This is a genomic window from Galbibacter mesophilus (genome assembly GCF_023721415.1).
In the GTDB taxonomy this organism is placed as follows: Bacteria; Bacteroidota; Bacteroidia; order Flavobacteriales; family Flavobacteriaceae; genus Galbibacter; species Galbibacter mesophilus.
This window is the reverse complement of record NZ_JAMQVC010000005.1, coordinates 1-57,671: the sequence shown is the minus strand read 5'-3', so window position 1 is coordinate 57,671 and position 57,671 is coordinate 1. Positions and strand designations below refer to the sequence as shown.

At 37.8% G+C, this 57,671-nt stretch carries 46 protein-coding genes and 1 tRNA gene (1 of these 47 running past the window's edge); 21 read left to right on the top strand and 26 right to left on the bottom strand.

Going from position 1 to position 57,671, the window contains the following annotated elements; all coding sequences use genetic code 11:
• The 9 genes from rsmA to NDQ75_RS14730 all read right to left on the bottom strand — a co-directional run.
• A protein-coding gene (rsmA, locus tag NDQ75_RS14770; protein ID WP_202029872.1) for a 16S rRNA (adenine(1518)-N(6)/adenine(1519)-N(6))-dimethyltransferase RsmA crosses the window boundary here: on the bottom strand, positions 1-101 show its 5' portion. It extends 763 nt beyond the left edge of the window; only the first 101 of its 864 coding nucleotides appear in the window; it begins with the start codon at positions 99-101; its stop codon lies off the left edge, out of view.
• Positions 102-125: 24 nt separating this feature from the next.
• On the bottom strand, positions 126-437 hold the full coding sequence (locus NDQ75_RS14765) for a DUF4286 family protein (RefSeq protein ID WP_202029873.1): 312 nt from the start codon (positions 435-437) through the stop codon (positions 126-128).
• 173 nt (positions 438-610) lie between these two features.
• Entirely contained in the window at positions 611-2,401 is a 1,791-nt protein-coding gene (locus tag NDQ75_RS14760) for a tetratricopeptide repeat protein (RefSeq protein ID WP_202029876.1), read from the bottom strand.
• A 910-nt stretch (positions 2,402-3,311) separates the two neighbouring features.
• Positions 3,312-3,388 (bottom strand) — tRNA-Thr (locus NDQ75_RS14755).
• A gap of 89 nt (positions 3,389-3,477) precedes the next feature.
• Positions 3,478-3,753 (bottom strand): hypothetical protein, encoded by a 276-nt coding sequence (locus NDQ75_RS14750; protein WP_202029877.1) that lies wholly within the window; start codon positions 3,751-3,753, stop codon positions 3,478-3,480.
• A 34-nt stretch (positions 3,754-3,787) separates the two neighbouring features.
• Entirely contained in the window at positions 3,788-4,756 is a 969-nt protein-coding gene (locus NDQ75_RS14745) for a type I phosphomannose isomerase catalytic subunit (RefSeq protein WP_202029878.1), read from the bottom strand.
• A 36-nt stretch (positions 4,757-4,792) separates the two neighbouring features.
• Positions 4,793-5,203, bottom strand: coding sequence for a 6-pyruvoyl trahydropterin synthase family protein (locus tag NDQ75_RS14740; RefSeq protein ID WP_202029879.1), 411 nt, complete (start codon positions 5,201-5,203; stop codon positions 4,793-4,795).
• Positions 5,200-5,736, bottom strand: coding sequence for an isopentenyl-diphosphate Delta-isomerase (gene idi / locus NDQ75_RS14735; RefSeq protein ID WP_202029880.1), 537 nt, complete (start codon positions 5,734-5,736; stop codon positions 5,200-5,202). The genes NDQ75_RS14740 and idi overlap by 4 nt, the downstream gene beginning before the upstream one ends.
• Before the next feature lie 164 nt (positions 5,737-5,900).
• Entirely contained in the window at positions 5,901-6,839 is a 939-nt protein-coding gene (locus NDQ75_RS14730; protein ID WP_202029881.1) for a mechanosensitive ion channel family protein, read from the bottom strand.
• Positions 6,840-7,025: 186 nt separating this feature from the next.
• Here NDQ75_RS14730 and NDQ75_RS14725 point away from each other — a divergent pair, with 186 nt between their 5' ends.
• Positions 7,026-8,762 (top strand): BCCT family transporter, encoded by a 1,737-nt coding sequence (locus NDQ75_RS14725; protein ID WP_202029882.1) that lies wholly within the window; start codon positions 7,026-7,028, stop codon positions 8,760-8,762.
• Positions 8,763-8,882: 120 nt separating this feature from the next.
• Here NDQ75_RS14725 and rho read toward each other — a convergent pair whose 3' ends face one another.
• Entirely contained in the window at positions 8,883-10,604 is a 1,722-nt protein-coding gene (gene rho / locus NDQ75_RS14720) for a transcription termination factor Rho (RefSeq protein WP_202029883.1), read from the bottom strand.
• A 194-nt stretch (positions 10,605-10,798) separates the two neighbouring features.
• On the opposite strand from rho, the gene NDQ75_RS14715 reads away from it, so the two are divergent.
• Positions 10,799-11,209: a DUF4293 domain-containing protein gene (locus NDQ75_RS14715; RefSeq protein ID WP_202029884.1), complete on the top strand. Its 411-nt coding sequence runs from the start codon at positions 10,799-10,801 to the stop codon at positions 11,207-11,209.
• Positions 11,210-11,474: 265 nt separating this feature from the next.
• On the opposite strand, the gene hemL is transcribed toward NDQ75_RS14715, so the two are convergent.
• The 4 genes from hemL to NDQ75_RS14695 all read right to left on the bottom strand — a co-directional run bounded on the left by hemL (position 11,475) and on the right by NDQ75_RS14695 (position 15,000).
• Entirely contained in the window at positions 11,475-12,758 is a 1,284-nt protein-coding gene (hemL, locus tag NDQ75_RS14710) for a glutamate-1-semialdehyde 2,1-aminomutase (RefSeq protein WP_202029885.1), read from the bottom strand.
• Positions 12,759-12,897: 139 nt separating this feature from the next.
• On the bottom strand, positions 12,898-13,716 hold the full coding sequence (locus NDQ75_RS14705; RefSeq protein WP_202029886.1) for a glucosaminidase domain-containing protein: 819 nt from the start codon (positions 13,714-13,716) through the stop codon (positions 12,898-12,900).
• On the bottom strand, positions 13,713-14,609 hold the full coding sequence (locus tag NDQ75_RS14700; protein WP_202029887.1) for a 1-aminocyclopropane-1-carboxylate deaminase/D-cysteine desulfhydrase: 897 nt from the start codon (positions 14,607-14,609) through the stop codon (positions 13,713-13,715). The genes NDQ75_RS14705 and NDQ75_RS14700 overlap by 4 nt, the downstream gene beginning before the upstream one ends.
• Positions 14,610-14,673: 64 nt before the next feature.
• Positions 14,674-15,000: a hypothetical protein gene (locus NDQ75_RS14695; RefSeq protein ID WP_202029888.1), complete on the bottom strand. Its 327-nt coding sequence runs from the start codon at positions 14,998-15,000 to the stop codon at positions 14,674-14,676.
• A 319-nt stretch (positions 15,001-15,319) separates the two neighbouring features.
• Between NDQ75_RS14695 and NDQ75_RS14690 the strand changes: the two genes are divergently transcribed.
• The 5 genes from NDQ75_RS14690 (at position 15,320) to NDQ75_RS14670 (ending at position 21,919) form a co-directional block, all read left to right on the top strand.
• Positions 15,320-15,472, top strand: coding sequence for a DUF5522 domain-containing protein (locus NDQ75_RS14690; protein ID WP_202029889.1), 153 nt, complete (start codon positions 15,320-15,322; stop codon positions 15,470-15,472).
• Positions 15,473-15,482: 10 nt separating this feature from the next.
• Complete coding sequence (locus tag NDQ75_RS14685) at positions 15,483-17,474, top strand: urocanate hydratase (protein WP_202029890.1); 1,992 nt, start codon at positions 15,483-15,485, stop codon at positions 17,472-17,474.
• Between the two features lie 36 nt (positions 17,475-17,510).
• Entirely contained in the window at positions 17,511-18,068 is a 558-nt protein-coding gene (locus NDQ75_RS14680; protein ID WP_202029891.1) for a DUF4136 domain-containing protein, read from the top strand.
• A 312-nt stretch (positions 18,069-18,380) separates the two neighbouring features.
• Positions 18,381-20,138 (top strand): aromatic amino acid hydroxylase, encoded by a 1,758-nt coding sequence (locus NDQ75_RS14675; protein WP_202029892.1) that lies wholly within the window; start codon positions 18,381-18,383, stop codon positions 20,136-20,138.
• 101 nt (positions 20,139-20,239) lie between these two features.
• Positions 20,240-21,919 carry an XAC2610-related protein gene (locus NDQ75_RS14670; RefSeq protein ID WP_207190480.1) on the top strand — a complete coding sequence of 560 codons (1,680 nt, stop codon included), beginning with the start codon at positions 20,240-20,242 and terminating at the stop codon, positions 21,917-21,919.
• 6 nt (positions 21,920-21,925) lie between these two features.
• Here NDQ75_RS14670 and NDQ75_RS14665 read toward each other — a convergent pair whose 3' ends face one another.
• The 6 genes from NDQ75_RS14665 to NDQ75_RS14640 form a co-directional block, all read right to left on the bottom strand.
• Positions 21,926-22,546, bottom strand: coding sequence for a DUF4230 domain-containing protein (locus NDQ75_RS14665; protein WP_202029893.1), 621 nt, complete (start codon positions 22,544-22,546; stop codon positions 21,926-21,928).
• A 1-nt stretch (position 22,547) separates the two neighbouring features.
• Positions 22,548-23,495 carry a GSCFA domain-containing protein gene (locus NDQ75_RS14660; protein WP_202029894.1) on the bottom strand — a complete coding sequence of 316 codons (948 nt, stop codon included), beginning with the start codon at positions 23,493-23,495 and terminating at the stop codon, positions 22,548-22,550.
• A gap of 12 nt (positions 23,496-23,507) precedes the next feature.
• Positions 23,508-25,547 (bottom strand): M3 family metallopeptidase, encoded by a 2,040-nt coding sequence (locus NDQ75_RS14655; RefSeq protein ID WP_202029895.1) that lies wholly within the window; start codon positions 25,545-25,547, stop codon positions 23,508-23,510.
• A 482-nt stretch (positions 25,548-26,029) separates the two neighbouring features.
• Positions 26,030-26,521 carry a 5-(carboxyamino)imidazole ribonucleotide mutase gene (purE, locus tag NDQ75_RS14650; RefSeq protein ID WP_202029896.1) on the bottom strand — a complete coding sequence of 164 codons (492 nt, stop codon included), beginning with the start codon at positions 26,519-26,521 and terminating at the stop codon, positions 26,030-26,032.
• Positions 26,522-26,732: 211 nt separating this feature from the next.
• The gene (rpsU, locus tag NDQ75_RS14645; RefSeq protein ID WP_202029897.1) at positions 26,733-26,927 is read right to left on the bottom strand and encodes a 30S ribosomal protein S21; all 195 of its coding nucleotides are present in this window, start codon (positions 26,925-26,927) and stop codon (positions 26,733-26,735) included.
• A 162-nt stretch (positions 26,928-27,089) separates the two neighbouring features.
• Entirely contained in the window at positions 27,090-27,284 is a 195-nt protein-coding gene (locus NDQ75_RS14640) for a cold-shock protein (protein ID WP_202029898.1), read from the bottom strand.
• Positions 27,285-27,681: 397 nt separating this feature from the next.
• On the opposite strand from NDQ75_RS14640, the gene NDQ75_RS14635 reads away from it, so the two are divergent.
• Both NDQ75_RS14635 and NDQ75_RS14630 read left to right on the top strand, forming a co-directional pair.
• Positions 27,682-29,166, top strand: coding sequence for a catalase (locus tag NDQ75_RS14635; RefSeq protein ID WP_202029899.1), 1,485 nt, complete (start codon positions 27,682-27,684; stop codon positions 29,164-29,166).
• Between the two features lie 230 nt (positions 29,167-29,396).
• Positions 29,397-29,864, top strand: coding sequence for an ankyrin repeat domain-containing protein (locus NDQ75_RS14630; RefSeq protein WP_202029917.1), 468 nt, complete (start codon positions 29,397-29,399; stop codon positions 29,862-29,864).
• A 4-nt stretch (positions 29,865-29,868) separates the two neighbouring features.
• Here the strand turns inward: NDQ75_RS14630 and NDQ75_RS14625 are convergent, their stop codons facing one another.
• On the bottom strand, positions 29,869-30,570 hold the full coding sequence (locus NDQ75_RS14625; RefSeq protein WP_207190481.1) for a Crp/Fnr family transcriptional regulator: 702 nt from the start codon (positions 30,568-30,570) through the stop codon (positions 29,869-29,871).
• Positions 30,571-30,656: 86 nt separating this feature from the next.
• Here NDQ75_RS14625 and NDQ75_RS14620 point away from each other — a divergent pair, with 86 nt between their 5' ends.
• The 8 genes from NDQ75_RS14620 to NDQ75_RS14585 all read left to right on the top strand — a co-directional run bounded on the left by NDQ75_RS14620 (position 30,657) and on the right by NDQ75_RS14585 (position 39,269).
• Entirely contained in the window at positions 30,657-33,029 is a 2,373-nt protein-coding gene (locus tag NDQ75_RS14620) for a heavy metal translocating P-type ATPase (protein WP_202029900.1), read from the top strand.
• A gap of 70 nt (positions 33,030-33,099) precedes the next feature.
• Complete coding sequence (gene ccoS / locus NDQ75_RS14615; RefSeq protein ID WP_202029901.1) at positions 33,100-33,279, top strand: cbb3-type cytochrome oxidase assembly protein CcoS; 180 nt, start codon at positions 33,100-33,102, stop codon at positions 33,277-33,279.
• A gap of 6 nt (positions 33,280-33,285) precedes the next feature.
• Entirely contained in the window at positions 33,286-35,490 is a 2,205-nt protein-coding gene (ccoN, locus tag NDQ75_RS14610) for a cytochrome-c oxidase, cbb3-type subunit I (RefSeq protein ID WP_202029902.1), read from the top strand.
• 2 nt (positions 35,491-35,492) lie between these two features.
• On the top strand, positions 35,493-35,684 hold the full coding sequence (locus NDQ75_RS14605; RefSeq protein ID WP_242513734.1) for a CcoQ/FixQ family Cbb3-type cytochrome c oxidase assembly chaperone: 192 nt from the start codon (positions 35,493-35,495) through the stop codon (positions 35,682-35,684).
• The gene (locus NDQ75_RS14600) at positions 35,681-36,541 is read left to right on the top strand and encodes a cbb3-type cytochrome c oxidase N-terminal domain-containing protein (protein WP_202029903.1); all 861 of its coding nucleotides are present in this window, start codon (positions 35,681-35,683) and stop codon (positions 36,539-36,541) included. Before NDQ75_RS14605 ends, NDQ75_RS14600 begins: the two co-directional genes overlap by 4 nt.
• A gap of 130 nt (positions 36,542-36,671) precedes the next feature.
• Positions 36,672-38,093 carry a cytochrome c oxidase accessory protein CcoG gene (gene ccoG / locus NDQ75_RS14595; RefSeq protein WP_202029904.1) on the top strand — a complete coding sequence of 474 codons (1,422 nt, stop codon included), beginning with the start codon at positions 36,672-36,674 and terminating at the stop codon, positions 38,091-38,093.
• A 6-nt stretch (positions 38,094-38,099) separates the two neighbouring features.
• Positions 38,100-38,549, top strand: a complete 450-nt coding sequence (locus NDQ75_RS14590; RefSeq protein WP_202029905.1) for a FixH family protein — start codon at positions 38,100-38,102, stop codon at positions 38,547-38,549.
• Positions 38,550-38,552: 3 nt separating this feature from the next.
• Positions 38,553-39,269 (top strand): sulfite exporter TauE/SafE family protein, encoded by a 717-nt coding sequence (locus NDQ75_RS14585; RefSeq protein ID WP_202029906.1) that lies wholly within the window; start codon positions 38,553-38,555, stop codon positions 39,267-39,269.
• 135 nt (positions 39,270-39,404) lie between these two features.
• Here the strand turns inward: NDQ75_RS14585 and hemN are convergent, their stop codons facing one another.
• The 4 genes from hemN to sppA form a co-directional block, all read right to left on the bottom strand.
• On the bottom strand, positions 39,405-40,763 hold the full coding sequence (hemN, locus tag NDQ75_RS14580; RefSeq protein ID WP_202029907.1) for an oxygen-independent coproporphyrinogen III oxidase: 1,359 nt from the start codon (positions 40,761-40,763) through the stop codon (positions 39,405-39,407).
• An 83-nt stretch (positions 40,764-40,846) separates the two neighbouring features.
• Positions 40,847-43,576 (bottom strand): AsmA-like C-terminal region-containing protein, encoded by a 2,730-nt coding sequence (locus NDQ75_RS14575; protein ID WP_202029908.1) that lies wholly within the window; start codon positions 43,574-43,576, stop codon positions 40,847-40,849.
• Positions 43,577-43,791: 215 nt separating this feature from the next.
• Positions 43,792-44,502: a queuosine precursor transporter gene (locus tag NDQ75_RS14570; RefSeq protein WP_202029909.1), complete on the bottom strand. Its 711-nt coding sequence runs from the start codon at positions 44,500-44,502 to the stop codon at positions 43,792-43,794.
• A 3-nt stretch (positions 44,503-44,505) separates the two neighbouring features.
• Positions 44,506-46,269: a signal peptide peptidase SppA gene (gene sppA / locus NDQ75_RS14565; RefSeq protein ID WP_202029910.1), complete on the bottom strand. Its 1,764-nt coding sequence runs from the start codon at positions 46,267-46,269 to the stop codon at positions 44,506-44,508.
• Between the two features lie 250 nt (positions 46,270-46,519).
• On the opposite strand from sppA, the gene NDQ75_RS14560 reads away from it, so the two are divergent.
• Complete coding sequence (locus NDQ75_RS14560; protein ID WP_202029911.1) at positions 46,520-48,394, top strand: hypothetical protein; 1,875 nt, start codon at positions 46,520-46,522, stop codon at positions 48,392-48,394.
• Positions 48,395-48,417: 23 nt separating this feature from the next.
• Here the strand turns inward: NDQ75_RS14560 and NDQ75_RS14555 are convergent, their stop codons facing one another.
• Positions 48,418-50,007 carry a peptide chain release factor 3 gene (locus NDQ75_RS14555; RefSeq protein WP_202029912.1) on the bottom strand — a complete coding sequence of 530 codons (1,590 nt, stop codon included), beginning with the start codon at positions 50,005-50,007 and terminating at the stop codon, positions 48,418-48,420.
• A 595-nt stretch (positions 50,008-50,602) separates the two neighbouring features.
• Between NDQ75_RS14555 and NDQ75_RS14550 the strand changes: the two genes are divergently transcribed.
• The 3 genes from NDQ75_RS14550 to NDQ75_RS14540 form a co-directional block, all read left to right on the top strand.
• Entirely contained in the window at positions 50,603-53,035 is a 2,433-nt protein-coding gene (locus NDQ75_RS14550; RefSeq protein ID WP_202029913.1) for a hypothetical protein, read from the top strand.
• A 186-nt stretch (positions 53,036-53,221) separates the two neighbouring features.
• Positions 53,222-56,080 (top strand): LamG-like jellyroll fold domain-containing protein, encoded by a 2,859-nt coding sequence (locus NDQ75_RS14545; RefSeq protein WP_202029914.1) that lies wholly within the window; start codon positions 53,222-53,224, stop codon positions 56,078-56,080.
• Positions 56,081-56,396: 316 nt separating this feature from the next.
• On the top strand, positions 56,397-57,671 hold a 1,275-nt coding region (locus NDQ75_RS14540), incomplete at its 3' end, for a hypothetical protein (protein ID WP_251762035.1).

Sequence of the window (57,671 nt, the reverse complement as noted above, 5' to 3'; positions counted from 1 at the left end):
AAAAAATGTTGACCCAAGTGCTTTTTGGCTTTCACTTGGGTGTTATCTTCAACCTTTTTTACAAAAGATTTTTTTTCAAACTTTTTGTTCTTCTTACTCATAAAATCAGGTATGGAAGGAAGCTTTTAATGCTCGCTTACAATTTGTAATTCGGTTCTAAAGGCAACAAATTTGTTCGGAAATCGCTGGGTAGCTTTATTGCGCAAACGCTCGGCATCTTCCGTATAATATTTTTGAAGGGTTGCTTTGTCTTCTGTAAAATATTGAACAGAATACGTAATCCCACCCATCTCTTCTTCAACCAGTACTTTTACTATTTTGGCATTACTAAATTTTCCCGTTGCCAACATTTCGGGAATATGCTCTTCCTGCATCCATAAAAGCCATTCTTGGTGTACTTGCTCTTCTACATTTATCGTTACGTTGTATATATACATGTGTTCAGTGTTCAGTGTTCAGTGTTCAGTGTTCAGTGTTCAGTGTTCAGTGTTCAGTGTTCAGTGTTCAGTGTTCAGTGTTCAGTGTTCAGTGTTCAGTGTTCAGTGTTCAGTGTTCAGTGTTCAAAATTACTTATCCTAACGTTAAAAGCAGGATGTAAAGGCACCTTTTTTTATTCAATGTTGTCTCCGCGCATTTCCCGATACGCTTTTCTAGCTTCCAAGAAATAAACACTGTCTTGATGCTCAAAAATAATACGCTCTAAAAGCTTTTTAGCTTCTTCTGGCTTAGAAAGTTCATCCCTATAGAGAAGTGCCAATTGGTACAAAGCATTGTCCATTAAAATATCGGTGGGGTAAAACTCAATTATTTTTTTGTAGTTGAAAGCCGCTTTTTCAAATTCCTTTTCTTGCTCGTAGAGAAATGCCTGCTTCAGCAATGCTTCATCCTCAATGGACTCCCCTTTATGATTCACCAGAATTTCCTCCAGTAAGGCAATCGCTTTTTTATTATTCTTTTGGTAAGCAAGTAAATCTGCTTTAGCGTAGAGCTTTAATGCCGTCTGCGTGGAATCTTCCAATTTATTATCAGAAATTAATAGCTTTAACTCCAACGCGTCATTGGCGATGAGTTGGGACGTAGAAGATTTTAAAACTTTTAATTGCGTTTCTGCCCATTCAAAATCTCCTTTGTAAAAACTGGTTTGCGCCACTTTAAAACGCGCTTGCTGACCCAAAACATCATTCTTTAAATCTTTTTGGACTTGGGAGTAATAAATTAAAGCTTGATTAAACTTTTCCCCATAAACCAACACATCTGCCTTTGTCATTTTTACTTGGGCTTCTGAAAATTTATCAATGGGAAGTTTAATCGCTGCGTCTAAAACACCCAATGCCTCTTCATCTTTATTCATGGTGAATGCCAAGAATTTTGCGTACTCAATTTGAACTTGTAAAGTTTGGGCTGTAGTACCGTATTCCGTTAAAATTCCATTGAACTGCTCGTCGATCTCATCGTAGTCTTTCGCATCGGCATTCATTAAAGCTATTTTGGTAAGCTGAAGTTTACTAAAAACAAGCAGTTGTAAATCGTTGGTTTCTGTAATGATAAATTCGTAAATACGCTGGGTCGTTTCGTAATCCTCGTTTTCCGAAGTTATTTGCGCTAAATCGATAATGGGATTCAAAGAAGTTTCGGGCGACCTTTTGTAAATAGCTTTTTCTTGGGCAAAGGCATTCTTGTAAGCTCCTTGCTGAATAAACAACCAGCTTAAAAGTTCGTTCCAGAGTAAATTGGGGTTGGTTTGCGACCTTTGCAAAAGAATTTTCTTGAACAGCTCATTGTTTTCATTAGATAGGTCGTTGGATATAAACCTGCTCAAATTCCGCTTGATGTTTCCTTTAAGGCTTTCCCGTTCCAACATAAGGTCTAGGTACATTTCGTACATATTTTCAATATCACCTTGCTCTCCGTAGATGTAAGCTAAATCGTAGCTGAAATTAAGCTTGGGATTAAGCTCCATTCCTTTTTTGTAGGTTTTTATGGCATAATCCAACAGCGATTTCCCCTTAAAAGCATTACCGACGGCAAAAGCGTAATTCGGATTTTCTTCCAGACTTTCTACCGCTTTATCATAAAACTGGCTTGCCTTTTGCGGCTGATCCATTAATTGGTAATTATACCCCGCTTCTACAAAAAGAATGGGATAGACATTGCCATCCTCCAGCTTTTCCAAAAGAATTTCTTCCGCACTTTCGGGCTTTCCGGCTTGCTGGTAGGAGGTTACTAAGGCGGTTAGATAGTTTCGGTTACGCGGGTTGCGTTTATAGAGTTTCTCATAATAAACAATGGCTTTTTCGTAATCCCCTTTATTAAAATATTGTTGCGCAATAGCCTCGTCCTGAGCATATAAGCCCGTAAACGATAGCGCAAACCATAAAACAATAAAGAAGTACTTTGCCATAGCGGAGTTCTTTAATAGGAAAATTACAGTTTTTTGGTAACAATTGGGCTTTCTAGGCTTACTTTTTTCGGTTATATCTACCGAAATCACCACGTCTCTTTCTTTCAACTGAAAACTGATGCTCCCATATAGAATACAACGAGAAGAATATACAGTGCAATGGTAATAATATAAAATACAATTGAAAAAATATAAACTGCAATAGCAAGAATATATAGTGCAATTGCTTAAATATAAAGTACAACGACAAGAATATAAAGTGTAATCGCTAGAATATAAAATACAACTGAAAAAATATCAACTACAATAGCAAGAATATATAGTGCAATCGCCTAAATATAAAGTACAACCGAAAGAATATACTTTTCCATGACAAGAATATAAAGTTCCATCGTAAGAATATATTTTTCCCTCGTGAGAATATATTGTTCCCTCGCAAGAATATACAATTCCATCGCGAGAATATATTGTGCCATCGTAAGAATATACTTTTCCCTGACAAGGACATATTCTTCCCTCTTGAGAATATCCAGTTCCCTGACAGGAATATATTTTTCCCTCGTGAGAATATATAGTTCCCTCGCAAGAATATCCAGTTCCCTGACAGGAATATAGAAAAAATGGACTGAACTCCGACATACTGAAGCTTTGTTCAGCACAAGAGCTCAGTGTGACAGTGAGGTTCGTTGAAAAAGGTAGCGCTCAGGATGAACTTCTCGTCCCTCTCAATGTTGTTTTCAGAATAAAAATTCAGCACAAAAAAAACCTCTTCGGTTTGAAGAGGCTTTCTGGAGCCGATAGAGGGACTCCCTTCGGCTGGCGCTCAGGATAAACTTCTCGTCCCTCTTAATGTTGTTTTCAAAATAAAAATCAGCACAAAAAAAAGCCTCTTCGGTTTGAAGAGGCTTTCTGGAGCCGATAGAGGGACTCGAACCCACGACCTGCTGATTACAAATCAGCTGCTCTAGCCAGCTGAGCTACATCGGCGTTTCCTTTAAAAAGTGCGCAAATATAATCTTGAAAATTATTCTGACAAACTTTTCAAAAAGAAATTTTTAATTTTCTTGAAATTCAATTTAAGAAACAGGTAGTTTGTTAAGCTTTTCTACCAAAGCAGAGGCTTTTTCTTCCAGCTCTTTGTTTACAGATTTCAAATGAGCGCTTCTGTTTTCCACATCTTTATTGTTTACTTTTTCAATAAGATCATCAAAAACGGTAATCGCTTCATCTATAATTTTATCACCTTCCTTGGAATTTTTGTTTTCGGTACTGATTTCCCAAACATAAACCGCCTCGATAATATCTCCTAAAACAAAGTTTATATCTTTCTTTAAATCTCTAATGCTCGCCATAATTGTCTATTTTGAGTGCAAAAATACTTCATTTTTAGATATGAACCTCTAAAATCTTTGCATCCTTAGCACTTATACTTACTTCATTAATGGCGGCGGGAATCAATATGGTTTCTCCTTTATTTAGGTTTTCTGTATGTTCTCCCGCAGTTATTTGGGCTTTACCTTCTACGCAAATGTAAATGGAAAACGAATCGCGGTTAACCAATTGCTTTACAAACGTACCTACCACATTTAAATAATTGGTAATAAAGTAGTCGCAGGTAACCATGTTGTTGGAGGAATTGTATTCCTTGGAGTACTCCACCAAATAATCGTCTTTCTTTTTGTAATCTATGGCGTCTATTGCTTGCTCGGTGTGTAATTCACGCGTGTTTCCATCTTTATCTTTTCTTTCGTAATCGTAAATTCGGTACGTAACATCGGATGTTTGCTGAATTTCCGCCAGCAGAATCCCTGCACCAATGGCGTGCACTTTTCCCGTATTTATAAAATAAGTGTCGCCAGCCTTTACCTCTTCTTGATTAAGTATTTCTAGAAGTGTTCCTTTTTTCAGGTGTTCTAAATAGGTCTCTTTGGTAAGTGTGTCCTTAAAACCAACGATTAGTTTAGACCCTTCGTCAGCCTGCATCACATGCCACATTTCTGTTTTCCCGAAGGAATTATGGCGTTTTTTGGCCAATTCATCATTCGGGTGCAATTGTACCGACAAATCCAATTTGGCATCGATAAACTTAATTAGGATTGGAAATTTATTTCCGAAGCGTTCAAAAACCGATTCTCCTAGCAACTCCCCTTGGTACGTGTCTATAAGTTCTTGCAGTGTTTTACCACTTAACTCGCCATTACTTACCACAGACACATTTCCTTCTACGCCAGATAATTCCCAACTTTCTGATGCCGTTTCTGTGGTTACTTCTTTTCCTAAAACCTCTTTTAGCTTAGTACCGCCCCACAGGTATTCTTTAAATATTGGGGTAAATTTTATTGGATATAAATTCATTTGTGGTTGATTATTAAATATGTCTTTTTTAGTTTATTAGGCCTCGCCACTATATGTTACGAAGTTTCGAGGGGTTTCGTAGAGTTTTACTTCTAATTCGAAGTCTTGCAATGATGGTTTCAATCGGTTGTAAATTACTACGGCTATATTTTCTACGGTGGGATTTAAGCTTTTAAATTCTTCCACTTCAATATTTAGGTTTTTATGGTCTAAATACTCCTCTACTTCTTGCTGAATTAAATCCTTTAAAATACTTAAATCGATTACAAAGCCTGTTTCTGGGTCAATTTCCCCAGTAACACTGACGATAAGATCGTAATTATGGCCATGGTAATGGGGATTGCTGCATTTGCCAAACACAGCTTTGTTCTTTTCATCATCCCAATCTTTTCTGAATAATCTGTGCGCCGCATTAAAATGGGCTTTTCTGCTTACTTTCAACCTCATAATACGGTGGATGATTGTTCTTCGATATGCGTGTAGAACTTATCGAAGATAATTTTAAACCAAGCAGTGTACACATCTGGATTTTCCTGCATGTCTTTTTTAATATCTTTTAGAGACATCCATTTCCATGCAGCTACTTCGTCTGGATTAATGTTGGGCGTATCGTTGTATTTCCCAACTAAAATATGGTCGTATTCATGTTCTGTCAACCCATTATCAAATGGAGCGTGATAAATAAAAGAAAGCACTTCCTCCAAATCGGTAGTAAACCCCATTTCTTCCTGAAGCCTTCTTTTACCAGCTTCCACATTGCTTTCCCCTTCTCTTTGATGACTACAACATGTGTTTGTCCATAGTCCCGGAGAATGGTATTTATGCGCTGCCCGCTGCTGTATCATTGTCTCACCTGCATCATTAAAAACAAACACCGAAAAAGCTCTGTGCAACAATGCTTTTTCGTGTGCCTCTATCTTCTCCATTAATCCTATTTGCTGGTCGTTTTCATCAACCAGAATCACTTTTTCTTTTCCCATGTAGGTTTTTTTGTTTTTTACAAATCCTGAAGGTTTTCAGTATTTGTGAAAAAATAGCAAAACAAATCTACAAAAATGGTTAACTATATCATAATGTAAAGATGTCGGCAGATACGCTTTTGAAATATGAATCAAAGTTAATTCTACGGAAAACAAAGCTTTCGCTATGGTGCGCTATTCACTTCTATTTTTGGGGTTTCTTTTATTAACACTCTCGATTTAGGGAAGCTATCCGGATAATTTTCTTGAATAAAAGTAATAAGCTTTTCCCTAACATAAACCCTGAGATCCCAGGCTCTCGGCGATGTGCTGGCACTCATAAGCGCACGTATTTCCACATAGTTTGGTTTATTATCCGTTACCTGCAAAACATTCGCTTTACCATCCCATAGATCGGTATTTTCGAGAAGACGCGTTAGTTCTTTCCGAAGAGCATCAAAGGGCACGTTGTAGTCGGTATAAATGAAAACAGTTCCTAAAATATCCGCACTGTTGCGTGTCCAATTCTGAAAAGGTTTTTCAATAAAATAAGTAGTAGGAAGGATTAACCGCCGCTTGTCCCAAATACGAACGACCACGAAGGTAAGCGTAATCTCTTCTACCCAACCCCATTCGCCTTCTACCACCAACACATCATCGATTCGGATGGGTTGGGAAATAGCAATTTGGAGTCCAGCTAAAATAGTTCCAATAGCCTTTTGTGCAGCCAAACCCAGAATAATTCCCGCTACCCCTGCGGAAGCAAACAAACTTAACCCGATTTTACGAACCCCATCAAAAAGCATTAATATTACCGCAACCGCAATAATTATAATGATAAAAATGATGATTCGCTCTAAAATATTGAATTGAGTATAAAGCTTTCTCGCATCCAAATTGTTTTCAACCTGCAAATCGTAATGCCTTAAATAACGCTTCTTCAAAACTTTCACCAAGACAATTAGTCCCCAAGCTACACTCAGAACCAGCAAAATGGAACTTAACTTACTAACCAGAAAAGAAGTTTCTTCATTAAAATTTAAAAAGCTATTAGCACCCGATTTAAAAAAAATGGATATTAAAAACAGAAGTATGGGCGTGAGAAATCTTTTAAATGTTTGCATATATCGCTGGTTTGCGTTCAAATTAAAAAATATTATTGAAATAACTAGCTCGTTAACAGAGCTATAACCTACAACGTTTTAGAAATATTTCTTTGTCTACATTTCAAAAACATAAAAGAAAGAGCAATTAATTCCTTATCTTATACGGATACATCTAAATTTTCCCCCACCAAAAACTGCAATATAATGAAGGAAAATAGCAAAGTCCCTAACGACCCAAATAAAATCACCAATCCGCAGGTACAATTAGAAATAGATGCACTTGTAGAAGAGTACGAAATTGAGCTTCGGAAAGAATTAGACCTTTCGAAATCCAAGACTTATAAAGAGATAGAAAGTAAGAAAAAGACTTTCCGCCAGAAACTTATTGAAAATGAGCTGGAAGACATTCGTAGGTCGGTAAATGATATTAGGGACGAAGAGAAATCCATTATCGGTATAAACTTTTGGGCCAGTTTGCTTATCACTTTTGCTGTCATTACATTTGCGATAATTTCTGGGGACAAACTCATTCACATTGCCGATGATATTTCTAGGTTTATCGCCCATAATTTAAGCTGGTTTTATGTGTTGCTCGCTTCCTCTTTTTTAATTTTCCTAATTTACTTGGCCAGCAGTAGGTTTGGGAGTGTTGTTCTTGGCGCCCCTGACCAGCGCCCAGAATTCTCTGATTTCTCTTGGTATTCCATGTTATTTTCCGCGGGAATGGGCGTTGGCATTCTATTTTACGGAACCGCAGAGCCAATTCATCATTTTCTAAAACCTCCATTGGAAGAACCTGGAAGTATTGAAGCTGCTAAAGAAGCTATCTCCTACACTGCTTTTCACTGGGGTTTCCACGCTTGGAGCATCTATACCATTTGCGCTTTGGGGACTGCTTATTACGGATTTAGGAAAAGAAAAAAATATCTTATTTCTTCCAGCGTACTAAACTTTACTTCCAACAAATCCACCCAAAAAATACTTAAGTCCTTAATCGATTTGGTTTCTATTTTGGCGGTTATTTTTGGGGTGGGAGCCTCCCTGGGTCTCGGAGTGGTTCAAATAAGTGAGGGATTGGATTATGTTATGGACTGGAATACTTCTAACTTTTATGGATATGCCGCGATAACCATTCTTATTACTGCTATTTTTATTATTTCATCTTCAACCGGACTCGATAAGGGTATCAAAATTTTGTCGAACGTAAACATGGGGATCGCTATACTTTTACTCCTATTTGTGTTTTTAGCGGGATCTTCTCTCTTCGATATAAAAGTATTTGTAGATTCCATTGGACAATATTTGCAAAAGCTTCCTGAATTCAGCTTTAAAGTGGATCCCTACGAACCTCAATATGAAAAATGGATGGGCGATTGGACGCTTACTTATTTTACATGGTGGATTGCATGGTCTCCTTTTGTCGGTATTTTTATTGCAAGAATATCCAAAGGTAGAACCATTCGCGAACTTATTCTTGGATGTCTTTTAATACCTGCTCTCTTCAGTATTTTTTGGTTTTCAGTATTCGGTGGGAACGCGATTGAATTGGAACTTTTCAGCGACGTTGGTATTGGTAATAAAATTTTAGACAATGTAAGTTTAGGAACGTTTCTGCTTTTTGAGCAGCTACCTTTTTCCAACATAACCTCAATTGTTGCCATTGTTTTACTCTTTACTTTTTTGGTCACTTCAGCAGATTCTGCCACCTATGTAATAAGTATGATGACTTCAGAAGGGGATCTGGACCCAAAAATGCGCTTAAAAATAATTTGGGGTATTGTGCTTTCCGTCTTATGCATTATCCTTTTGGCAGGCGGCGGATTGAAAGCGCTTCAGGCAGCTACGCTTATTTTTGCGTTCCCTTTTTCAATTGTATTGATGATGATTGCGCGCTCATTGTACTTCAGACTTAAAATCCAGGTAAAGAAAAAAAGATCATAAAAAAATGTCACCCTTCGACTCCCGATGCTTCGGGACAGGGGTGACATTTCATTCTATTTATAAATCTTTCTACAATTGAAGAGATTGCCACGTGGCACCTCTTCGCAAAGACATTCTTAACTACTGATTCATCGTCATTAAAAACTCTTCATTGTTTTTAGTCATCTTTATACGCTGCTCCATGAATTCCATTGCCTCAATCGGGTTCATGTCTGATAAGTATTTACGCATAATCCACATACGTTGAATTGAATTTTCATCCAACAACAAGTCGTCTCTACGTGTAGAAGAAGAAATAAGATCGATGGCAGGGAATATACGCTTGTTGGAAATACGTCTATCCAACTGAAGCTCCATGTTACCCGTTCCTTTAAATTCTTCAAAAATAACCTCATCCATTTTAGAACCTGTATCGGTAAGGGCAGTTGCGATAATGGTCAAAGAACCACCACCTTCAATATTTCTAGCTGCACCAAAGAAACGCTTTGGTTTGTGCAATGCATTGGCATCCACACCCCCACTTAATACTTTTCCACTTGCAGGCTGTACCGTGTTATAAGCGCGTGCCAAACGTGTAATGGAATCGAGAAGTACTACCACATCGTGACCGCATTCTACCAAACGTTTTGCTTTTTCCAAAACAATATTGGCCACTTTTACGTGTCTATCTGCAGGCTCATCGAAAGTAGAAGCAATAACTTCCCCTTTAACGTGGCGCTGCATGTCTGTAACCTCCTCTGGACGTTCATCGATCAATAGAATCAATTGAAAAACTTCAGGGTGATTGGCTGCAATTGCATTAGCGATGTCTTTTAACAACATCGTTTTACCCGTTTTAGGCTGGGAAACAATCATACCACGTTGCCCTTTTCCAATTGGGGAAAATAAATCTACAATACGGGTAGAAATAGTACTTTGCTTTTCTGCCAAACGGAATTTTTCGTTTGGAAAAAGTGGTGTTAAGTGTTCAAAAGAAACACGATCTCTAACCACCTGAGGATCCAAACCATTGATTTGATTCACTTTAATAAGAGGGAAATATTTTTCTCCTTCTTTTGGAGGACGCACTGTTCCTTTTACAGTATCTCCTGTTTTTAAACCGAACAAACGGATTTGCGACTGAGAAACGTAAATATCATCTGGAGAGGATAAATAGTTGTAATCGCTACTTCTTAAAAATCCGTAACCATCCTGCATAATATCCAACACACCTTCACTTTCTACAATCCCATCAAACTCAAAATCGGGTTCACGATATCGGTTTTTCTTTTCTTTATCGTAATTATCCTTGTCTTTAGGTGAATTGTTGGTATTTTTTTTATGGTGTTGCGGCTGATTTTGGTTCTGGTTTCGTTGTTGCCCGGCATTATTATTGCCACTATCTTTCCGCTGTTTTGTATTCTTATTCTCGTTGGAATGTCTTGTATTAGTATGCTGTTTCTTCGCCTCTTCTTTCTTAGCAGGCGCCGCATCTTGCTTGGCTTCAACCTTAGCTGGCTTATCGCTCTCATTTTTCGGAGCAGACTTTGCTTTTTCTGAAGAACTTTGCGGTGTATTTTTAGTCTCCGAAGAGGTATTAGAAGTAGTTTTCTTGGTAGTACGTGTTCTTTTTCTTGGCGCAGGTTTTTGCGAAGTTTTATTATCGGAAGGATTGGAAGCATTCTCTTTCGCTGCATTCTCCTTTTCCTTAGCTACCGCTTCCGGACTTGCTGCCTGCACATCTAAAATCTGATATATTAAATCGTTCTTTTTTAGAGATTTGTATTTAGGAATACCCGCCACTTTGGCAATCTCATGTAACTCAGCAAGTTTTTTTGCTTTTAAATCTGAAATTTCAAACATTGATTAAATAAATAATTTATTATTGGTTTGAGGTGAAAATGTGTGTTTTCGTGAAAATTCTTAAAGAAGTTCAAAATAAAACGCAGTAAAGTACTCGTTTCGAATTGACTAGGCAATATTACAAATTTATTTTTATAAACAAGCATTATTTTTCCAAAAAGAACATTATTTTTGCCCTAGAAAAATTACTAAAAGTGTTACAACGCATACAAAGTATATACCTATTTCTTGTTGTTATCATAAATGGTGTTTTGCCATTTTGGGTGTACTTATGGACAGATAATAACGGTGAAGCAGTTTATGCTGAAAGCGATATTTTATATTCTGTTCTTTTTGCAATTTCTGCAGTAATGGCGTTTGTAACCATTTTTATGTACAAGAAGAGAAAAAACCAGTTTGTGTTAAACAGACTGAACATGATATTAAATCTTTTTTTACTAGGATTTTTCGTTTATCGGTCGCTAATCTTATCCGGAGAAATGAACGTTTCTGAGAAGGGTATTGGGATGCTTCTACCTATTATTTCTATCGTTTTTTTAGTGTTGGCCAACAGGGCCATTAAAAAGGACGAAGATCTTGTAAAATCTGTGGATCGATTACGCTAAACCTAACATCTTAGTATATTAGTGCGTTAAGCCCGAATGAAGATTCGGGCTTTTTTTATTCCTTATACCAATACTTCTGCAAAATGAAGTTTGTTGACAGGCGAGCAATCTTATTAAAACGAGTCAATGAAACATGTCACGCATAATTAATATATTGTCAGGCTTAACTCCGGTGATGACATTTGGGAGGATTCTGACTTTATTTAATATCTACGTTTCATTAACTAGAAGATTAAAAATTAACTTTAATCAACCCAAAACTTAACTACAACGTCTTAGCTACTTTGCCAACTGCTGCGATGGTTTTGTCTAAATCTTCATATGTCAAAGCATCGTTTAAGAACCAACTTTCAAAAGCACTTGGAGGTAAATATATACCTTCTTGTAGCATTCCGTGGAAAAACTTTTTAAACGTTTTATTATTTCCTTTAACCGCCGTTTTAAAGTCGTAAACCTCTTCCGTAAAATGAACGGAAATCATAGACCCCAACCTGTTTATGGTATAAGTAAGATCAGTGGCTTCAAGCTCTGCCTCTATTCCTTTATGAAGATAGGAAGTTTTATCCGCTAAACTTTTAAATATCCCTTCGTGTTCGTTTAAAAATGTCAGCATAGTCAATCCGGCTGCCATTGCAATTGGATTTCCGCTAAGGGTTCCAGCTTGGTAAACCGGACCTGTAGGCGCTAAATAATCCATGATTTCGTTTCTTGCCGCAAAAGCCCCAACTGGCAACCCGCCACCGATAACCTTTCCGAAAGTTACAATATCAGCTTTAACACCGAGAAGCTCCTGCGCACCTCCTTGTGCCAAACGGAAACCTGTCATTACCTCATCAAAAATAAGCAGTATTTTATGCTGATCACAAAGCTTTCTCAATCCTTCCAAAAATCCTTTCTTCGGAAGAATACACCCCATGTTTCCAGGCACGGGTTCTATGATTATGGCTGCCACCTCTCCTTTGTTGGCCTCAATTACTTCTTTAACACCTTCCAAATCGTTGTAATGCGCCAAGAGTGTGTCTTTAGCTGTACCTTGTGTTACCCCTGGACTGTTAGGACTTCCAAAAGTTACTGCACCACTCCCGGCTTGAATTAAGAAAGAATCCGAATGCCCATGATAACAACCCGAAAACTTTATAATCTTATCTTTTCCAGTAAACCCACGAGCCAACCTTACGGCACTCATGCACGCCTCTGTTCCACTATTTACAAAACGTATTTTATCAATATTGGGCACCATGGAAACCGCCAACTTGGCAATTTCTGTTTCAATTTGCGTAGGCATCCCAAAAGAAGTACCCAATTCTGTTTTTTCAATTACAGCATTTACAACGGGCTGGAAAGCATGCCCTAATATCATTGGTCCCCAAGAGGCAATGTAATCAATTAATTTATTTCCATCTTCATCATACAGATAGGCTCCTTTCGCTTGCTTCACAAAAATAGGCTCCCCACCAACAGCATTAAATGCTCTTACTGGTGAATTCACCCCTCCAGGGATATATTTTTTAGCTTCTGCGAAAAGTGCACTACTTCTTTTGTATATCATTTTTCTTTCAATTTTCAACCCTCATTGAGGATTTGATTTTTTGTGATTCTATTTACCAGAAATATTCTGGCAATCTATCAACCTAATTTAAACTATATTTTCATTTTAACAACTCCATCAACATGATTGGAGTCTCCCATTACCTTAAATACAATATTTGTCCTATTTTAATATTGTTGTCCGGCAACCGATTTCTTCTTTTAATTTCTTCTACTGAAATATTGTATCGCCTGGAAATGGAGTACAATGTATCACCTTTCGAAACGCGGTAGGTATTTTCAGCTACGGAATTTACCTCCCTAGGATTTCCTCCCAGCACCTCTGCATCGTATCTGTAAAGTTGATATTTTTCAATAAGACTTATCAATTTATCTGGGTATCTTCTATCGGTTGCGTAACCCGCTTGCCTTAATCCTTTTGCCCAAGCGCGGTAATCATCTTTATCATAACTAAATAAAAAATCGTATCGGCTACGGGTGGTTAAAAACTCAGAATGATCTTGATATGAATACAGCGGATGCTTGTATTTTCTAAAACATTCCCCGCGGGCATCATCGTCGTGGTAGGCTCTTTCACCTGTCCATCCCGTGTGGCATTTAATTCCAAAATGATTATTCGCTTTTAATACCAGCTCCCCTTTTCCGGCACCACTTTCTAAAATCCCCTGCGCTAAAATAATACTGGCAGGAATACCATAGTTTTGCATTTGTTTCATCGCGATAGGGCTGTAAACACGAATATAATCATCTACCGTTTCTGTATAAACCGTTGTCATCGAAGTAGATTCCAAGGTTTCTGTATCCCTATTTTCACTTGGACGGGAAGTTTTTGGAGTATGACGGGTATCTACCGTGCTATGTTTTCGGTTATTTTTTTTAGATGAAGAAGTCTTTTTTTTAGCCCCGCAGCTTACTAAAAAAAGAATAAGAAGCGCAAAAACAATACGTTTTAAAATCATTTTATAATTGGTAAATTCTTTAGTTTCAATCGTTCGTTCATTCCGGATATCCCCTGCAATCCTCCTGTGTGAATTGCCAATATTTGAGATCCTTTCTTAAAATAACCGTTTTTTATAAGATCTAGTATTCCAAACATCATTTTCCCTGTATAAATTGGGTCCAGTGGAATATTAGTTTTCTCCTTAAATTCATTTATAAATTCAATGAGTTCAAGGTTCACTTTGGCATATCCACCAAAATGATAATCCATAATAAGCTTCCAGTTATCGTTGCTGGCAAATTTACGTATTTCCGCTGGCAAAAAGTCACCTTTAAGCGCTGGAAATCCCAAAACTTGTTGACGAGGTTGTGAACAATTTATAAGTCCCGAAATGGTTCCGCCCGTCCCGACCGCCGTACAGACATAGTCAAAATGATACTCATTGAAATCTAAAATTTCTTCGCATCCACGAACGGCGAGTTTGTTTGTGCCCCCTTCGGGAACGAGGAAGAAATCCCCGAAACGATCTTTCAACTTTTCAAGATAGGCTCCTGTGTGTTTTTGCCTATAATTGGCGCGGGTTTCAAAATAGAACTGCATTCCGTGTTTTTCCGCAAAGGAAAGTGTTGGGTTTTCCATCCATTTATCCGCAAGTTCTTCCCCTCGAATAACACCTATAGTTTTCAATCCGTTTTCAAAACCAGCATAAGCGGTAGCAGCAATATGATTGGAAAAAGCGCCACCAAAAGTAAGTAGTGTTTTCTTTTGGAGTTTTTTAGCCTCAGCAATATTAAATTTTAATTTTCTGAATTTATTGCCCGACACAAACGGATGAATTAAATCTTCCCGTTTCACAAACAACCGAATGTTGGCTGTCTTGATTTCGTCTAAAACAATTTCTTCGTTGTGCATGCTAAAAACTTAGAACATCAAAGATACGTGATGTCTTCTGTAAAGGAAAGTTAGAAAAGTAACTTCAGAATAAATAACCGAAAAAAGCATATGGACTTCGATTGGAAAGGTAATCCAAACTCCCTTCGTTGGCATACGCTTCTTTTTCAAAACTTATGTTTCTGTAGGCCATGTTCAGGTTTCTGTATTTCAAAATACCGATGAGCCACTCCACAAAATACCAAATATAAAAAGGAAGAATTAGCAACTCCAGCTGTTGCCTAAGGTGTATCTTTTCATGATTGATTAGTACTTCATCCTGTTTTAACCCATCTTCTTTTAAAATTATAAGCGGCCAAAAAGTAAGGCCCACATAACGTTTGGGAAAAATATGCTTAAAAACAAGAATCATAGTCGGATTTTTAACCAAAACACGGTTTTCTGTTATCTTTGTAAAGATAAAATGATTTAAATTTTATCAAACGTTTTACAATTTTTTATTGCTGAAAATGATAATTATTCAGATAAAAAGAATTTTAAAGCATTTTTTTATCAAGAAGTGATTTGAATTTTTTGAATCGAAGCGAAAATTGATGGTTTTGCACCTATAAAAAGTATTTTTTGAGCTGCATAGCAGCGCTACGGAGCAAGAAAAAGACGAAATAGAGGTGCAAAATAGCAATTTTTTAGCCGATTTGTAAAAGTTTAAACCACTTCCAATTACACAATAAATGAAGAAAATACTTAAGCCAGAAGAAGGCGACTATTACCTTTCCCCAGAAGGATACCGTGTTTTTACCGAACAATATCATTTAAAAAGAGGTTATTGCTGCGAAAGTGGCTGCAGACATTGCCCATATGGCTTCGATAAAAAGAAAAAATAAGAGAGTGCAGATGAAAATAGTTAGAGACACATTCAAAGACCAAATAACGGAAGGGATCCCTTCCTTTCTTCCCAAAAAAAAAGCATACGACCAATCGGTTAACCATGCCCCCAAGAGAAAAGACATTTTAACTTCCGAGGAAAAAAAACTAGCATTAAAAAATGCTTTACGGTATTTTGATAAAAGCTTACACGAAAAACTAATTCCGGAATTTAAAGAGGAGCTGGAAACCTACGGAAGAATTTATATGTATCGGTTTATGCCCGATTACGAAATGTATGCCCGTCCGATTGAAGAATACCCCGCAAAATCGAAACAGGCAGCCGCAATTATGTTAATGATCATGAATAATCTTGATCCTAAAGTAGCACAACATCCGCATGAACTAATTACTTATGGCGGAAATGGGGCCGTGTTTCAAAACTGGGCGCAGTACCGTTTAACGATGCAATATTTGTCGGAAATGACAGACAAACAAACTTTGGTGATGTACAGCGGGCATCCAATGGGGCTGTTTCCTTCCCATGAAAATGCTCCGCGAGTGGTGGTAACTAACGGAATGATGATTCCCAATTACTCCAAACAAGATGATTGGGAGAAATTCAATGCCTTGGGCGTGACGCAATACGGACAAATGACGGCGGGGAGCTATATGTATATCGGTCCGCAAGGAATTGTTCACGGCACTACAATTACGGTTTTAAACGGTTTTAGAAAAATTAAAAAAGAGCCTAAAGCAAACCTTTTTGTTACTTCTGGATTGGGCGGTATGAGTGGCGCCCAACCTAAAGCTGGAAACATTGCTGGCTGTATAACGGTTTGTGCCGAAGTGAATCCAAAAGCTACCAAAACTAGGCATTCACAAGGCTGGGTGGATGAAGTTATTGACGATTTAAATGAACTTACTGAAAGAGTAAAAAAAGCAAAAGCCGAAAACGAAACGGTTTCCATTGCTTATCAAGGAAACGTAGTAGAGGTATGGGAAAAGTTTGATGAAGAAAATATCAAAATAGATTTAGGTTCCGACCAAACTTCCCTGCATAATCCGTGGGCGGGAGGATATTATCCCGTAGGACTTTCACTGGAAGAATCGCAAGAGTTAATGGCGAATGATACAGAGACATTTAAAGAAAAAGTACAGGAAAGCCTCCGTAGGCATGCCGCTGCCATTAACAAACACACCCAAAAAGGAACTTATTTCTTTGACTACGGAAATGCTTTTCTTTTGGAAGCCTCTAGAGCAGGAGCTGAAGTAATGGCGGAAAATGGCATTGATTTTAAGTATCCAAGTTATGTACAAGACATAATGGGACCGATGTGTTTTGATTATGGATTTGGACCTTTTCGTTGGGTTTGCGCTAGCGGCAAACCAGAAGATCTCGAAAAAACGGATGCCATCGCCTGTGAGGTTCTGGAAAAAATGAAGGAATCAGCTCCGGAAGAAATAAAAAAACAACTCGAGGACAATATACAATGGATTAAAGCGGCACAGGAAAACAAGCTCGTAGTGGGCTCCCAAGCTAGAATTTTATATGCCGATGCGGAAGGAAGAATAAAAATTGCAAAAGCTTTTAATGAAGCTATAGCGAAAAATGAAATAGGTTTTGTAATTTTAGGGAGAGACCATCATGATGTTAGTGGAACAGATTCTCCTTACCGAGAAACTTCGAACATTTACGACGGCTCCAGCTTTACGGCAGATATGGCTATACATAATGTTATAGGCGATAGCTTTAGAGGCGCTACTTGGGTTAGTATACACAACGGCGGCGGCGTAGGCTGGGGAGAAGTTATAAACGGTGGTTTTGGTATGGTTCTTGATGGTACTAAAGAAGCAGATAATCGCTTACGATCGATGCTGTTTTGGGATGTAAATAACGGAATTGCTAGAAGAAGCTGGGCACGAAACGACGAAGCTGTCTTTGCCATTAAACGAGCTATGCAGGCAGAGCCTAATTTAAAAGTTACGCTACCTAATTTTGTAGACGAAGATTTGCTTTGATTCCTTTTTGGAATAAACCCTTAAAATATTAAACGTATGAAAACAATTAAACTCTTTTCCGTGCTATTGCTAACCGCACTTTTTATGAGTGCGTGTTCTTCTATTGATGTTGCTACCGATTACGACCGACAAGTAGATTTCGGTAAGTACAAAACCTTTGCCTTCTACAAACCGGGCATTGATAAAGCAGGAATTTCCGACCTTGATAAAAAAAGAATTTTAAGAGCCATTCAATACGAATTGCAAAATAGAGGCTATCGTTTATCTGAAAACCCAGATATTTTGGTAAGTATTTTCACCAAAGAAGTAGACCGTGTTAGTGTATACAACAACATGGGCTGGGGCTGGGGTTGGTATGGTGGTCCTTGGGGCTGGGGAGGTGGATTCCCTAGCGTTTACACCGAAACTGAAGGCTCGCTTTATATTGATTTAATTGATGCCGGTAAAAAAGAATTGGTATGGCAAGGAAAAGGTACTGGTGATTTAATTACGGATGGAGATATGATGAAGAAAGAGGCTCGTATTAACGAGTTTGTAAAAGAGATTCTAGAACAATTTCCACCAATGACTACGCAGGTAGCTAGCATTAATTAAGTTTCTTACGATATTTTATGATCAATCAACTACCACGGGGCAAGCCCACGAGGTATGCAAACGAAAACTTTATTTAACTCATTTCGACGTAAAATGTCGAGGAATAAAACCCTCAATGAGGGATTAAAGACCGCTAATTGCGGTCTTTTTTTGTTTTAGATATTGTTTCAATAATCCAACGATAACGTTTTCGTTGACAGCAGAAGTTTTGTATTTTTGAATCACTTACAAACGGCTGAGACTGGAGCGCAGATAATTGTGAAGGAATACTTGAAACCGTATTTGTCATCTTGTAAGAAAAAAAGAAATTCTATGGAAAAAGGATATAAAAGTAATCCGTTGTTAGACCGATTGCCAAAGCATTTAAAGCAATTCATTAAACCGCAGGATTATGAAGATTACACGCCTATTAATCAGGCGGTGTGGCGGTATGTGATGCGCAAAAATGTAGATTACTTAAGCAAAGTAGCACACAAATCGTATACCGATGGGTTGAAAAAAACGGGAATATCCATTGACCATATTCCAAGTATGTATGGAATGAACCGTATTTTAAAAGACATCGGCTGGGCTGCGGTAGCTGTGGACGGCTTTATTCCACCCAATGCCTTTATGGAATTTCAAGCCTATAATGTGCTAGTTATAGCTTCGGATATTCGGCAGCTCGAGAACATAGAATACACTCCCGCTCCCGACATCATCCATGAAGGTGCTGGGCACGCTCCCATCATTGCCAATCCGGAATACGCGGAATACTTGCGTAGATTTGGAGAGATTGGCTGCAAAGCGATTTCCAGCGCAAAAGATTATGAAATGTACGAAGCCATCCGCTATCTTTCTATTATTAAAGAGGCAGATGGTACCCCTGCTTCAGAAATAGAAGCAGCTGAAAAGAAAGTAGATGAACTTCAGCAAAATATGGGAACACCCAGTGAAATGGCACTCATTAGAAATTTACATTGGTGGACCGTGGAGTATGGGTTAATTGGTTCAGTAGATAATCCAAAAATTTACGGTGCCGGTTTACTTTCTTCCATTGGAGAAAGCAAATGGTGCATGACCGATGAAGTAAAGAAAATTCCGTACACCATCGAAGCAACCTATCAAGATTTTGATATTACCAAACCACAGCCACAACTCTATGTGACCCCTGATTTTGCGCATTTGAGTTTTGTTTTAGAAGAGTTTGCCAACACCATGGCGTTGCGGAAAGGTGGATTAAGTGGTCTGCAAAAACTTATTAATTCTGAGGCTTTGGGAACTATTGAATTAAGTACTGGAATTCAAGTTTCTGGAATTTTCACGGATGTTATTTCCCACGAAGGACAACCTATATATTTCCAAACAAAAGGTAAAACCGCACTTTCTTATCGCGATAAGGAATTGGTAGGTCACGGCACCGAACAGCATCTAGAAGGATTTGGAAGTCCTGTCGGTAAACTTAAGGGAATAAATTTGGCGATTGAGGATATGAGTCCGCGTGACTTAAAAGCGTACAATATTTACGAAAATCACGTTGCCTTGTTAGAATTTGAAGGTGGGATTACGGTTTCGGGAACCATCGTTACGGGAACTCGAAATTTAATGGGAAAAATCATCTTAATTACTTTTGAAAATTGTACCGTTAAACATGCTAACAAAATACTTTTTCAACCGGAATGGGGAACTTATCATTTGGCTGTTGGGAAAGAAGTTATTTCAGCATATAGCGGACCTGCAGACAATAATAGTTTTGACTTAATAACGCATATTCCTTCAGAAAAAACTAGAAAAGCCGCAAAAAGTGAAGAAACGCAACGACTGGAATCCTTGTACCGACAAGTAAGGGAATATCGCGAGGGTAAAAACAAAACCATTTCCAGACATAAGGTTTTTGAACAAATTCAGGAAAACTTCCCTAATGACTGGTTACTTTCGGTAGAATTATACGAGTTGACAAAAAGCAACGGTGACGAAGATTTTGCTTCGGAAATTTTAGAGCATTTGGAATCTGTTAAGAGAAACCGTCCAAAAGTGGGACACTTGATAGACGACGGCATCGCTTTGGTTAACGAGGCTTTAGTGGAGTAAAACTTTTTAAAAGGAATATTTATTACCAGCTTTTGAGGTGCAGTAAAAGGATTCTAATAAAAAGATTTTATATTTTTATCCAAAATCAACAACTCTTGCTTTTGAAAAAATATAGCTTCGTTTTAGTATTCATTATCGCTGCGATTGCATGTAAAAATGATGATGACAAAAAAACAACCCTAACCACGGCGGCAGATTCTTTAAAACTTCAGCAGAAAAAAGAAATAGTTCTTACCGATGAGGAGCTTATAAAAAATCTGCTCCGCACAAAAAATAATGCGCTTACCACATCCGATTCGGTTTTTTACAAAGCCCACATAAAACGACCTTTGGATTCTGGTTTCGTGGCAGTGAATCTCTACGGAAAAGAAAAACAACAAAACGGACTTTCAGAATTTAAAAGTACAGCCATTATAAAAAATGGTAAAACCATAACTTCCCGTATTGAAGGCAGCGTGTTTAGAATTGACAAGACAGGTGAAAAACAATATAAAATCTACACCCACGACGCCTCCAACAACAGTTTTAGCGCCTTTGATATCAACTTTAACGAATCTCCCACCTCGATAAGAAAAGCGACTAGAACCGCAAATTTTTATTTTGATTTACTGCCAAAAAAGAAATTTCAATACGAGATTAAAGACAAAGAAAAGTTTTTTACCATTCGTAAAGACCGCTTGGTAAACAATGACTCTCTTTTGAATAGAATTAGCAATGGAGCTTCTATTTATAAATCAAACGGATTACTCGATTTACAGGACGCAACTGCTCTTAACACCTTTTATTTTGTTGACAGTACATCGGTACTGGAAAAACTAATTATAAAAGATAATTCGAAAATACTTACAAATATCACCCTAAGTGGATTCAAAAAAGATTCCAGTAAAATCACCCACTTTAAAAGTGCATTTGTTAATGATTCTATTTTTAAAACTTTTGAAATTTCTGAAGCTCAAACCAAAAACTCTAAGCACGTAGTAGAATACCAAACAGATTCTGTGGTGCATTGGTTTACTTACAATAAACATTTTCAATTTAAACCCACGGCAAGCGATAGATTCTCTTTTCGGAAAACCTATCCGCAATACTACCCGAATTTAATAGACAGTACTTTTTACGTGTACAGCAAGCCGTTTGAAATTAATAAAACAAATGCCCAATGGCGTTACGCGGTTCGTTATACACGGAAAACAAACGCGGACCCAACAAATGTAGAAGTTTCTGTTTCTGAACGAATGCTTACCGCGGTTAAGGACAGTTCCATTATTTTTGAAGCCCCACTGTCACCTATAAAAAAACCTTTTAATATTGGAGAATTATCTGATCAAGAATACAAAGTTCAAAACTTCGATATTAACTTTGATGGGCATACCGACCTTCCTTTCCCCGAAGGGTACGACCTTAACAGAAATGCAACCTATGCAGCCTATGTTTACAACCCGAAAATAAAAACATACCTTAAAAATGATGTATTTACTGGACCTTCACTTGCTAAGCATGTTTTAATAGACAAAGACAACCGATCAGTAATTTACACCGCCAGTACCGGCAATAATAATTATAGCGTACGCATTTTAAAAATGGGAGATAACGGAACAATTCTGCATAAGGAAACCTATTGGAGCACGAACAACGACGATAAGATTGAAATACATTATCAAAAAACCAAAAATAACGCTGTCGTAGAAAAAATAGATAATGTTGCGAAAGATAAAAATTGGGATCCAAGTGATTTTAAAAATCAATTTTTGAAGTGGATTAAAGAACGGATTAGTAAGTAAGCTTTATCAATTTATAATCGGGAATTCTTCAAAATCTTTGTGGCTTTCAATGGTTTTTTCGTTGTATACCAATTTCCATCCCAAAGAATTGGTAAGCACATAAAATTGAGATAGTTCCGTCAACAAACGGTTTTGGGCATTTTCCTTTAATTTAGAGCTTTTTATTTTCTTCTGAATAGCCACATTCACTTCATCTTTAATTTTATTGAAATCCTTTTCGTTGAATGGATTTAAGTAGTCGCTTGAAATATCATAATACTTAAGGTCTGGAAAAATCTTTATTTCCGGTTCGGGAATTTCAGTAATAAAAAGCGTTTTGTTTTCCTCATCAAGGGTAAAAGAAACCTTGCTTAAATCATACGCCACCGTAACATCGGCATTTACTACCACCAAAGCTTTTTTTTCAGTGGATACCAAATTCGCAAAAATCCTTTCTGATTGTTTGTAATTAAACACTTGTGAAAAATGCCCTTCAGTAACAATTAGTTTTCGCACATTTTTAATCTGCTGCTCAATAAGCGCGGTATTTTCTTTAAGATATTCAGCTCGCTCATGATTCCTTTTATACCATTGGTAACCCCAAAGAATTAACAAGGCAATGATGATTCCAAAAAGAATTTTTCGCATACTAAAAATTTATATGTGGATGTTTTTCTGAAAGATACGTAATTTTCTGCTGAAGGTTTTCTTGAAATTTCTTGTATTCTGCACTCGAAGGATTGAATGGCCTATGTGCGAGTCCGCTTTGGATTTTCTCAATTTCCTTCATGATGTTTTCTGTTGAAGGCGCGAACCAAACCGAAGAAAACTTCTCCCAAATATAATTAATAGCCGTTGCATTTGGGTGCAGCATATCTTCAGCGTAAAAACGATAATCGCGTAATTCATCCATCATCAATTCATAGGAAGGAAAATAAAATGTATTTTGTTTTTCATCGATAATTTGATGAACCGAGGTCAACAAATGCGCTTTACTTCGTTGGTTTTCTACCATACCATCCTTAATATGACGGACAGGTGAAACCGTAAATATTAACCCCGCAGTAGGATTAAGCTGTTTAACCAAAGAAACAATTTGAGTCAAGGTTTCTTCAAGCTCAGCCACTTCTAAAATACTTTTGTCAAAATTTTTCTGCGGAACTTTATGGCAATTGGCCACCCACTGCTGGGTTTCTTTGAGCTGATAACCCCAAGCCGTTCCCAACGTAAAAGCTACGTGAGATGCTTGCTGAAGAAAAGTGTAAGTTTCCGCCAAAATTGTATTGAGTGTTTTCAATAAATCTTCTTTGGAAGGATTGCTTAAACATGAATGCACTTCAAAACAATGCCAGCGTTCGTTCAGCAAAAAAATATCTTCTTCCGTAAATTCATTTTGATGAACTACACGTTTCAAAAGAGCTTCGATTGCTTTAGGGTGAAAAATAATCCCAAACGGATTTACCTCAGCTTGAAATTTGTAATAATCAAGTTTTTCACCCATATTCTCTACAAAACAAGACCCCATTAAAAACACTTTCGAATGATAATCGATTCGGTTTTGCTGTGGTTTTAACTGGATTTCGGTTTGCAGTTTCAAAATATTATAATTTTATTTCTTTTCTATTAACCCTGCTCTTCGCAACAATGCATCTGGCTGTGGCTCTTTCCCTCTAAAACGTTTGTAAAGTTCCATCGGATTTTCGGTGCCGCCTTGCGATAAAACATTGTCCTTAAATCGGGCTGCTACTTCTTTGCTAAAAATACCTTTCTCTTTGAAAAATTCGAAAGCATCGGCGTCGAGTACTTCCGCCCATTTGTAGCTGTAATATCCTGCAGAATAACCGCCTTGGAAAATATGCGAAAAAGCAGTACTCATACAAGTTTCTGGCGTTTCTGGGTAAAGACTGGTAGCTTCAAACACCGAATCCTCATGTTTTTTAACATCCTCAATTCCCGTAGGATCAACACCATGCCAACTCATATCCAGCATTCCGAAGCTAAGCTGACGCAACGTTTGCATTCCTTCCATAAACGTAGCCGATTCTTTAATCTTTTCTACATACTCCATCGGAATTACCTCATCGGTTTTGTAATGTCTGGCAAAAATTTCCAGTGCTTCTTTTTCATAACACCAGTTTTCGAGCACCTGACTGGGAAGTTCCACGAAATCCCAATACACGCTTGTACCGCTCAAACTTGGATAGGTAGTGTTGGCCAACATTCCGTGAAGAGCGTGCCCAAATTCATGAAACAAAGTGGTAACTTCATTAAACGTTAATAGCGAAGGCTTTGTACTGGTGGGCTTTGTAAAATTGCAAACAATGGAAATATGCGGACGCGAATTTTCGCCATTTTTTTGATATTGTGGCTTGTAAACCGTCATCCAAGCACCGTTTCTTTTTCCGGGTCGCGGATGGAAATCGGCGTAGAAAATTGCGATCAGCTCACCATTTTCATCTACAACTTTATAGGTTTTTACATCTTTATGATATTTATCTATCTCTTGGGTTTCTTCAAATTGGAGTCCGTAAAGTTTTTCTGAAACGGTAAAAACGCCATCAATAACATTTTCCAGTTTAAAATAAGGTTTCAGTTTTTCATCATCCAAGTTAAAGAGTTTTTGCTTCAATTTTTCAGTATAAAAAGCACCATCCCATTTTTGTAATGTATCGATACCATCCTCTTCTTTTGCAAATCCTTCAAGCTGTTTAAACTCCCTTATAGCAGCGGGTTTTGCCTTTTCTAACAATTCCTCTAAAAAAGTAGTAACCTTTTCGGGCGTTTTTGCCATGCGCTCTTCCAAAATAAAATGGGCATGGGTTTTATAACCAAGTAATTCGGCTCTTTGTTGCCGTAATCTCACAATTTGTTTTACATGCTCACGGTTGTCATTTTCATTCCCTTGAAAAGCTTTGCTCCCAAATGCAAGTGACATTTTTTTACGAAGTTCCCTGTTTTCTGCGTACGTCATAAACGGAATGTAGCTAGGGTAATTCAGCGTAAAAACCCATCCGTCTTTGTCACGGGATTTTGCTTCATCAGCAGCTGCTTCAATAGCACTTTCGGGAAGCCCCTTTAAATCTTCTTCGTTGGTAACATGCAGTTCAAAAGCATTGGTTTCAGCCAAAACATTTTCACCAAAAGTCAAACTTAATTTCGAGAGCTTTTTATCAATTTCCCTCAAAATCGCTTTTTTATCTTCGGAAAGGTTGGCTCCATTTCTGGAGAAGCTTTTGTAAGTTTTATCCAACAACATTTTCTGTTCTTGGTTTAATGAAAGACCCGATTTTTGCTCCCAAACAGCTTTTACGCGTTTAAAAAGCGCTTCATTCAACCGTATATCATTTCCGAATTCAGACAAAAGCGGTGAAATTTCCTGAGCCAGTTGCTGTATCTCTTCATTAGTTTCTGCACTGTTCAGATTAAAGAAAATTGAGGTGATTCTATCCAATTGCGCACCCGAAAATTCTAAAGCTTCAATAGTATTCTCGAAAGTGGGCGCTTCCTTGTTTTCAGTAATGATATCTATTTCCGCCTTCGTCTTTTCAATTTCCGCTTTAATTGCAGGCAGGAAATCCTCATTTTTTATTTCTGAAAAAGGAGCTGTTTGATAAGGTGTGTTAAATGTATGATTAAGCAAATTTGCCATAAGATTCTTTCTTTTTGTAATGTTACTGCAAAATAATAAACTTTCAATGGATTGTATCCGGGGTTTAAGAATTGATTAACCCCTTTTGTTGTTTTCCAATTTACAGTTGAAAGCTATTTCACCTATTTGACTATTGAAAAACCTTAGTTTTTTAACGTTTCATCGTAAAAATAGAACTGTCGAACGATTATCTTAAAGAAAACCTAAATTCTTAAAACCTCGACTTGTTAAGTTCCGTAAATGTTGGCGTAACGGTAGAAATTGAAATATCAAAATATACACCAGACCTACTTTTTAAACTGCGTGAACGACCTAAACCCTCAAATTTTAGGCGATATAGAATAGGCCCATCCCCAGGGCCTATTTTTTTTACTAAGAGCGACTCCAAGGGATTTTCGAATATCTACAAATAACACCGACGGACATCGGGGTTTATATAAAAGTAATCGAATGCTTTTAAACTTGTAAAAAGAAAAAGTCGCTTAATATTTCGCTTTAACGTCTTCCGCTCCTTTTATCACTTTTTCTTTAAGTGATTCTTTGTATTTAATGATAGCATCAAGAACTCCCCCATTGGACGACCCAATAATTTGTGCCGCTAAAATACCCGCATTTTTAGCTCCGTTTAACGCAACGGTAGCCACAGGCACTCCCCCTGGCATTTGTAAAATAGACAATACGGAATCCCAACCATCTATAGAATTACTACTTTTAACTGGAACACCTATTACTGGCAACGGAGATAATGAAGCCACCATACCTGGCAGGTGAGCTGCACCTCCTGCGCCCGCTATAATTACGGAAATACCGTTCTTGTGGGCGTTTTTACCAAATTCGAACATTTTTTCTGGAGTTCGGTGCGCAGAAACAATATCTACCGTGACCTCAACACCCAGTTCTTTTAAAACGTCAATTGCATCTTGCATAACGGGAAGATCGCTGGTGCTTCCCATTATTATTGCCACTTTAGCCATAATTTTTTCTTCTGAAATGTTTATGCTTCAAAGGTAAGGAAATTGAACAATTTACCGAGGCACAGTAGAGCCTTCAGCATTAAAATTTGGTTTCGATCTTAATCGGGATCAACTTTCTTTCCTGAATTTTGTAGAATTCTTAGACAATAGGAATTGTATGCCAAAAAAAAAGGATAGCTAAAATGCTATCCTAAATACCTTAAGTTGAAAATTAATCTTCCAAATTTCTTTGGTATTCTTCCTTATATTTTGCTTTAGAAATTTGTTCCCTTTTTATCAAGGAAGGTTTCGTAAAGTGTTGCTTGTCTCGCAACGTTTTCAATTGTTGCGTTTTGCGATATTTTTGCTTGTATCTTTTTAAGGCTCTGTCTATGTTTTCGCCTTCTTTTATTGGAATAATAAGCATGTTTCTGGTTTTTAGAAGTTAATAACAAACCTATATTTCTAGAATTGAAATGTATAGGATTTTAAAAATTGGTAAGGCTTAAATAGCCAGCCACAGCTTGGAATTGACTCACGCCTTATAAACAAAAAACCATCCACAAGGGATGGCTTCTGTTATTATAACTTAGTCTACCAATTCTACGTTTACCGCATTTAGGCCTTTTCTACCTTGTTCGGTTTCAAATGTTACTTTGTCGTTTTCATTGATATCGTCAATTAAACCGCTCTCGTGTACAAAAATGTCTTCACTGCTTCCTGTTTCGGTAATAAATCCAAAACCTTTTGTTCTGTTAAAGAACTTTACTGTCCCTTCTTTCATGTTTATAAAAAATTAAATGTTATTAGTTAAACACCTCTAAAACATTCAATCCAAATAGATAGAACGCTTTCAACAAGTGTTTATGGCAAAAAGTTTAAAAAAGTGGGATAATAAATACTTGGAAAGGATTAAAAAATACCAAATTTTGTGTAAGCTTCTTTGCTTTTGGCTGCAAATTAACGCCTTTATTTTCAATTATACTATTTAATTAAGGTTTATTTATGGGTTGCATCGGTTTTTATTAGCGAAACAGGGGAAAGTATTACTTCTGAATAACTAAAACCTATGTTTAAATCATGTTAATCAATCTAAAAACCAAATGAAACAGCTCTTAATTTAGTAACTTTAAGATTCTGAAGAACAAAAGCATACATTTCAAACTTAAATAATTAGGATTATGAGCAAGAAAAAACTAACAACATCAGCCGGGGCCCCTGTACCTTCTAACAAGCATTCGATTACTGCAGGAAAAAGAGGTCCCGTTCTTTTACAAGACTATCAATTAATTGAAAAACTAGCACACCAAAACCGTGAGCGTATACCTGAACGTGTAGTTCATGCTAAAGGTTGGGGTGCTCATGGAACTTTTACGGTTACCAATGACATTTCTAAATATACTCGCGCCAAATTATTTTCCGAAGTCGGTAAAAAGACAGAAGCAATGGCGCGTTTTTCTACCGTAGCTGGAGAATTGGGAGCTGCAGATGCAGAAAGGGACGTGCGCGGTTTTTCATTAAAGTTTTATACTGAGGAAGGTAACTGGGATTTGGTAGGAAACAATACACCCGTATTTTTCGTAAGGGATGGATACAAATTTCCAGATTTCATTAGAACTCAAAAAAGACATCCTAAAACAAATTTACGTTCACCGGAAGCTATGTGGGATTTCTGGTCGCAACAACCAGAAAGCTTGCATCAAGTAACTATATTAATGTCTGACAGAGGGTTGCCAGTAGGACCACAATATATGAATGGTTACGGCTCGCATACCTTTAGTTTCTGGAACAACGACGGAGAGCGTTTTTGGGTGAAATTTCATTTTAAAACTCAACAAGGGCATAAACACTATACAAATGCTGAAGCGGCTGAAGTCATAGGAAAAACAAGAGAATCGTATCAAGAAGAGCTGTACGGAGCCATTGAAGACGGCAACTTCCCCAAGTGGTCTTTAAAAGTGCAGATTATGCCAGAAAAAGACGCTGAAAAAACACCATACAATCCGTTTGACCTTACCAAGGTATGGCCTCATGGCGACTATCCATTAATTGATGTAGGAGAATTGGAATTGAACCGAAATCCGAGCAATTACTTTCAATACGTTGAAAATGCGGCGTATTCGCCGTCAAACATCGTTCCAGGAATAAGCTTCTCACCGGACAGAATGTTGCAGGCAAGAATTTTCTCTTACGCAGATGCACACCGCTACCGATTAGGAACGCATTACGAGGCGTTACCGGTAAATGCGCCGAAATCTGATGTTAATCATTATCATAAGGATGGAGCGATGCGCTTTTTCGAAAATCACAACGAAAACCCAGATGCGTATTACGAACCAAACTCTAAAAACGGACCTGTTGCCGATGAATCGGTTCAGGAACCTCCTATGAATATTTCTGGAGATATGGACCGATACGGACATGAAGATCATAACGACTTTAAACAACCTGGAGATCTTTTCCGTTTATTCAATGATGAACAAAAAGAGCGTCTATTCATCAATATTGCCACTGCGTTAGACGGTGTTTCCGAAGAAATTGTTAACCGACAAATGAAGCATTTTTATGCTGCCGATCCGGAATATGGTAAGGGCGTGGAAAGGGCTATTGAAAAAATGAAGACAACCGTAGATCCAAACTCCAATGAAATTCCAGAGGAAGTATAAATGGTAATTTGTATTTTTGAAGGGTAAACAACCTCGGTGCAAGCACACGAGGCATTATAAGTTGAAAAAATTCACAATATTTCGACGCAAATGTGGGAACATTATTAATCTCACTTTGTGAGAAAAATGTCATGCTGAGTCAAAGCTTTTAGGGTTAAGAACAACCTTTCGACTCCCGAAGCTTCGGGACAGCATGGCATTTTATCTAAAAACTTAATTTTAATTCATTGATGAAAATAGAGCAATTGTTTGATGCTATACGTTCCGAAGAAACCGAAACGGTAACAAAACTACTTACTGAAGACCCAAATCTAGTTAATACCATAGACAAAAGAGGCTCTACTCCTCTTTTATTAGCCACCTACTATGGACAGCAGGATATGGCAAGAAGCATTTTAAAATTCAATCCTAATGTGGATGCTAAAGATGCATCGGGCAACACTGCATTAATGGGTGTTTGCTTCAAAGGTTTTTTGGAAATTGCTGAATTGCTGATCGCTCACGGAGCAAAAGTGAACCTTACCAATGGAAACGATGCCACCGCCTTAATTTATGCTGCCACGTTTGGAAGAACAGATATTGTGAGATTGTTACTAAAGAATGGCGCTGACAAATCCATGAAAGATGCACGGGGACTTACAGCTGCTGACCATGCTAGAATGCAGGGAATTAAAGAAATTGTGGAAGTTTTGGAATAAAATATTATAAATCTTCTGCTAATTGCTCCAATTTAAAGTCATTAACCACTTTTATCTTTTTCCCTTCTGTTGCAATTAATTCTTTTTTAGAAAAATCGGAAATCATACGAATCATAGATTCTGTGGCTGTGCCTACAATATTGGCAAACTCTTCCCTAGAAAGAGTTATCTGTAAAAATCCGTTTTCATCTACGCCAAATTCCTCTTTTAAGTCTAATAAAGCCTTGGAGAAGCGCGACCTTACTGGTTTTTGCGCCATATTTACCATGCTGTCGTTGGCCATTTTCAGGTCGTAACAGATGTCGTTAATTATTTCTGCTGAAAAATCTGGATTGCTCTTAAATATATCAAGTATTTCGGCTCTAGGAACGAAACAAACCTCCATTTCTTCAATTGCGATGGCAGATAGATTTACGGTTTCATCACTTATTAAGCTACGCTGACCCAGTAAATCGCCTTTCTTAATAAATTTTACAATTTGATTTTTTCCGTTGGAAGACAACTTGGTAAGCTTGCAAATACCCGATTTTATACAAAAAACACCATTTAAATGGGTTCCTTCTTTAAAAAGGTATTCCCCTTTGGCTATAAATTGATTGGTTTTACAATCTGAAACCGACAGCAATTCTTTTTTACTTAAACTTTTTAAAGCACCAAACTTCCGCACAATACATTGCTCACACTTACTCACTACGTTCTGCGACATTATTTACACTTTACTTTTGGTTATGACAAATATCATAATTTAAATCCATATTTTTAAGGAGATTTGTATTATAAAAAAGGTTTATTGTGAGCGATTTATGTTTTCATTGTGGGCTAGACTGCGAAAAAGAGGCTGTTTTTTTCGATGATAAAAACTTTTGCTGCAATGGATGCAAAACAGTCTATGAAATTTTTTCTGAAAATGATTTAACTTCTTATTACGATTTAGAGAAAAGTCCTGGTACTACCCCCAACCTCATCGCTGGGAAATACGATTTTTTAAATAATCAAGAGATTGTTGAAAGCCTTTTAGAGTTTAATGACGATTCCATCCAAATAGTCAATCTGTACATCCCCACCATACATTGTAGTTCGTGTATTTGGGTTTTGGAAAACCTTCATAGGCTTCATCCTAATGTAAAAAACGCACAGGTAGATTTTCCGAAGAAAACGATACGTGTAACGTTTACATCTCAAGACTTCAGCTTAAAGAATCTGGTTTTAATACTGGCTTCTATTGGGTATGAACCAAAAATTAACTTAGAAAATAAAAACACTGAAAAAGGAAATGTAGACCGAAGTATTTTTTACAAATTGGGTATCGCCGGCTTTGCCTTTGGAAACATTATGTTCTTGTCCTTTCCAGAGTATTTTGAAGTGAGTGAGTTTTGGCTGGACCATTACAAACCTTTCTTTAGGTGGATTATGTTTGCTTTTTCTTTGCCTGTAGTTTTTTACGCCGCTTCTGATTATTTTATAGCAGCTTACAAAGGACTTACCTCCAAAATATTAAACATCGACGTCCCCATTGCGTTGGGAATTGCGGTTCTCTTCATCAGAAGTTGTTACGAGATTATTTCAGGAACCGGACAAGGTTTCTTTGACAGTCTTTCCGGACTCGTTTTCTTTCTACTGATTGGGAAATTCTTTCAGCAAAAAACATACAGTTATTTATCTTTCGAAAGAAGTTACAAGAGCTATTTCCCAATCGGTGTAACCGTTCTCAAAGAAAACAACCAAGAAGAAAGCATCCAGGTTCAGGATGTAAAAAAAGGAGACCGAATTTTAATTCGCAATGAAGAAATTATTCCCGTAGACAGTATTCTAATCAAAGGAAACGCATATATAGATTACAGCTTTGTAACAGGAGAATCGGAAATTGTAAAAAAAGTATCGGGGGATAAAATTTTTGCGGGCGGAAAACAGACTCGAAATGTCATTGAAATTGAAGCCGTAAACACCGTATCCCAGAGCTACCTTACCCAGTTATGGAGTAACGAAGCGTTTAAAAAAGAATCGGCCAAAAACTTTAAAAATGTAACTGATCAAATAAGCAAATATTTTACAGTCGTTATTCTGCTTATCGCTTTTCTCTCTTTATTTTATTGGCTTTGGAGAGATGCTTCGCAAGCAATTTATGTGTTTACCGCCATTCTGATTATTGCCTGTCCGTGCGCGCTCGCTTTATCTGCGCCCTTCACTTTAGGAAATTTATTACGCATTTTTGGCAAGAAAGGATTTTACCTAAAAGACGGGAATGTCATTGAAAAAATTGCTAAAATTGACACCGTTATTTTTGACAAAACAGGGACTATTACCACCCCGAAGAAAAATGCAATTATTTATGAGGGAGTGAGTTTGAATCCTGCGGAAGAAAAATTGCTTAAAAGCACCCTTCGTGGTTCAAACCACCCGTTGAGCAGGCAATTATATTCCATTTTAAAATCCAATGACATACTTACATTGGATGAATTTCAGGAAATATCCGGAAAAGGCTTGTTGGCAAGAATAAAAGACCAAAAGATTAAAATAGGTTCTTCCAATTTTGTTACCAACAAACAACACAAAGAAGTTGATAAAACGAGTGTTTACATAAGTACGAATGACAGCTACAAAGGAAGGTATGTGTTTTACAATAAATACAGAAAAGGAGTGTCTAAATTATTTTCAAAACTCAGTAAAAAATATGAACTAGTAATTTTATCTGGGGATAATACTAGTGAAAAAGAAAATTTACGTAAATTACTACCTAGAAACACAAAACTGTTGTTTAATCAGCAGCCTGTTGATAAGTTATTATACATTAAACACCATCAACAAGAAGGTGCAAAAATAGTAATGATTGGCGATGGACTCAACGACGCAGGTGCTTTAAAACAAAGTGATGTAGGCATTGCGGTTTCTGAAAACGTAAACATATTCTCCCCCGCTTGTGATGCCATTCTGGATGCAAATAAAATTACTGAAATAGACAAATATTTTAAAGCTTGTAAAAATGCAATGCTAACCATAAAGGCCAGTTTTATACTATCTTTTGTGTACAATATTATAGGGTTATCATTTGCCGTAACTGGACATTTATCTCCTGTGGTCGCTGCCATTTTGATGCCGCTAAGTTCTATTAGCATAGTGGTTTTCACAACGCTCAGCACGAATTATTTCAGTAGAAAATTAAAATAATTTAACAGTATGATAAAAGTCATACTTTCTGCTTAAGGCAGTGCATAAATTTGTACCAGAATTAATTTTTATGAGTGTAATCTATCTCCTTCTATCCATTAGCATTTTGGTGGCAATCATCTTCTTTGTTGCCTTTATTAGCGCCGTAAAATCAGGACAATACGACGATAGCTACACTCCTTCTATTAGAATGCTTTTTGAAGACGAATTAAAAAAAGAACCTAATACAACTGATAACAACAAACAATAGTAACCTATGGAAATGGAACAATTTTATTACGACAACAAAATTGTAAAGAAATTTCTTTATGCAACCATGTTTTGGGGAATGATAGGAATGCTCGTTGGGCTCCTACTCGCTTTTATGTTTATTTTCCCAAATTTAACAGATGGTATTTCTTGGTTAAGCTTTGGAAGGCTTAGACCTTTGCATACAAACGCCGTAATCTTCGCCTTTGTAGGAAATGCAATTTATGCTGGGGTGTATTATTCCCTTCAGCGTCTCCTAAAAGCTAGGATGTACAGTGACTTTTTAAGTAAGTTCAATTTTTGGGGTTGGCAGCTTATTATTGTTGCTGCGGCCATTACCTTACCTCTTGGCTATACCACTTCAAAAGAATATGCCGAACTTGAATGGCCCATCGATATTGCAATTGCACTGGTATGGGTAGCTTTCGGGGTAAATATGATTGGAACGATTTTAAAAAGACGTCAAAGACACTTATATGTTGCGGTTTGGTTTTATTTGGGAACATTCGTAACGGTAGCCGTTCTTCATATTTTTAATAGTTTAGAACTTCCTGTAAGTGCTTTAAAAAGTTATTCCGTGTACGCCGGGGTGCAAGATGCACTGGTACAATGGTGGTACGGGCATAATGCGGTTGCATTCTTTTTAACGACTCCATTTTTAGGACTTATGTACTATTTTGTACCTAAAGCCGCAAACAGACCTATTTATTCCTACAGACTTTCTATCGTCCATTTTTGGTCGTTGATATTCATTTATATCTGGGCTGGACCACACCACCTTTTATATACTGCCCTACCGGATTGGGCACAAAACTTAGGTGTTGCATTTTCCGTTATGCTTATCGCTCCGTCTTGGGGAGGTATGATTAATGGTTTATTAACGCTTCGCGGTGCGTGGGACAAAGTGCGAACAGACCCAGTTCTTAAGTTCTTTGTAGTTGCAATTACCGGTTATGGTATGGCGACTTTCGAAGGACCTATGCTATCGCTTAAAACGGTAAATGCCATCGGGCACTTTACAGATTGGATTATAGCCCACGTTCACGTTGGCGCACTGGCCTGGAACGGTTTCTTGACCTTCGGGATGATTTACTATTTGGTTCCTAAAATGTTCAAGACCAAACTGCATTCCGTAAAACTGGCCAATTTCCATTTCTGGATTGGCACCTTAGGTATCGTTTTATATGCCCTACCTATGTACGTAGCCGGGTTTACCCAAGCTTCTATGTGGAACCAATTTAATCCAGACGGAACACTTCTTTACGGAAACTTTTTAGAGACTGTTACTCAAATAATCCCAATGTATGCCATGAGAGCTGCTGGAGGAACACTTTATTTGGTAGGTGCTGCCATAGGAGTTTACAACGCGGTTAAAACCATTCGCTCTGGAATGGATGTTAAAGATGAATTGGCAGAGGCTGCACCGCTAACACGTGTTTCTAAAAAAAGACTTTCTGGGGAAACTTTCCACAGTTGGTTGGAAAGAAAGCCTGTTCAATTAACCATATTAGCTACCATCGCTATTTTAATTGGTGGAATTGTACAGATTGTACCTACTATTTTGGTGAAATCCAATATTCCCACCATATCTAGTGTAACTCCTTATACTCCATTAGAATTGGAAGGACGTGATATCTACATTAGAGAAGGTTGTGTTTCCTGCCACTCGCAAATGATAAGACCTTTTAGGAGTGAAGTGGAGCGTTACGGTGAATACTCCAAAGCAGGGGAATATGTTTATGACCACCCGTTTTTATGGGGAAGTAAACGTACCGGACCCGATTTACACAGGATAGGTGGCAAATACAACGACAATTGGCACTTTAACCACATGTACGATCCACAAAGTACATCGGCGGGAAGTATCATGCCTTCATACCGTTGGTTGATTACAGATAAACTGGATCGATCTGAAACGGAAGCTAAAATGAAAGCAATGGCGAAAATGGGAGTGCCTTATTCTGAAGAAGAAATTGCCAATGCGCAAAAAAGCATGGATGAACAAGGTGCAACTATCGAACAGAATCTTTATCAGGATCCCGACTTTAAGGAATCTTATGAAGCTGATAAGAGAGCTGCGGAAATGAACAACGAAGAGTTTGTAGAAATGAAAGATCGTGAAATTGTAGCGCTTATTGCCTATCTACAAAGATTGGGTACCGATATAAAAATAGATTTCAATCAAGAAGAATCAACCTCTAAAACGAAGTAATCATGATGAAATTTGCTAAAAATTATATGGACTCCATCGATGGTGTAGCCATATACCCGATATTTTCACTACTTATTTTTTTCGTCTTTTTCGTGATTCTTTTTTGGTGGGTCTTTACTGCAAACAAAGATTATATCCAACGAGTAAGTAATTTTCCATTAGAAGAAAACGATCAACAAAACAAAACATCATGAGAACATTATCATCCTATTTAAGAGTCATACTTATCCTGGTTATTGTTTTTTGTGCGGCTGAATATTTTATCGATTCGGGTGACATGCCGGCCTTTATTAAATATCCACAGGTTTCCATCTTTTTAGTGCTTTTTGCCATACTGCTTGTAGCTGCAGAAATTGTAGCTGCATCTATGAAAAGTCTAACCACGTGGTTGCTTACAGAAGAACAATTACAGCAAGCTCAAGAAAATTCTTGGTATAAAAACTTAATGCGAAAACTTACCAAGACAAAACCTATTGAAGAGGAAGACGAAATTATCCTAGATCATAATTACGATGGGATTCAAGAATTGGACAACTCTCTTCCGCCTTGGTGGCTGTACGGATTTTATGCCAGTATTTTATTTGCCTTTGTCTACATGCTGAAGTACCACGTTTTTAATGGTGACAGTCAGAAAATAGAATACGAAAAAGAAGTTGCTGCTGCACAAATAGCTATTGAAGAATACAAAAAAACAGCTGTTGATTTAGTTGATGCCAAAACTGTTGTAGCGCTTACTGAAGACGGCGACATAAAAAAAGGAGCGGAAATCTTTAAAGTTAATTGCGTTGCGTGTCATCGTGCTGATGGAGGTGGGGCAATTGGACCAAACTTAACAGATGATCATTGGATTTTGGGTGGTGGTATAAAAAACATTTTCCACACTATTTCTGAAGGTGGTCGAAGCGGTAAAGGAATGATTGCATGGAAACAATCCCTAAAACCATCAGAAATACAACTTGTGGCTAGTTACATCCTAACATTGCACGGCACTAATCCGCCAGACGGAAAGGCTCCGGAAGGTGATATTTGGATTGAGGAAGCAGGGCAATAGTAACATTGAAAAGGCAAGGGTTTTGTACTCTTTCCGCAGATAATAGTTTGAATAATTTGTTGAAAACGGCAATATTTTTTCAACTCAGCAAGCGAATTTTAATTGCTTTAAAGGAGCTAAACGCTAAAAAATGGAGACTTCCGAAGAAAAATTCAGGGATTCTATCGGTACAATAAACGAAGAAGGGAAAAGGGCTTGGGTATTTCCCAAAAAGCCTCATGGCCACTATTACAAATACCGAAAATATGTAAGCTATTTTTTGTTGGCCTTTTTAATCCTTGCTCCCTTTATCAAAATCAACGGAAACCAATTTTTACTGTTCAATGTACTTGAAAGGCGGTTCAATATTTTCGGGTTCCCCTTTTGGCCACAGGATTTTTACCTGTTTGTAATTTCCATGATTATCGGAGTGGTTTTTGTCACTCTTTTTACAGTCGCTTTTGGTAGAATTTTCTGTGGATGGATTTGTCCGCAAACCATATTTATGGAAATGGTTTTCCGCCGGATAGAATATTGGATTGATGGCGACCGCGGAGCACAAATGCGTTTGGACAAACAAGAATGGAATGCGCAAAAGATTAGAAAAAGATTATTGAAATGGTTCATCTTTTTTCTTATCTCCTTTCTCATTGCCAATGTGTTTTTGGCCTACCTCATCGGGAGTGACCAGTTAATTCGCTACGTCACAGAAAATCCCGTAAACCATGTTTCTACCCTGATTTCACTTCTTATTTTTACGGCGGTTTTCTATTTCGTCTTCGCATGGTTTAGGGAACAGGTGTGCATAATTGCCTGTCCTTACGGAAGACTTCAGGGCGTGTTGCTGGATAATAAGTCTATTATTGTAGCCTACGATCACAAGCGGGGTGAAAAAGAAAACGGAAGAAAAAAATTCAAAAAAGGTGAAGACCGCGACGCTTTGGGCTTTGGAGATTGTATCGACTGCAAACAATGTGTGCACGTTTGTCCTACAGGAATAGACATCCGAAACGGAACGCAGCTTGAGTGTGTTAATTGTACGGCTTGCATAGACGAATGCAACACTATCATGGAGAAGGTGAATCTACCCAAAGGTCTAATTCGGTATGCTAGTGAAGACAATATCGAGAAAAAAGCACGCTTTAAATTTACGCCTAGATTAAAAGGATACACCGCAGTTTTGGTAATTTTAATCGGACTGCTAATAGGAATGCTCTTTTTGAGAAATGATGTGGAGGCTACAATATTGCGCCTGCCAGGACAATTATACGAACACAAAGGAGAGAATATCATAAGTAATGTGTACACCTTCAAAATCATCAACAAAACGGTTAATGAAATTGATAATGTTCATTTTGAACTGCTTTCGCCTAAAGGGGAAATTAAATTAGTTTCCAACCAGAATTTTGACATTCCGAAGGAAGGACTTTTCGAAAGCACCTTATTTATTGAAATAGACAAAGCTTTTCTAAAAAACGATAAAACCAATTTAAAAATTGGTGTTTTTAGCGATGGTAAACTTATAGAAACTACTTCTACAACCTTTCTGGGACCTAGAAGTTACAGTAAATAAAATAATATGAAAATTAATTGGGGAACAGGTATCGTAATTGCATTTGTGTTGTTTATAAGCTTCATTCTGTTTTTTGTAATTAAAATGAATACCAATAAACAATACGAACACGACTTAGTGTCAAAAGATTATTACAAAAAAGAACTGGAATATCAGTCTAAACTGAATAAGGCAAATAAAACCAAAGAAAAAGGCTATCAGTTATTTACTGAATTTACTTCGGAAGGAATTGTTGTTGAATTTCCTCAAGAAATTGATGTAGAAAAAGTAACTGGTGAAATAATTATGTACCGCCCTTCCAATAAACTCTTGGATTTTAAAGAGACACTACAATTTATAGACGGTAAGGTTTTAGTGCCCATTTCCAAACTTCCTGAAGGACGTTGGAATTTGGAGGTGGACTGGCAGTACAATAACACCGAAAATTATTACTACAAAAAAGAACTCAATTTATAAAGCATGTGGGTTTCGGCATTCATATTAGGTCTATTAGGTAGTTTTCACTGCATTGGCATGTGTGGCCCCATAGCCTTTTTATTGCCTTTAAGTCACGATAAACCCGTTAAAAAAGGAGCACAAATATTTATTTATCACCTCGGAAGAATACTTACCTACGCTTTCGTTGGATTTCTTTTTGGTTGGATAGGAAAAGGGCTTTTTATAAGCGGTATGCAGCAGCGCCTATCAATAGTTATTGGTGTATTAATTGTATCGCTGGCATTAATTCCACTAAGAAACAACAAAAGTAACTTCCTATCCCGAAAGCTAATGCTTGTAATTTCAAAAGCTAAATCGGCATTAGGAAAACAGCTAAAAAAGAAAAAAGCATCCGCATTATTTTCAATCGGACTTTTAAACGGGCTGCTCCCCTGCGGGTTGGTTTATATGGCTTTATTTACGGCAATTGCTTTGGGAAATCCACACCAAAGTTCTCTTTACATGGTTTTCTTTGGTTTAGGAACAATCCCTTTAATGACTACGGCAGTTTATCTAGGGAATTTTTTGTCGATTTCAGCTAGAAGAAAAATTACCAAAGCCATTCCAGTATTCGTGGTACTCATTGGGCTTCTTTTTATTGTCCGGGGTTTAGGACTTGGAATTCCCTACCTTTCCCCTTCCGATTTACAATTAATGGTTAAAGCGACACCTAATTGCGTAGTGCCCGTAGCGCAATAAACCTACAAAAAAACCCCGCTAAAATCCTATCTGTGTCCAATAGACAGGCCAACGGGGTAATCAAACCAAAGTAATTATTTTATGTATTAAAGACTTTTTAAGATGTCAATTTAAATCTAAACTTTTCCAAAACTTTTAAACGGTCATGGAAAACAGTTGTCGTTGCGGGGCGGACTCTTTTAAATATGAATCAAATGCCATGCATATATTTCTTACAAATGGTCTTCCAGCAACTTTTACAATTATTTCTTTATTGGTAACGGTTAAAAGTTGATCATTTTCAAACTCATGAAGGGACGCTATAATTTCATCCATTTCTTCTAAAACCAAACCTTTATTTTCCCATGAGGTGGTAAAATTGCACATGAGATTTAAAATGTGCTTTCGAGTCGTTAAATCCTTTTTATCCAGTACATGTCCCCGGAAAACTGGGATTATGCCTTCCTTCACCAACTGGGTATACTCCTTAATGCTTTTGGCGTTTTGTGCAAACGCATACCAACTGTCGCTAATGCTAGAGGCACCCAACCCAATCATTAAATTGGTTTTTTGGGTAGTATACCCCATAAAATTCCGATGCAATTTTTGGTTTTCCATTGCCACATGTAAGGAATCCTCTTTTAAAGCAAAGTGGTCCATCCCTATTTCAACATATCCCAATTCTTCCAAAAGTTGTTTCCCAATCTCATATAATTTTCTTTTTTCATCTCCTTTAGGAATGTCTTCATCGCTAAATCCCCGTTGTCCGTTGCCTTTTATCCAAGGCACGTGTGCATAACTGTAAAATGCAATACGTTCTGGCATTAACAGCAGTGTTTTATTAATGGTATCTACTACGTGACCAAGTTCTTGAAATGGCAGGCCAAAAATTAAATCGTGACTAACGGATGTGTATCCTATAGCCCGTGCTTCCTCTGTTGCACGCTTTACGTTTTCAAAAGGTTGAATTCTATTAATTGCTTTTTGCACAGTTTCATTATAATCCTGTACTCCAAAACTCACACGTCTAAAACCCAAATCGTACAGCGTTTGTAAATGTTCTTTCGTAGTGTTGTTGGGATGACCTTCAAAGCTAAAGTCATAATCCGCTGCTCTTTCAGCAAACTTAAAAATACCTTCTATTAATCGCTTCAAACTATCCGGAGAAAAGAAAGTGGGTGTTCCACCTCCTAAATGGATTTCTTTGATTACAGGTGGCGTTTCAAATAAATTAAGATACAATTTCCACTCTGCCAGAAGGGTATCAATATATGGATGTTCCACCTCATGCCGTTTGGTAATGTGCTTATGACAACCACAAAAAGTACACAGGCTTTCGCAATAAGGCAAATGTATGTAAAGACTGAGTTCACCATTATTTTCCAGGAAAGATTCTTGAACCGATGTGACCCATTTCTCTGCTGAAAAAGTATCATTATTCCAAAAAGGCACAGTGGGATAACTAGTGTATCTAGGCCCAGGCACATTGTATTTCTGAACTAAAGAATTGCTCATACCTTATGATTTGCACCACAAAGTTATAAGCAACCCTTCTGGTAAAAAATGACAAATGTCAGTTTATCAAGTTTTTATAATATTTACTCCGCCTTAGCGGTATCTTTCTTTTTACTACCAAACAAGCCTTTAATAATATTATCGGCTGCTTTTTTTATTTCATTGGTTTGTGTAGAATCCAACTTTGGTTTATTTCCAGAGGAAGCTGAGGTCGCCGTAGTATCTTTAGAACTTCCACCACCCAAGAATTTATCGATAGCATCTTTTACTTTATCGCTACCCTCTTTTACGTATTTATCTTTTTGCATTTCAACCAATTTCTGCGTCAATTGTGTTGCTGTTGAACTCAAATCGGTAGAAACTGATGGGTTGCTGTATGTCCCACCAATATTCGCAGTTACAGGAACCGTAATATTCTTTGCATCGGGATCGTTTAGTTTGGCAATTAAATTATTCACATCCTTCCCTAAATATTTAGCTGGAACATCAAAAGTAGCTTTGTAGTTAATGGATTTATCAAAACCATGACTTCCTGCCACCTTCACATTAATATCTTTATACTTTAAATTAAAAGGCTTCACGTTTACTTGTCCGTTATCAAAAGTAAGAGATGTTTTTACATCTTTAGTTTCACCTTCCTCGAAACTTAGAAAATCCAATTTTGTACCTAACGCACTTAACAACTTTCCTTTTTCAGCATCAAAACCGCTAACAATAGCTTCTGCCAATGCATTTCCTGAAAGCGTGCTCAACTGAGGCGTAAAATCATTATTTAAGTTTCCTTTTATGGCAAAATTAGAATTAAGCTTTCCTTCCAAAGCACTTGCAATAGGTGTTATTGCCTTTAACATATCCAACCCTTGAAAAGATTCAGCGATATTGAAGCTATTAATTCCTAAATCCATATTAAATACAGGGGTCTCATTTTTAGTTGAAACAGAACCATTAAGGGCGATTTTACCACCAAACAAACTCGAATTCAAGTCTTTTAGGGTAACTGCTTCATCTTTTATAATAAGCGTTCCCGAAACATCTTTCAAGGTTAAATTGTCGTAGATAACTGTATTTGCTTTCGCGGCAATCGTGGCATCGAGGAAGGACGGGATTTTTATTTGCTCTTCTTTTCCGCCAGTGGTTGTTGGTTTTTCTGTCTTTGGCGTTTCGGTGGTATTTTCCTCTTTTTTACTTTCCTCGGAAGAGCTTTCCGTTTTTTCCGTCATGAAATCGTTAACCGCAAATTTGTTGGAACTTAAAGTAAAATTCCCTTTCAATGTTTCTTTATTGAACATGTAACCCAGTAAATTCTGAATAGAACCTTTAGCCGAAATATCGGTTTGGCCCGTTTTGGCTTCAAAGGCATTTAAACTTACATTTTGCGTATTGAAAGTAACGGCAGCATTGGAAATTTGGACTGGATTCTTCATTTCTTCCGAAGCAAATTCAAAATTCTTTAAACCTAAAGTTCCACTATTTTTAGTGTTTTGGTATTGCTCCTTTTCAATCGATTCCATATCAAAAGTGGTGCTCAAATTAGCATCCAAAATTCCTTTTAAATCTTGTTCCGCAGGAAAAGGATAGGCTTGTGAAAGGTTCGCCAAGTTTATCCGCCCATTCAAGTTGGCATTCACCAACGGATTTCCCATAAGATGTTTTATGTGTGCTTCTGCATTGAAAACATCCTGCGCGATCATAAAAGAAAGCTTGTTAATATCTACATACGTATCCTCCAATATTCCACTTTCATTGGCAATTTTAGTGTCAATATTTATATTCTTAACCGATTGCGGCAAATCTGGATATTTAAAAGAAGCGTTGCTCGAGCTTATGGCAATATCAAAAGCAGGAATGTGCTCTTCATCTACCACACCTTTGAGTTTTCCCTGAACCACAAAATCACCAGTGGTTTGAACATTGGCAATATCTTTTGAATAAGCTTCAGGAATCACTGCCAAGAAATTTTTAAAGTCAGAAGACGGTGTTTTAAAAGTAATGTCCACTTCTTGATTGTCTTCATTTACTTTTACAAAACCATCAAAAACCAAGGCAAGCTGATTAATAATGGCTTCATTTTCTAGGAATGTATATTTATTCTGTTCTAAATCCACACCCAGCTTGGCATCCAACTGTATAAGATTTCTTCGGAAGTAATTTACGCTGTCCATATCAAATGAGATAAGCGCCGTTGTTTTGGTGTCCAATTCTGATTTTACCGCAGAAAGATCTCCTTTTCCGGAATGGTTTAAACTATCAAGTTCAAAATACATTTTCCCTTTTTCATCGTAATATTTTATACGGGAGTTGGTAATCTCATAATTCTTTACGGAAAGACGAACATTATTACTTGCAGGAGTAGTTTCAATCGTTTCCGAAGTTGTAGTTTCTGAAGTTTTTTCAGCTCCGGAAACCGGTTCTTTTTTAGCAATATCATAATTGGCATTTCCTCCTTCATCTACAAAAACATTAATTACCGCTCCATCTATGGAGAATGAATTCACCGAATAAGGCTCGCCTGCATCGTTGAAGATTTGCATAAACGGCACGCTAATGTTCGCTTTTTTAGCATATACCAAAGTATCCCCTTCAAATGGGGCATTATTTATCAATCGCATTTCTTCCACCGTTACGGAAGCATCGGGGAAACTTCGGAAGAGGCTTACATCAGCATCTTTAAAATCAAACTTTGCATTGATGTTTTTATTGACTGTATTCTTTACAATCTTGATTATCTTTCCTTCAAATAAAAAGGGTGCGGCGATTAAGAAAACGACCAATAACCCAAGTATTATTCCTATTATTTTTAGTGCTTTTTTCATTTTTTCTTTTTCTAGTTTGGTAGCTTTAAAGACCGATTGAAACATAGCCTTTTTACTACCCTAATATTAACAAAATTGCGGTAAAATCTATATAATAGAAATGACTTTAATAAAAGTTTAATGTTTTTAAAGACATGATGGAACTTTAGAATATAAGAAAAACCGAACATACTTTAATTCACACGCAGCAAAGCGTAATGTGGTTTTCTGAGATATCAGAACTCAAAATCAATCTCCTCATTTGGTTTGAGTTTAAACCTTTTTTTGAATAGGTAAACGAAAAAATAAAGCAGCGGTGTATCGATAATAGCTACAAAAACTTTAAAAAGAAAGCCGCTAACGACTAATCCATAAAACAAATCCCAAGGTAAAACCTTAAAAACGCACAGCAAAAGCACTACGGTAAACGTATCTATAAATTGCGAAGTAAAAGTGGAAAAGTTATTCCGTAACCATAGATATTTTCCGTTTGTGAGCTTTTTCCAAAAGTGATAAATGGTGATGTCTATGTATTGCGCAAACAGATAGGCTATCATCGAAGCGAGGACGGCAATGGGAGAAAGTGCAAATACCTTCGTAAAGATATCGTTTTGTATGGGAGAAGTGGGTATGGCTGGAACTACATCTGCCAATAAAACAATCCCCATGGAAAATAAAGAGGCAAATATTCCGGCCGTAACCACTTGATTCGCTTTCTTCTTACCATAGATTTCTGAAATGAGATCGGTAATTAAAAAAGTGATGGGGTAAGGTAAAATTCCGACGGAAACTTCGAACAAAGAAGCTCCGAAAACTTTAAAATCACCAAAGGGATACCAGTAAAAAAACTTTTGAAAAATAAGATTGGAAACCACTAGCGAAGTAATAAACAACGCTCCTAAATAAAGGTATATTTTAAATGCTAACTTCTTATCCTGTTGGGTCATTCGTTACTTAATGTTCATTTCAAAAGGCATTCTTGCCTGCAAGCCTTTTTTAGCAGTCACCGACTTCATTTGTTGTAAAATCTGGTAAGCCTCTTCGCCCAACTCTTCTTTTAGCAATTGCTCTTTTCCTTTCATAAAACCAAGTCCGGAAAAGTTTTGTAACAATTCTTCGATACTGGTTTCGTAAACTGGATAATTTTTCACCGCGTAATCTTCTAACTCTTCACTTTCTGCAGCAAAAGCAACCGCATCATCCAATCCACCAATTTCATCTACCAAACCGCGTTCTTTCGCTTGAATACCTGTCCAAACTCTTCCTTGAGCCACGCTATCAACCTCGGCAACTTCCATATTTCTTCCGTCGGAAACACGCTTTAAAAAGGTTTGATAAAATTCTTCTATCCCCTCTTTAGCATATTTCTTAAAGTTTTCGTTGTCTTTTTCAAAAACACTATAAATGGTTGAATTTTTATTGGTATTCACTTGTTCAGCATTAATACCCCATTTGTTTGCCAATTCGCTTACGTTTGGAATGGTGGCAAAAACACCAATAGACCCTGTTATTGTAGAAGGTTCAGCAAAAATCTTATCGCCGGCAACCGCCATGTAATATCCTCCAGAAGCCGCTAAATTCCCCATGGAAACTATCACTGGCTTCACTTTCTTGGTAATTTCTATTTCCCTCCAAATAATATCGGAAGTCAATGCCATTCCTCCTGGTGAATTAATACGCATAACGATAGCCTTGACTTTATCATCTTCGCGAGCATCTTTAAGGGATTTAAACATCGTTTCTTGCCCGATATAATTATCGTTCCCTTTTCCGTAGCCTATTTCACCTTGGGCATAGATAACCGCTATTTTATCTTTTCCAGCAGTTTTAACTTTCTTGGCAGCATATTCGGCGTATTTCAAAATGGAAATCTTATTCATATCCTCATCTTTTTCAATAGCGAGCTGTTTTCTCAACAAACCATTGTATTCGTCTAAATAGGCTAACTTATCAACAAAAGCATTCTGTAAAGCAAGCTCAGGTGTTCTCGCCGCTAATTCGTCTGCAAAAGCATCCAATTGAGAAACTTCCATACCTCTACTCTCTGAAATATCGCCCAAGTAAGTACTCCAAATGGATTCTAGCAGCTCGCTTATTTGCTCTCTATTTTCAGCACTCATTTCGTTAGTTAAATAAGGTTCTACAGCACTTTTGTATTTTCCGTGACGGATTACCTCCATTTTAATTCCTGAGTTTTCTTGAAGGTCTTTCAGGTATAAAACTTCCGAGGAAAGTCCTCTAAAATCTAAATTCCCGGTTGGATTTAAAAAAATAGAATCGGCTACGGTAGCCAAATAATAGTCTTTTTGGGCATAGAAATCGCCATATGCATACACAAACTTACCAGACTCTTTAAATTTCTCAAGTGCCTCACGAATGGTTCGGGTGTTGGCAGAACCCGTCATTAAAAACGAATTGTAAATACTTATTCCTTTTATTTTATCATCCTCTGCTGCCTTTTCAATCGCTAACAGAACATTGTTCAAGCCGTTATATTCTTCAAATTTAAAGTCTATATCAGTGAATTCATATTTCCCACCGTAGTCTTTTAGCGGCTGATCGAAGGTGATTTCCAGGATGGAATTATCCTTCACCTTAATAGGTTCTTCGCTACTTCCTGCCACCGCAGCAATGATTACAAAAAACATCACTACAATCCCCAATGCAATAAGCGTCCCTAAAATAGCTGCTAATAAGTTTCTTAAAAATTTCATGGTCTAATATGTGTAAAATTCGATTTTGTGCCTTTAACCAAAGAAATTAAAAATATAGGATATTAGCAACTTTTTAATTCTTTACCGCTTTTGTTCTCCTAAAACAGATAGATTTTTCGAAGCAAAAAACCTAAAAGTTGCTTTTCAACCACTTTTTTATCCCGTTGTCAACATAAAGTTTCGCATCAAATTACGTTTTTTTACTTTCGCCGAAAATTTTAAGTACCCATAATTATAAGCCTACTTTAAAATGTCCGGAATTTTCAATTCTATTGTCAAAAGAACATTATTTGCACTTCTTATCATTGGTTTAGTAAACTTTATTTACAGTTTCAGTAGAAAGGAAACAAAAACTACGGAAAGCTTTATAAACACTGCTCCGCCCGATACCGATGGTGATGGATTAACAGACGATATTGACAAGGACGATGACAATGACGGAATTCCAGACCTCATGGAAGATGAATGCGAGATAACGGGGAATTTTGGTCCGCCACCCTCTCGTGTAACTTCTTCTAATGCGGTTACGGCTATTTATTCTGATTATCAGGGCTACTGGAGCTCTTCTACTACCAATTTAAATCCTAAGGAATTCGACAATCATTCTACGTTGTTGGCTTTTGAAGCAAACGGTAAAACCTATGCAACTGGCGTTCCGAATGCCAGATTAAAAGACACAAATAATAATGGGAGGTTTGACAGAATAGATACTAATAATGATGGTACTGGGGACAAAATTATAGAGGAAACCACTTGGGTGGCCGTGCAGCCCGTTACAAGAATCACCAATGGAATACGTTTAGAAGCTAGAGCTTTGGATGGAAACTTAAGCCAAGCAAATGGTCCGCTCCTTACCTCTGGCGGCACTCCATTTAACCCTTATTTGTACGAAGGCGTTAGAGGACTCGATATGGCGTATACCATTGCCAATATTGGAAATACATGGACATTCCGTTTGGGAGGCACAACGTCTGGCTCATACGGCGACGGCATCATGGATATTCTTTTAACCCAAGGTGCATTGCTTACCTCTGGGTCTAATTATAACCGCTTGCACCTGCTTGATGCCAACGGAAATTATTTAGGAAATGGCGTAGAAGTAATATGGAATAACATTCCGGAAGTCGGTTTTTCTATTGTGGATCAATACAATGTAAATGATTCCCGAAATGCTGCCAACTCAAAAAAAGGTTTACGTTTTGCCGCAGTAGAACTTTCGGAATTTAACTTAACTGAAACACAAAAAAGTCAGGCGGTAGCTTTTAGACTGGAGATTTCCAGTGGTGCAGACCCCATTTTCTTTGCTGTTAACGAAGGAAGCTTTACTCCAGGATGTATTTCTATTGATACCGATGGAGACGGTATTGCCAACAGTTTGGATTTAGATAGTGACAATGACGGTATTTACGATGCGGTGGAAGCAGGCCATGGAAAAACCATCAATTCCAGCGGAAGAGTGACAGGAGCGGTGGGCGCCGATGGAATTCCAAACAGCGTACAGGCAACGACCCAACCCGACAGCGGGAATATAAATTACAATATCTTGGACTCTGATAACAATAACATCGCAGATTATATTTCTTTGGATAGTGATGCCGATGGATGCAATGATGTTTTGGAAGCGGGTTTTACCGATCCCGATGGAAATGGATTTTTAGGCAACAATCCCATTTCCGTAAATGCAGCCGGCGTGGTTACAGGCCAAGGTGGTTATACTGCGCCCAAAGACAACAACACCGATGGAAAATTTGATTATAGAGTAGCTAGCCAGCGACCTACTATAACCACACAACCCAAAAACACTACTTTTTTTGATGGAAATGCGGGCACACTCAACATTGCATCTACGCATACAACCGCCTTTCAGTGGCAGGTTAGCATCAATGGTGGACCATTTAATGATATAACGGATGGACCCCTCTATGCTGGAACTAACACGAACACTCTTACGGTTAAGGAAGCTGACTTTTCAATGCAGAATTATCAATATCGAGCGGTTCTTACCAATTCGGCCTATGTATGTAATTCACAAAACATATCCACCGCGGCAGTCACAAAAGTTGGTGTAAAAACGGTTATAAGCAATAGAAACCAAACCTACCGCGTTAATAAGGATACACCTTAAGAGGAGGTTTGAAAAACCTATTTTTATTTATATTCTGAAACAAAATGTAGTTTTACACTAGGGTATTTTTGCTGGGTCATTTGTATGGAAAATGAAGAATCTGCTAAAAACACCAGTTGTCCCTGCTTATCCTTTGCCAAAAACTTTTGCTTCACCCTTTTAAACTCTTTAAATTCTTCGCTGTTTTTATCTTCGGGCTCCACCCAACAAGCTTTATGTACCGGCAGGTTTTCATACGTACATTTAGCACCGTATTCGTGTTCGAGACGGTATTGGATGACCTCATATTGCAGTGCTCCTACTGTACCAATAATCTTTCTATTATTCATTTCCAACGTAAAAAGCTGCGCCACCCCTTCGTCCATCAACTGGCTAATTCCTTTGTCCAGCTGCTTTGCCTTCATAGGGTCCGCATTATTGATATAACGGAAATGCTCCGGGGAAAAACTGGGTATGCCGCGAAAGTTCAATTCTTCACCTTGGGTAAGCGTATCGCCAATTTTAAAGTTTCCAGTATCATGAAGCCCAACGATATCCCCTGCATAGGAAACATCTACAATTTCTTTCTTTTCAGCGAAAAAGGCATTCGGACTAGAAAACTTGAGCTTTTTGTTTTTTCGAACATGTAAATAGGGCGTGTTCCTTTCAAACGTTCCTGAAACAATCTTTATAAATGCCAATCGGTCGCGGTGTTTGGGGTCCATATTGGCGTGGATTTTAAATACAAAACCAGAAAAATCCTTTTCATTCGGATTTACCAATCGTTCTTCCGATTTTTTAGGAAGTGGTGTTGGGGCTATTTCCACAAAACAATCCAACAACTCTCGCACTCCAAAATTATTTAAGGCCGAACCAAAAAATACAGGCTGCAAATCTCCCTTTAAATATTCATCACGGTTAAAATCGGGATATACTTCATACACCAATTCTAAGTTCTCACGAAGTTCTTCGGCTGCTTTTGCACCTATAATCTTTTCCAATTCCGGATTGGAAACATCATCAAAAGCAATGGTTTCTTCTATATTTTTCTTGCTATCACCACTAAAAAGGTTAATGTTCTTTTCCCAAACATTGTAAATCCCTTTAAAATCGTAACCCATACCAATAGGGAAACTTAGTGGCGTTACCCTTAGATTCAGTTTTTGTTCCACTTCATCCAAAAGGTCAAAAGCATCCTTTCCTTCCCGATCCAGTTTGTTTATAAACACAATCATAGGGATGTTTCGCATGCGGCATACTTCTACCAACTTTTCAGTCTGCTCCTCAACCCCTTTAGCCACATCAATCACAACAATAACACTATCTACCGCCGTTAAGGTTCTAAAGGTATCTTCAGCAAAATCCTTGTGACCAGGCGTATCAAGAATGTTTATTTTCTTTCCTTCGTAATTAAATGCCAAAACCGATGTTGCCACCGAAATCCCTCTTTGGCGCTCAATCTCCATAAAATCACTCGTCGCACCTTTTTTAATCTTATTGCTTTTAACGGCTCCAGCTTCTTGTATCGCGCCACCAAACAGGAGCAACTTCTCCGTTAGTGTGGTTTTTCCTGCATCTGGGTGGGAAATAATCCCGAAAGTTCTTCTTTTCTTAATTTCTTCTTCTAAACGCATGCTTATCCATTTAAGGACTGCAAAAATAATTGATTCTGTGCCAAGCAGCATCATTTATCCTATTTTTTCTACGGAAGTACTTCAGAAAATTAAAATAAACAGGATCTTAAAAGTGATACATCTTTCACAAATCGCACTACACACCCCACTGGATGCACTACATTACCTACGCGATGTCTAACATAGGCCACTGGATGTATTGCATAGCCGCTGGATGCATTGCATAAGCAACTGGATGCACAACATAGCCCGCTAATCGCTCTGCACAGCCCACTGATTGCATTGCATAAACCTCTAATTGTTCTGCATAACCCGCTGATTGTATAGCATAAACTGTTAAAATTCCTTCAGAATAAATTATAAGCCTTTCTACAGTGCTTAGAAATACTTTTTCCGATGCAGAATTAAAAGGTACACCTAACCTTTATGTCGTTTGTCGATACTTTACTGTTTTATAGCCCATTATTTTGTAAGAAAAATATCTCTACCCATATATTTGGACCAACGTTAACGTAATTTTAACATTTTTTGCAAACCCAACTCTTTCAAGGTTCGTAATTGCCTAAAAACGAATCTTTAACCCTCAAAAAAAGCTATGCAAAATAATTACAACCTCGTTCGCAAAGCCTTCACCCACGGTGGAATTGCTTTTCTATTTATTTTTTTGCCCCTTGCTCTGGGCGCTCAAACTCCTATTGAAAGTATTAATGCCTCGTATGTAGATGTGAACAATAGTAGTAATGACTACACCATAAAGGGGAATGGGAGTCATCCAAACTATGCGGCAGGCACCGACTATACGCTTCAATTTAGCACCTCCAATACCACTCAAAATAATTACGAATTGAGCAAAACAGCTTCCTTCGTAGCTGGTGGCAAAACCTTTGATGCTGCTTTTCTAGTAGATAAGTTTTTTGTTCGTAGAAATGGAACTGCGGGAGGAAATCAACGACGCCAAATTCTTTGGTTTGAAAGGGAAAACACAAACAATAGCACGAATACGCGCGCATTGAGACCCAGCTATGCAGGTAGTATTGAAGAATCGTTTCGAAGTTTACGATTGAATATTGGATCGGACAACACTTTTGTAAACCCTGGCGGTGATGGTTCAGGAGGAAGTGCACAGGTAAATAATATAGAACGGTTTGATTATATTAATTCTGAAGGAATTTCTACTGCCACCCCAGCTAATGCAGGTTTTGCCGTATTTGAAAGAAACGGAAACGATCCCTTTAAAATTGCGGCTGTACTTTCTATTGATGCCGACGGAAACCCCACCAAGTATGGAACGCTAAAAGCCATCCCTGCGTCTGCGTTTGGGACAAAAAGTTTCCACGACACCAATTACGTTATTTTTCAAAGGCAAGACTCCGATAGTCGTTTAAAGCCTGCTGAAAATGGTGGTCCGCAAAGGGTGGCCGGTACATTTATAAGCCTAACCGATTTAGGAATTGTGCCAAATCAGGTTTTCTACGGATATATCATCATGCCTAATGATGCCATAACTCCCGACTGGACCCAGAGTCCTACCAACACCAATTCTACCCAAGGCGGAATGGACGCCTATCCCGGTGGCGGCTTTTACGATAGCGATGGCGGACTACAACAGGTGAATGCTAACAACGACGCCGATAACGATGGAATTCCTAATACTAGCGACTTAGACGATGATAACGATGGTATCTTAGACCTAAATGAAGGATTAGATTGCGCCACTTCAAATTTAAGAAATACCAAGGCGTTAAATACAGACTACGGAAAAGACGCTGTGACCAATATTGCAACCTATAAAACAGTAAAGATAGATGTTACATCAACCATAAGTTCGGGAGCTACCTTTAACAAATTCCGGTTTGAAACTGGCATTGCCGGGAATACAGAAGGACTATTACTAAACACCTCTAACACCAATTTCGATACTGCACCTACTACACATACATTTCAATTCAACCAATCGGTAACCAATGTAAACATCGACTTGGGTGATATCGATGAAAGCGATGTGGTTGAAATAAAAGCATTTAATGGCGCCAACCGTATAAAACTTAGCAATAGTAATTTTGTAGTATTGAATCCTGCCAATGTAAATAACGATGGTGCAAAAACGGTATCTTCCAACAATCCCAATAATATCGCCAATACTTCCAATGCAGGAAATGTAACAATCACTATTGGTCAGGCCATCGATAAATTAGTTTTTAAAGTAGGTAAATCGGGTCCTGCTGGAGCAGTGCAGATTTCCTTTAGTAATATTAAGTATTGCATCCCCACAGATACCGATCAAGATGGTATTTTAGATTATTTGGATGTAGACAGTGATAACGATGGTATTTACGATGCCGTAGAAGCTGGTCACGGCGGCGCGCATTCCAATGGAAGACTAACAGCAACAGTTGGAACGGATGGTATTGCTGATAGCGTACAAGATTCACCCAATGCAGGAACAGTAAATTACACCGTTCTAAGTAGTGACACAGACGGCAAACCAGATTTCCAAGACCTTGATTCTGATGCTGATGGATGTTTGGATGTGCTGGAAGCTGGATTCACGGAAAACCCAGATAAACCTGGACAACTTTTAGGAAATACCGTAAACAGCAATGGAAAAGTTGCAGGAAACACCGATGGTTATACCCAACCACAGGATCTTAATGGAAATACAACATTTGATTATCGTGAAACCACTCCCAAACCTGTTATAGCTGGACAACCCCAAAGTAAAACGATATTTACGGGAGATTCAGTTTTCTTCAATGTTGCCGCAAAGAACAGCAATGCCTACCAATGGCAGATTTTCAACGGAACAACATGGGATGATATTTCCAATACAGGAATTTACAGCGGAGCAACGACAGATGAATTAACCATAACAAAGACCCCCAACAGTTTAAACGGAAAAAGATTTAGGGTAATTGTTATAAACACCAATAACGCCTGTGGTGAATTGTTATCCAATGAAGCGGTGTTAACAGTAAACGTAAAAACAGTAATCACCAACAGAAACACCACTTACAGAGTTAATAATTAACAAGTTACACGACAGAATGCAGAACAACGATAATTATCTATCATTAAGCGAATAATTTAAAATATTACTATGCATGCATAATATATTTGTATCGATTAAAATGAATTTAACACAACATTAACAAAACCAAAATAAAATCTTTTACGTAAGTATTTTACTCAAAGGATATTTAACCTCAAATTTTGAATGAAGAAATTTTACGCTGTAACATTTTTTATACTATTCTTACCGTGTCTTTTAATTGGGCAAAGCGTTGATGGTTATGTAGGACAAGCTACTAGCTTGAACGGTTTCTCAAATCCTACAAATGCTGAAGGAATTCCCGGAAACACTTTTACCTCAAGCTCCTTAAATCCTTCTGACGGTGCAGATAATTTACTTTTAAGATTTCCATTTTCGTTACCTGCAGGAACTACCATTGGCTTGGTTGTTCAAACAGACCCTAGTGTAGCCTCCTCAGATTTTAACGTACAAAGATCCAATTCTTCTGGAGCTGACAATGGCAATATAGTAGTGTCAATCGCTACCACAACGAAAACAACAATAAGTTTCACTCTTGGCAATGCCCTTCAATATATAAGAATCATTGGCCACCAAACAGGTTTAAGAGTCTTTGGAGCTAGTTATACAGTGCCAAATGCTTCCAGGGACACGGACCAAGACGGAATAACCAACATGGCCGATAAAGATGATGATAACGACGGAATTTTAGACATTTTAGAAACTAATTGTAACCCGGTAAGCGGTTACGATGGTTATTGGCCAATGGAAAATTCAACCAATGATGCTTCTGGGAACAATCATAATCTTAGAGAAGGAAGCGTAACTTTTAGCGCAGACCGAGTAAGAGGTTCTTCTTCTGCAATTTTCGACGGTACTTCCAACTATTTATCCTACAGTGACGGAACCTATCTAAACAAAGAAATAACGAATTTTTCCTATTCATTTTGGGTAAAACCCAACAATCTTTCAGGCACAAAAACATTACTGGATGAAGGTGGCGGCACCAATGGTCTTGCCATTCGCTTAAACAACAACATCTTGGAATGTGCTGTTAGGGAGCAAAGTATTCAGAAAAACACCTCTTCTTTCACATTTCCCAACGACGGTTTATGGCACCATATTGCCGTAACTTATAAAGACGGGAACGTAATTCTATATTTGGATGGTAACCCGAGCAATACGCTTAATACCGGCTTCAATAGCTTGGCCCCACACTCAAGTGCTCATGCATTTGGGCGTAGCTCAGGTGACGCTTTTGGATCTAATACCCCAAATTACTACGCGGGTTTAATGGATGATTTTATTCATTATGAACGTGCCTTATCACAAAATGAGGTTAATAATATCATCACAAGTATTTGCGATACAGATAACGACGGAATTGTAAACAAACTGGATCTCGACAGCGACAACGATGGAATCCCGGATAATGTGGAAGCACAAACTTCCATTGGTTATATTTCACCTAGCGGTAATTATTCAGAAGGAATAGATAATTCGTACGGAACTAACGGACTCACTCCCGTGGACACTGAGAACGATGGAACACCCGACTATCTTGATGCCGACAGTGATAATGAAGGAAGCAACGATACAGTTGAAGCTGGACTTACTTTATCAAATACCGATACAGACAACGACGGATTGGACAATACCACCGATGCAACAACTGGTTATTCAGACCCTTCGGGAACCATCGATAATCCCTTAACAAGCACAGGAGGTTCAATTGCGCTACCCGATACCGATGCTGATGCGAACACCGGAGGCGATGTAGATTTTAGAGACGCTATTGACAATAATGATAACACGCCCCCAACCATCACAGCGACTGGAAACCAAATTCACTGTCTAGGCGACAGTACACCAATCGTAGAATCCATTAACATAGAAGATGAAGAGGATCAGTTAGAAAAAGTTTTTATACAAATATCAAGCAATTACGATAATGGCCCAGCAAACAATGATGGTATAGGAGATAAATTGACATTAAACGGCACGCACCCAAACATTGTAGCTTCTTGGAGTGAACTCGAAGGAAAATTAACACTTACTGGTCCTGCTACTTTAGATGAATTTGAAGCAGCCATCCTCGATGTTGTTTTCACTTCAAATGCACCAAACATAACCGATGAGACTCGCGATTTTTCTATTGTATTTGCAGAATTGAACTTTTTAGAATCGAGCGGGCATTATTACGAATACGTACCGGATATTGGTATCACATGGAAGAATGCACAAATAGCTGCAGCAAGTAGGTCCTTTTATGGCTTAACAGGATATTTAGCTACCATAACAGCTGCAGACGAAGCCCAATTATTAGGCGAACAAGCTCCAGGAGCGGGATGGATCGGTGGAAGTGATGAAGCTGTTGAAAATACTTGGAGATGGGTTACTGGTCCAGAAGGTTTAGAAAATGGCGGAGCTGGATTACAGTTTTGGCAAGGCCTTTCCAATGGAAGTCTAGCAGGACCCGCACCTCAATATGCCAATTGGAATACAGGAGAACCCAACCAATCTGGAAATGAAGACTATGCACATATTAACGACCCTTCAGCAAACAGAGGTGTAGAAGGTTCTTGGAACGATCTTTCCAATACAGGAGCAAGCAGTGGTGCATACCAACCAAAAGGATATTTAGTAGAATACGGTGGCATGCCAGGCGACCCTACTCCTCCAGAAATTTCGGCAGTAACAAAAGTTACCCCATTTACCATCAACCAAGAAAACCAACCCGAGGATAAATTCGTATTTGTTGATGAAGGGACTACATTCTCTGTTACAGCAAAAAATGTAGCAACTTACCAATGGCAAGTAAGTACAGACTATGGGAACAACTACACAGATATACCGGGAGAAACCAGTAAAGATTTAACACTTGCTAATATTGAAGTAAATCAAAATGGAAATAAATACCAGGTATTGCTAACAAGCACAAAATCATCCTGTGGAACAATAACTTCTGAAGAAGCTACCCTCTCTGTGGGAGTGAGAACCGTAATTACAAACAGAAATCAAACCTATAGAGTAAATAAAAATTAATGCAGTTTATCCATGAAAAAGACACTTAATCTTACATACAACATTATGAGATGGGTACACATCATTTTTATCGATAAACCCCTATTATTACTGTAACTTTGAACGATTGAAAGAATTAATAACCCTCAATATAAACCCTTAATGAATTACGCAACAAAAAAATTATATTCTTTATGAAGATCTAAATAAAACGATCTCTTAATTCAAGAATAGATTAGCCAAAAAACTTATTGAAATTTTAAATGCTGCTTACGTGGCAAGGGGACTTTTTGCGTAAAAATTAAAAAGAAATTGTGTTAAAAACATACATACTAACATGAAAAATAGAATTTTACTTTTTGTATTGCTTATTTCAGGATTCGCGTTTTCTCAAACAACGGTGAATCTGGAAAATCAATGTGACTGTACCGTTTTAAAAGGTACAGCTGTAACAGCCGCTGGCTCCACTGCAGATAGTAATGGAGTTGAAACAGGAGATATTTATATTAACGAAATTACAGGAGTACTCTATTTTTGGAATGGAAGCTCTTGGGATTTGACCTCGGGGGATAAAGTAAAAAATCAAACTTTTGTGGTGAACACCACAGATGGAACTTTAGTGCTGACGGATTCTGAAGGGGAAAGTGTATCAGTACTTTTATCTGAAATTGCGAATGCGGTAGATACCAACACCACCAACGCTACGCTTACTCAAGATGGCACCAATTTAATCTTAACCGATAGTGATAACAACTCGGTAACAATTCCATTGACAGACATTGCAGCAGCAACCGATACAAATACGACTAATGTTAGTTTTTCTGTTGACACAGCTACTAATGAATTAGTAATTGTCGATTCTGAAGGAGCTGATGTTAGGGTGGCTTTAGCTGATATTGCCGCTCTAGTGGATACGGACGACCAGGATTTAAGGAATGTTTTAGGTGTAGGTAATGATGCTGGAGACAAAGAAATTATTGGTTTACTAGATCCTACAACTGCTCAAAGTGCTGCCACTAGGAATTATGTGGACAGTCAGATTTCAGCAAATGCCGCAGATGGTTCGGAAACCAAATTAACAGATGGAACTACGACTACCATAACAGGTGATGGAAAAGTAGGATCAGAATATAAAGTAGAGGTTACGGATGAGACAATTACTTCCGCAAAGATTTCAAACGGAACGATAGCTAGCGAAGACCTAGCTGCTGGAGCTGTAAATGCGGCTGCCATAAATGTGGATGTTGCTGGAACAGGGCTAACAAAGAATGGAACGACTGGAGCTTTAGACGTTGATGGGACTGCTATCAACGGTGATGGAAACATTACTTCAACAGACCTTACCGTCGGAGGAGATAGCAATGCGCTATTAGGAGATGTTACTCTAGACATAAAAGATGATGCCGTTACTTCCGCTAAAATATTAAACGGAACTATCGTAGCGGCCGACTTAGCAGATGAGACAATTACTTCCGCAAAGATTTCAAACGGAACGATAGCTAGCGAAGACCTAGCTGCCGGGGCTGTAAATGCGGCTGCCATAAATGCCGATGTTGCAGGAACGGGGTTGACAAAAAATGGAACAACCGGAGCTTTGGACGTTGACGGAACC

Bases quoted from the DNA above. Each gene is read 5' to 3' on its own strand.
- NDQ75_RS14760 (WP_202029876.1), bottom strand. From the start codon at position 2,401: ATGGCAAAGTACTTCTTTATTGTTTTATGGTTTGCGCTATCGTTTACG.
- NDQ75_RS14655 (WP_202029895.1), bottom strand. From the start codon at position 25,547: ATGGCAAATTTGCTTAATCATACATTTAACACACCTTATCAAACAGCT.
- NDQ75_RS14640 (WP_202029898.1), bottom strand. From the start codon at position 27,284: ATGAAAGAAGGGACAGTAAAGTTCTTTAACAGAACAAAAGGTTTTGGA.
- NDQ75_RS14550 (WP_202029913.1), top strand. From the start codon at position 50,603: ATGCAAAATAATTACAACCTCGTTCGCAAAGCCTTCACCCACGGTGGA.
- NDQ75_RS14630 (WP_202029917.1), top strand. From the start codon at position 29,397: ATGAAAATAGAGCAATTGTTTGATGCTATACGTTCCGAAGAAACCGAA.
- NDQ75_RS14605 (WP_242513734.1), top strand. From the start codon at position 35,493: ATGATGAAATTTGCTAAAAATTATATGGACTCCATCGATGGTGTAGCC.
- NDQ75_RS14555 (WP_202029912.1), bottom strand. From the start codon at position 50,007: ATGCGTTTAGAAGAAGAAATTAAGAAAAGAAGAACTTTCGGGATTATT.
- NDQ75_RS14575 (WP_202029908.1), bottom strand. From the start codon at position 43,576: ATGAAAAAAGCACTAAAAATAATAGGAATAATACTTGGGTTATTGGTC.
- ccoS (WP_202029901.1), top strand. From the start codon at position 33,100: ATGAGTGTAATCTATCTCCTTCTATCCATTAGCATTTTGGTGGCAATC.
- purE (WP_202029896.1), bottom strand. From the start codon at position 26,521: ATGGCTAAAGTGGCAATAATAATGGGAAGCACCAGCGATCTTCCCGTT.
- rpsU (WP_202029897.1), bottom strand. From the start codon at position 26,927: ATGCTTATTATTCCAATAAAAGAAGGCGAAAACATAGACAGAGCCTTA.
- NDQ75_RS14585 (WP_202029906.1), top strand. From the start codon at position 38,553: ATGTGGGTTTCGGCATTCATATTAGGTCTATTAGGTAGTTTTCACTGC.
- rho (WP_202029883.1), bottom strand. From the start codon at position 10,604: ATGTTTGAAATTTCAGATTTAAAAGCAAAAAAACTTGCTGAGTTACAT.
- NDQ75_RS14545 (WP_202029914.1), top strand. From the start codon at position 53,222: ATGAAGAAATTTTACGCTGTAACATTTTTTATACTATTCTTACCGTGT.
- NDQ75_RS14750 (WP_202029877.1), bottom strand. From the start codon at position 3,753: ATGGCGAGCATTAGAGATTTAAAGAAAGATATAAACTTTGTTTTAGGA.
- NDQ75_RS14560 (WP_202029911.1), top strand. From the start codon at position 46,520: ATGTCCGGAATTTTCAATTCTATTGTCAAAAGAACATTATTTGCACTT.
- NDQ75_RS14590 (WP_202029905.1), top strand. From the start codon at position 38,100: ATGAAAATTAATTGGGGAACAGGTATCGTAATTGCATTTGTGTTGTTT.
- ccoN (WP_202029902.1), top strand. From the start codon at position 33,286: ATGGAAATGGAACAATTTTATTACGACAACAAAATTGTAAAGAAATTT.
- NDQ75_RS14700 (WP_202029887.1), bottom strand. From the start codon at position 14,609: ATGCACAACGAAGAAATTGTTTTAGACGAAATCAAGACAGCCAACATT.
- NDQ75_RS14625 (WP_207190481.1), bottom strand. From the start codon at position 30,570: ATGTCGCAGAACGTAGTGAGTAAGTGTGAGCAATGTATTGTGCGGAAG.
- NDQ75_RS14680 (WP_202029891.1), top strand. From the start codon at position 17,511: ATGAAAACAATTAAACTCTTTTCCGTGCTATTGCTAACCGCACTTTTT.
- NDQ75_RS14600 (WP_202029903.1), top strand. From the start codon at position 35,681: ATGAGAACATTATCATCCTATTTAAGAGTCATACTTATCCTGGTTATT.
- NDQ75_RS14765 (WP_202029873.1), bottom strand. From the start codon at position 437: ATGTATATATACAACGTAACGATAAATGTAGAAGAGCAAGTACACCAA.
- NDQ75_RS14740 (WP_202029879.1), bottom strand. From the start codon at position 5,203: ATGAGGTTGAAAGTAAGCAGAAAAGCCCATTTTAATGCGGCGCACAGA.
- hemL (WP_202029885.1), bottom strand. From the start codon at position 12,758: ATGATATACAAAAGAAGTAGTGCACTTTTCGCAGAAGCTAAAAAATAT.
- NDQ75_RS14665 (WP_202029893.1), bottom strand. From the start codon at position 22,546: ATGCGAAAAATTCTTTTTGGAATCATCATTGCCTTGTTAATTCTTTGG.
- NDQ75_RS14725 (WP_202029882.1), top strand. From the start codon at position 7,026: ATGAAGGAAAATAGCAAAGTCCCTAACGACCCAAATAAAATCACCAAT.
- NDQ75_RS14635 (WP_202029899.1), top strand. From the start codon at position 27,682: ATGAGCAAGAAAAAACTAACAACATCAGCCGGGGCCCCTGTACCTTCT.
- NDQ75_RS14685 (WP_202029890.1), top strand. From the start codon at position 15,483: ATGAAAATAGTTAGAGACACATTCAAAGACCAAATAACGGAAGGGATC.
- NDQ75_RS14705 (WP_202029886.1), bottom strand. From the start codon at position 13,716: ATGATTTTAAAACGTATTGTTTTTGCGCTTCTTATTCTTTTTTTAGTA.
- NDQ75_RS14690 (WP_202029889.1), top strand. From the start codon at position 15,320: ATGAAGAAAATACTTAAGCCAGAAGAAGGCGACTATTACCTTTCCCCA.
- idi (WP_202029880.1), bottom strand. From the start codon at position 5,736: ATGGGAAAAGAAAAAGTGATTCTGGTTGATGAAAACGACCAGCAAATA.
- NDQ75_RS14675 (WP_202029892.1), top strand. From the start codon at position 18,381: ATGGAAAAAGGATATAAAAGTAATCCGTTGTTAGACCGATTGCCAAAG.
- NDQ75_RS14570 (WP_202029909.1), bottom strand. From the start codon at position 44,502: ATGACCCAACAGGATAAGAAGTTAGCATTTAAAATATACCTTTATTTA.
- sppA (WP_202029910.1), bottom strand. From the start codon at position 46,269: ATGAAATTTTTAAGAAACTTATTAGCAGCTATTTTAGGGACGCTTATT.
- ccoG (WP_202029904.1), top strand. From the start codon at position 36,672: ATGGAGACTTCCGAAGAAAAATTCAGGGATTCTATCGGTACAATAAAC.
- NDQ75_RS14695 (WP_202029888.1), bottom strand. From the start codon at position 15,000: ATGATTCTTGTTTTTAAGCATATTTTTCCCAAACGTTATGTGGGCCTT.
- NDQ75_RS14745 (WP_202029878.1), bottom strand. From the start codon at position 4,756: ATGAATTTATATCCAATAAAATTTACCCCAATATTTAAAGAATACCTG.
- NDQ75_RS14730 (WP_202029881.1), bottom strand. From the start codon at position 6,839: ATGCAAACATTTAAAAGATTTCTCACGCCCATACTTCTGTTTTTAATA.
- hemN (WP_202029907.1), bottom strand. From the start codon at position 40,763: ATGAGCAATTCTTTAGTTCAGAAATACAATGTGCCTGGGCCTAGATAC.